Annotated in this window: 37 protein-coding genes and 2 pseudogenes; 16 read left to right on the top strand and 23 right to left on the bottom strand. The window is 74.2% G+C overall.

The features are described from left to right. Window positions 1-142: 142 nt before the first annotated feature. Together ACZ5DC_RS38215 and ACZ5DC_RS38210 are read left to right on the top strand one after the other, a co-directional pair. Window positions 143-328 (top strand): hypothetical protein, encoded by a 186-nt coding sequence (locus ACZ5DC_RS38215; protein ID WP_468660706.1) that lies wholly within the window; start codon window positions 143-145, stop codon window positions 326-328. Between the two features lie 259 nt (window positions 329-587). Next, entirely contained in the window at window positions 588-1,985 is a 1,398-nt protein-coding gene (locus tag ACZ5DC_RS38210) for a sensor histidine kinase (RefSeq protein ID WP_468660704.1), read from the top strand. Between the two features lie 77 nt (window positions 1,986-2,062). Here ACZ5DC_RS38210 and ACZ5DC_RS38205 read toward each other — a convergent pair whose 3' ends face one another. The 6 genes from ACZ5DC_RS38205 to ACZ5DC_RS38180 all read right to left on the bottom strand — a co-directional run bounded on the left by ACZ5DC_RS38205 (window position 2,063) and on the right by ACZ5DC_RS38180 (window position 7,608). Beyond that, window positions 2,063-3,088, bottom strand: a complete 1,026-nt coding sequence (locus tag ACZ5DC_RS38205) for a sensor histidine kinase (protein WP_468660702.1) — start codon at window positions 3,086-3,088, stop codon at window positions 2,063-2,065. A 259-nt stretch (window positions 3,089-3,347) separates the two neighbouring features. Beyond that, window positions 3,348-5,285, bottom strand: a complete 1,938-nt coding sequence (gene ftsH / locus ACZ5DC_RS38200) for an ATP-dependent zinc metalloprotease FtsH (protein WP_468660700.1) — start codon at window positions 5,283-5,285, stop codon at window positions 3,348-3,350. Window positions 5,286-5,437: 152 nt separating this feature from the next. Continuing rightward, complete coding sequence (locus tag ACZ5DC_RS38195; protein WP_468660698.1) at window positions 5,438-5,860, bottom strand: SPW repeat protein; 423 nt, start codon at window positions 5,858-5,860, stop codon at window positions 5,438-5,440. A 245-nt stretch (window positions 5,861-6,105) separates the two neighbouring features. After that, window positions 6,106-6,384: a WhiB family transcriptional regulator gene (locus tag ACZ5DC_RS38190; RefSeq protein WP_468660696.1), complete on the bottom strand. Its 279-nt coding sequence runs from the start codon at window positions 6,382-6,384 to the stop codon at window positions 6,106-6,108. 92 nt (window positions 6,385-6,476) lie between these two features. After that, window positions 6,477-6,881: an SsgA family sporulation/cell division regulator gene (locus ACZ5DC_RS38185; RefSeq protein WP_468660694.1), complete on the bottom strand. Its 405-nt coding sequence runs from the start codon at window positions 6,879-6,881 to the stop codon at window positions 6,477-6,479. Between the two features lie 112 nt (window positions 6,882-6,993). Further along, window positions 6,994-7,608 carry a hypothetical protein gene (locus ACZ5DC_RS38180; RefSeq protein ID WP_468660692.1) on the bottom strand — a complete coding sequence of 205 codons (615 nt, stop codon included), beginning with the start codon at window positions 7,606-7,608 and terminating at the stop codon, window positions 6,994-6,996. Between the two features lie 535 nt (window positions 7,609-8,143). Between ACZ5DC_RS38180 and ACZ5DC_RS38175 the strand changes: the two genes are divergently transcribed. Both ACZ5DC_RS38175 and ACZ5DC_RS38170 read left to right on the top strand, forming a co-directional pair. Further along, a complete protein-coding gene (locus tag ACZ5DC_RS38175; RefSeq protein WP_468660690.1) occupies window positions 8,144-11,071 on the top strand; it encodes a helix-turn-helix transcriptional regulator in 2,928 nt (975 codons plus the stop codon). Between the two features lie 134 nt (window positions 11,072-11,205). Then, window positions 11,206-11,865, top strand: coding sequence for a response regulator transcription factor (locus ACZ5DC_RS38170; RefSeq protein WP_366754981.1), 660 nt, complete (start codon window positions 11,206-11,208; stop codon window positions 11,863-11,865). Between the two features lie 13 nt (window positions 11,866-11,878). Here ACZ5DC_RS38170 and ACZ5DC_RS38165 read toward each other — a convergent pair whose 3' ends face one another. From ACZ5DC_RS38165 to ACZ5DC_RS38155, 3 genes are all read right to left on the bottom strand, one after another. Then, on the bottom strand, window positions 11,879-12,241 hold the full coding sequence (locus ACZ5DC_RS38165) for a response regulator (protein WP_468660687.1): 363 nt from the start codon (window positions 12,239-12,241) through the stop codon (window positions 11,879-11,881). Window positions 12,242-12,594: 353 nt separating this feature from the next. Next, a complete protein-coding gene (locus tag ACZ5DC_RS38160) occupies window positions 12,595-13,335 on the bottom strand; it encodes a response regulator transcription factor (RefSeq protein ID WP_468660685.1) in 741 nt (246 codons plus the stop codon). Beyond that, window positions 13,332-14,630 carry a sensor histidine kinase gene (locus ACZ5DC_RS38155; protein WP_468660683.1) on the bottom strand — a complete coding sequence of 433 codons (1,299 nt, stop codon included), beginning with the start codon at window positions 14,628-14,630 and terminating at the stop codon, window positions 13,332-13,334. Before ACZ5DC_RS38155 ends, ACZ5DC_RS38160 begins: the two co-directional genes overlap by 4 nt. Window positions 14,631-14,812: 182 nt before the next feature. On the opposite strand from ACZ5DC_RS38155, the gene ACZ5DC_RS38150 reads away from it, so the two are divergent. Continuing rightward, window positions 14,813-17,335: an FtsX-like permease family protein gene (locus tag ACZ5DC_RS38150; RefSeq protein ID WP_468660681.1), complete on the top strand. Its 2,523-nt coding sequence runs from the start codon at window positions 14,813-14,815 to the stop codon at window positions 17,333-17,335. A gap of 1,073 nt (window positions 17,336-18,408) precedes the next feature. On the opposite strand, the gene budA is transcribed toward ACZ5DC_RS38150, so the two are convergent. The 7 genes and pseudogenes from budA to ACZ5DC_RS38115 form a co-directional block, all read right to left on the bottom strand. Beyond that, window positions 18,409-19,197, bottom strand: coding sequence for an acetolactate decarboxylase (budA, locus tag ACZ5DC_RS38145; RefSeq protein WP_468660679.1), 789 nt, complete (start codon window positions 19,195-19,197; stop codon window positions 18,409-18,411). 23 nt (window positions 19,198-19,220) lie between these two features. Further along, entirely contained in the window at window positions 19,221-20,939 is a 1,719-nt protein-coding gene (alsS, locus tag ACZ5DC_RS38140; RefSeq protein WP_468660677.1) for an acetolactate synthase AlsS, read from the bottom strand. Window positions 20,940-21,345: 406 nt separating this feature from the next. Beyond that, window positions 21,346-23,217 (bottom strand): annotated as a pseudogene (locus ACZ5DC_RS38135) (MFS transporter); the annotation flags it as partial. 83 nt (window positions 23,218-23,300) lie between these two features. Beyond that, window positions 23,301-23,837 (bottom strand): MarR family winged helix-turn-helix transcriptional regulator, encoded by a 537-nt coding sequence (locus tag ACZ5DC_RS38130; protein WP_468660675.1) that lies wholly within the window; start codon window positions 23,835-23,837, stop codon window positions 23,301-23,303. Between the two features lie 125 nt (window positions 23,838-23,962). Continuing rightward, on the bottom strand, window positions 23,963-25,696 hold the full coding sequence (gene poxB, locus ACZ5DC_RS38125) for a ubiquinone-dependent pyruvate dehydrogenase (protein WP_468660673.1): 1,734 nt from the start codon (window positions 25,694-25,696) through the stop codon (window positions 23,963-23,965). A 231-nt stretch (window positions 25,697-25,927) separates the two neighbouring features. Beyond that, window positions 25,928-26,191 carry a Sec-independent protein translocase subunit TatA gene (gene tatA, locus ACZ5DC_RS38120; protein WP_468660671.1) on the bottom strand — a complete coding sequence of 88 codons (264 nt, stop codon included), beginning with the start codon at window positions 26,189-26,191 and terminating at the stop codon, window positions 25,928-25,930. Window positions 26,192-26,310: 119 nt separating this feature from the next. After that, entirely contained in the window at window positions 26,311-27,936 is a 1,626-nt protein-coding gene (locus ACZ5DC_RS38115) for a dolichyl-phosphate-mannose--protein mannosyltransferase (RefSeq protein WP_468660669.1), read from the bottom strand. A 214-nt stretch (window positions 27,937-28,150) separates the two neighbouring features. Here ACZ5DC_RS38115 and ACZ5DC_RS38110 point away from each other — a divergent pair, with 214 nt between their 5' ends. Next, on the top strand, window positions 28,151-28,666 hold the full coding sequence (locus tag ACZ5DC_RS38110; protein WP_468660667.1) for an SDR family NAD(P)-dependent oxidoreductase: 516 nt from the start codon (window positions 28,151-28,153) through the stop codon (window positions 28,664-28,666). Between the two features lie 103 nt (window positions 28,667-28,769). On the opposite strand, the gene ACZ5DC_RS38105 is transcribed toward ACZ5DC_RS38110, so the two are convergent. Next, window positions 28,770-29,390 carry a TetR/AcrR family transcriptional regulator gene (locus ACZ5DC_RS38105; RefSeq protein WP_468660665.1) on the bottom strand — a complete coding sequence of 207 codons (621 nt, stop codon included), beginning with the start codon at window positions 29,388-29,390 and terminating at the stop codon, window positions 28,770-28,772. A 331-nt stretch (window positions 29,391-29,721) separates the two neighbouring features. Here ACZ5DC_RS38105 and ACZ5DC_RS38100 point away from each other — a divergent pair, with 331 nt between their 5' ends. Then, window positions 29,722-30,144, top strand: a complete 423-nt coding sequence (locus ACZ5DC_RS38100; RefSeq protein ID WP_468660663.1) for a DUF6924 domain-containing protein — start codon at window positions 29,722-29,724, stop codon at window positions 30,142-30,144. A gap of 94 nt (window positions 30,145-30,238) precedes the next feature. Then, a complete protein-coding gene (locus ACZ5DC_RS38095) occupies window positions 30,239-34,024 on the top strand; it encodes a S8 family peptidase (protein ID WP_468660661.1) in 3,786 nt (1,261 codons plus the stop codon). 207 nt (window positions 34,025-34,231) lie between these two features. Here the strand turns inward: ACZ5DC_RS38095 and ACZ5DC_RS38090 are convergent, their stop codons facing one another. After that, window positions 34,232-34,723, bottom strand: coding sequence for a hypothetical protein (locus tag ACZ5DC_RS38090; RefSeq protein WP_468660659.1), 492 nt, complete (start codon window positions 34,721-34,723; stop codon window positions 34,232-34,234). A 229-nt stretch (window positions 34,724-34,952) separates the two neighbouring features. Between ACZ5DC_RS38090 and dacB the strand changes: the two genes are divergently transcribed. The 3 genes from dacB (at window position 34,953) to ACZ5DC_RS38075 (ending at window position 38,818) form a co-directional block, all read left to right on the top strand. Continuing rightward, window positions 34,953-36,341 carry a D-alanyl-D-alanine carboxypeptidase/D-alanyl-D-alanine endopeptidase gene (gene dacB, locus ACZ5DC_RS38085; RefSeq protein ID WP_468660657.1) on the top strand — a complete coding sequence of 463 codons (1,389 nt, stop codon included), beginning with the start codon at window positions 34,953-34,955 and terminating at the stop codon, window positions 36,339-36,341. 340 nt (window positions 36,342-36,681) lie between these two features. Beyond that, window positions 36,682-37,824 (top strand): ricin-type beta-trefoil lectin domain protein, encoded by a 1,143-nt coding sequence (locus ACZ5DC_RS38080; protein WP_468660655.1) that lies wholly within the window; start codon window positions 36,682-36,684, stop codon window positions 37,822-37,824. A gap of 31 nt (window positions 37,825-37,855) precedes the next feature. Beyond that, window positions 37,856-38,818, top strand: coding sequence for an AraC family transcriptional regulator (locus tag ACZ5DC_RS38075; protein ID WP_468660653.1), 963 nt, complete (start codon window positions 37,856-37,858; stop codon window positions 38,816-38,818). Window positions 38,819-38,897: 79 nt separating this feature from the next. Here the strand turns inward: ACZ5DC_RS38075 and ACZ5DC_RS38070 are convergent, their stop codons facing one another. The 3 genes from ACZ5DC_RS38070 to ACZ5DC_RS38060 form a co-directional block, all read right to left on the bottom strand. Next, on the bottom strand, window positions 38,898-39,488 hold the full coding sequence (locus tag ACZ5DC_RS38070) for a flavoprotein (protein WP_468660651.1): 591 nt from the start codon (window positions 39,486-39,488) through the stop codon (window positions 38,898-38,900). A 191-nt stretch (window positions 39,489-39,679) separates the two neighbouring features. Then, complete coding sequence (locus ACZ5DC_RS38065; RefSeq protein WP_468660649.1) at window positions 39,680-39,826, bottom strand: hypothetical protein; 147 nt, start codon at window positions 39,824-39,826, stop codon at window positions 39,680-39,682. A gap of 143 nt (window positions 39,827-39,969) precedes the next feature. Next, window positions 39,970-40,722, bottom strand: coding sequence for a TetR/AcrR family transcriptional regulator (locus tag ACZ5DC_RS38060; RefSeq protein ID WP_468660647.1), 753 nt, complete (start codon window positions 40,720-40,722; stop codon window positions 39,970-39,972). Window positions 40,723-40,877: 155 nt separating this feature from the next. Here ACZ5DC_RS38060 and ACZ5DC_RS38055 point away from each other — a divergent pair, with 155 nt between their 5' ends. Continuing rightward, complete coding sequence (locus tag ACZ5DC_RS38055; RefSeq protein WP_468660645.1) at window positions 40,878-41,339, top strand: acyl-CoA thioesterase; 462 nt, start codon at window positions 40,878-40,880, stop codon at window positions 41,337-41,339. 34 nt (window positions 41,340-41,373) lie between these two features. Next, window positions 41,374-42,126, top strand: a complete 753-nt coding sequence (locus ACZ5DC_RS38050; protein WP_468660643.1) for an SDR family oxidoreductase — start codon at window positions 41,374-41,376, stop codon at window positions 42,124-42,126. 125 nt (window positions 42,127-42,251) lie between these two features. Here the strand turns inward: ACZ5DC_RS38050 and ACZ5DC_RS38045 are convergent, their stop codons facing one another. Both ACZ5DC_RS38045 and ACZ5DC_RS38040 read right to left on the bottom strand, forming a co-directional pair. After that, entirely contained in the window at window positions 42,252-42,917 is a 666-nt protein-coding gene (locus ACZ5DC_RS38045) for a TetR/AcrR family transcriptional regulator (RefSeq protein WP_366755005.1), read from the bottom strand. Window positions 42,918-43,047: 130 nt separating this feature from the next. Next, window positions 43,048-43,866: an oxidoreductase gene (locus tag ACZ5DC_RS38040; RefSeq protein WP_468660640.1), complete on the bottom strand. Its 819-nt coding sequence runs from the start codon at window positions 43,864-43,866 to the stop codon at window positions 43,048-43,050. A 302-nt stretch (window positions 43,867-44,168) separates the two neighbouring features. On the opposite strand from ACZ5DC_RS38040, the gene ACZ5DC_RS38035 reads away from it, so the two are divergent. From ACZ5DC_RS38035 to ACZ5DC_RS38025, 3 genes and pseudogenes are all read left to right on the top strand, one after another. After that, window positions 44,169-45,722, top strand: coding sequence for a CehA/McbA family metallohydrolase (locus ACZ5DC_RS38035; RefSeq protein ID WP_468660724.1), 1,554 nt, complete (start codon window positions 44,169-44,171; stop codon window positions 45,720-45,722). Window positions 45,723-46,028: 306 nt separating this feature from the next. After that, window positions 46,029-46,124 (top strand): annotated as a pseudogene (locus ACZ5DC_RS38030) (hypothetical protein); the annotation flags it as partial. A gap of 228 nt (window positions 46,125-46,352) precedes the next feature. Beyond that, entirely contained in the window at window positions 46,353-47,243 is an 891-nt protein-coding gene (locus ACZ5DC_RS38025) for a class I SAM-dependent methyltransferase (protein ID WP_468660638.1), read from the top strand. The last annotated feature ends 259 nt before the right edge of the window (window positions 47,244-47,502 follow it).

Below are 47,502 nucleotides of genomic sequence, written 5' to 3'. Positions count from 1 at the left end.
CCACAGCCGCACCCCCGGACCGGCACACCAGCGACCGCTGACCCGAAGCTGACGGCACCACGCTCAAGCCACACGAGGACGGCGGCGCCGGGCTGCAGCGGCAGGGCGGCGGCACCGGGCCGAAGCGGCACCATGCCACACCGTGCCCGCCTGGACCCGGCCCCTCGTCGCCTACACGGCCGGGCACGCCCTGGCCGCCGGCTTCAGCGCCGCGACCACACTCACCCTGCTCACCCTCCTCCGCCACTGCGACCTGGGACGCCCACGCGGACCACGCCACAGCCGCACCCCCGGACCGGCACACCAGCGACCGCTGACCCGAAGCTGACGGCACCACGCTCAAGCCACACGAGGACGGCGGCGCCGGGCTGGAGCGGCACGATGCCACGCCGTCGTCCCCACGGGCCACGCGAGTGGCTGACGGCGCCGGGCTGGAGCGGCATGAGGGCGGCGGCGTGCGGCCGCGCCGGTTCGCATACCTCGTGGGCATGTGCCCGTGCCTGCCATGCGGACACGTCTTCTGCTCGCGTGCGGATACATTGCACACTTCAGGTGTCTCGATCCATCCACGGGCTGGCAGGCGGAACATGGACGCACGACCGGAGAAGACGGGCCGGCGGCTGGGGCTGACGAGCCTCACGGTCGCGGCGAGCGGCCTGCTCGCCTTGCTGATCGGTGTGGCGTTCGCCGTCCTGCTGTTCGCGATCTCCGACGCGAACAGCTCCGTCTCGGCCCGGCGCGCGTCCCGGACGGCCCTCGTCCAGGCCGGCGGCATGGAGCAGTTGCTCCTCGACCTGGAGACCGGCCAGCGCGGTTACGTGATCACCAAGCGGGAGGAGTTCCTCCAGCCGTGGCAGGCGGCGCGCGCGGCGCTGCCCGCGGAGGAGCGGCGGTTCACCGACAGCGCCACCTCCCCGGCACAGCGGCGCACCGCCGAGCAGATCACACGCGGCGTGAAGTCCTTCCTGGACGACTACTCGGTCCCGCTGGTCGAGATGGTCCGGCGGGGTGATCCCGCCGCGTCCAGCCTGAAGGAGACGGCCGAGGGCAAGCAGCGCGTCGACGTCCTGCGGGTCCAGTTCGACCGGTACATGACGGACGAGCGGGCCCAGCTCGCGGAACGCACGGACGCGGCGGGGACCAACAGCCGCCAGGCGGTGCTCGCCGCCGCCGTGGGGCTCGCGGCCTCGACCGCGCTCGTGGCCGTCTTCACGGTGCTCCAGCACCGTGCGGTGGTGCGGCCGGTGCGCGGGGCGGCGGCCGCGGCGGAAGAACTCGCGGGCGGTGACCTCAGCGTGCGCATGCCGCCGAGCAAGGTGGCGGAGATCGGGGCACTGGGCACCTCCTTCAACTTCATGGCGGCGTCCCTCCAGGACAGCCGCAGACGCATCATGGAGAGCACCGAGGCCGTGCACCGCCGTACGGCCCGGGACCTGCACGACGGGGCACAGCAGCGTCTGGTGAGCCTGATGATCGGATTGCGGCTGGCACGGGAGCTGATACCGCAGACGCAGACGGACGCGATCGATCTGCTGGACCAGTCCATCGACAACGCGCAGACCGCGATCAACGAGCTGAGGGAACTCGCCTCGGGCATCTACCCGCTCGTGCTGACGGTGAAGGGGCTGGTGGCAGCGGTGAAGGACCTGGCGTCCCGGTGCCCGGTGCCCACCGTCGTCGAGAGCACGGACGAACGGCGGATCTCCTCCACCGTCGAGTCGAACGCGTACTTCGTCGTGGCCGAGGCGGTGACGAACGCGGTCAAGCACGCCCAGGCGTCCCGGATCGACGTGACCCTCGCGTTCGGGGACCTGCTGCGGATCAAGGTCGCCGACGACGGCGTCGGTGGCGTCGGCAAGGCGACCGCCGGCAACGGGATGAGCGGACTCGCGGACCGGGTGGCGGCCTTCGACGGGAAGCTGGCCATCGACTCCCCTCCCGGTGGCGGCACGACCATCCTGATCCAGATACCGATACCGGACTGAACCGGCGGGTGTTCCGGCTCCGCGCACACGTGTGTCCGTGGGCGCGGTCACGCGCTCAGAGCGGGACGATCACGCGCTCAGAGCGGGACGAACGCCGTGACCGTGGTGCCGGCGCCGGGCGTGTGCCGCACCTCCAGCGTGCCGCCCAGGCTCGCCGCCCGCTCCGTCAGGGCGGCCAGCGCCGCGAGGTCCGCCTCCCCGGCGGGCGGCGCCCCGTCGTCCACGACGGTCACCACGAGGCTCGTCCCGAGGTCGGCGGTCACCCGGACGCGGCCGGCGCCGCCGTTCTCCACGGCTCGCTCGACGGCCTCCGCGACGAGGAGGTACAGGTGTGACTCGACCAGCGGAGGCAGCCGTCCGGCCAGGAAGCCCGAGACGGTCATCGGCACCGGGCAGCGCCCGGCGAGGGCGGCGAGCACCGCGGGAAGGCCGCCGGCGCGCAGGGCCCCGGGGCTCAGCGCATCGGTGACCTCCCGCACGCCGGCCAGGGCCTCCTCGGTGTCGCGGACCGCGTCGTGGAGCAGGTCGAGCGCCCGGGCCGGTGCCGCGCCCAGCTCCTGCCGGGCGAGGCTCAGACCGAGCAGGGTCCGCACCAGGCGCTCCTGGACCACATGCTGGAGGGTCCGGGCGTACCGGCGCTCTCGTTCCACCTGCCGGTGCGCGAGGAGCGCGTACGGCGGTCCTGCGTTCCGCAGGGCGTGCCCGGCGCGGACCGGCTCGCCGAGGGGCAGCAGTACGTACAGGGCGTCGTCGCCTCCCGGCCGGGACAGCGGCACCCGGGTCCACTCGACCGGCAGGAGGGAGCCGTCGGCCCGGGTGAGCGTGCCCCGGCCACTCAGGGTCCGGGCCCGCACGACGGTCTCCGGATCGGAGCCGGGGGCCGGACCACCGCGGGCGCCGGACAGGCCGGACGGACGGCGGTCAGCGCCCGGAAGACCGGACGGACGGCCGTCCGTGCCCACCAGGTCGGACGGGTGCTCGTACCCCATCGCCTCGGCGGCCGCGGGGTTCGCGTAGCGCACCGTGTGATCGGCGTCCACGGCCCAGACCGGCTGCCGTATGACGTCAAGGACGCTTCCCAGCTCATCGGCGATCGACGTCATCGCGCTCGTTCCTTCCCCCAGGGCTCGGCGCCCGCCCTCGCGGCGTCGGAGAGCGACGCCCGCGGACGGCGGCCGCCGCACGTCCGCACGCGAGGCGGACCCGCGCACCTGACTGCGCCGGCGCCGCTGGCGTCGACTCTCACAGACACACCCGGTCGCCGCATCCGTCATTTGACTTGGAAGCCACTGGGTAGGAGGTGCGCGGTGCCGCTACGTCGGTGCCGCCCGCCGGCAGGGCACACGGCGGGGCGGGGTCCGCTCAGGCCTCCCGTCCGACGGCGGCGGGTGCGATGCCCGCGACGCGGTAGGCGTCCGCCTCGTCCAGCGTCTCGTGCTCCAGCAGGGCGGTGGCCAGGTCGTCCAGGCGGTGGCGGTTCTCCTCCAGGGTGCGGCACGCCTCGGCGTAGCACTCCTCGACGATGCGGCGCATCTCGCCGTCGACCAGGTCGAGGGTGCGCGGGGCGGCGGACATCCCGTAGGGCTGCTGACCGTCGTCGGGCAGCACCGACAGGTGCCCCACCCGGTCGCTCATCCCCCACCGCGCCACCATGCCGCGGGCGATGCCGGTGACGTGTTCCAGGTCGTTCTCGGCGCCGGTGGTGATCACCCCGAACACGACCCGCTCGGCCGCCATACCGCCCAGGGCACCGATGATCCGGCCGCGCAGGTACTCCTCCGTGTACGCGTACTTGTCGGCGTCCGGCGTCGACAGGGTCACCCCCAGCGCCCGGCCGCGCGGCACGATGGTGATCTTCCGGACGGGGTCGGCGCCGGGCTGGAGCATGCCGAGCAGGGCGTGGCCGCTCTCGTGGTAGGCGGTGCGCCGCCGCTCCTCCTCGGGCATCACGAGCGGGCGCTGCGCGCCGAGCTGGACCTTCTCCAGGGCGTCGGACAGATCGTGCCCGGTCACCCGGTCCCGGTCGCGCTTGACCGCGAGCAGCGCGGCCTCGTTGGCGAGGTTGGCCAGTTCGGCGCCGGTCATGCCCGGGGTGGTACGGGCGACCTGGGCCAGGTCGACGTCCCCGGCCAGCGGCATGGACCGGGTGTGGATGCGCAGGATGGCCTCGCGTCCCTTGCGGTCCGGCGGGGAGACGGTCACCACCCGGTCGAACCGGCCGGGCCGGGTCAGCGCCGGGTCCAGGATCTCGGCCCGGTTGGTCGCGGCGACCACGACGACGCCGTCGGAGGCGGAGAAGCCGTCCATCTCCGTGAGGATCTGGTTGAGCGTCTGCTCGCGTTCGTCGTGTCCGCCCACCGCCGAGCCGGTGCGCGCCCGGCCGATGGTGTCGATCTCGTCGATGAAGACGATCGACGGTGCCACCTTGCGTGCCTCGGCGAACAGTTCGCGCACCCGGGAGGCGCCCACGCCGACGATCATCTCGATGAACTCGGAGGCCGAGGCGGAGAAGAACGGCACCCCGGCCTCGCCGGCCACCGCCCGTGCGAGCAGCGTCTTCCCGGTGCCGGGGGGACCGGCGAGCAGGACGCCGCGGGGCATCTTCGCGCCCAGGCGGCGGTAGGCCTCGGGCCGCTTGAGGAAGTCGACGACGTCGTTGAGTTCGCCCTCGACCTCGTCGATGCCGGCCACGTCGGCGAACGTCGTGCGCCCCTGTTCCGCCTCGACCGGCTTCGGCGGCCTGCGGCCCAGGATGCCGCCCATACCGCCGCCGAGACCGCCGCCCGTCCTGCGGGCGAAGAACACCCACACGGCGATGAGCAGCGCGGTCGGCACCAGCGACACCAGCAACGACTGGCCGAGGCCCGGTCCCTGGGCCACCGGCGACGCGGAGACCGAGACCTTCTGCCGCGTGATCTCCCGCCAGAGCCCGGCGTCGTCGGCGAAGGCGGGCTTGTACGTCTTGAAGCGGACGTAGGTGGCGCCGTCGTCACCGCCGGGCGCCGTGCGGGCCTCCTTCTTGAGCGTGCCCTGGATCTGCGAGCCCTGGGAGTAGACCGTCTTGACGTTGCCCGCGTCCAGTTGTGCGGTGAAGGCGGTGTAGTCGATGGACGTGGTGCCGTCGCCGTGCATGGTGTTGTAGAGCAGGCCGGTCCCCAGGTAGACGACGAGGAGGATCACGACCTGCACCAGGCAGCCGTTGCGGGAGCGCCGGCCGTCCGGCGTGGGCGGCCCGCCCGGCACTCCCTCGGAACGCCATGGGGACCGGGGGTCGTGTCGGGGCGGTACGGGTGCGGCCATCGGACTTCTCCTTGCGGGCGGCGCGGTGCCCGTCGGCGGACGGGGACGGCAGGGGCGGGGCGTGCGGGGGCGGTGCGGAGGTGGCATGAGGGTGGTGGCGGCCGGGCGCCGCGGGGGGCAGTGTGAGTGGTCGTACCGCCGGGGCGGCCGGGTCACGGAAGGCGGTTGGCCCGCCGGACCATGGCGGTGGACAGCAGGCCGAGGACCAGGGCGAGCGCGCCGAGGACCACGCCGTCCGCGGCGGCGGCGCGTCCCGGGTGCCGTACCACCGCCCAGGGCGAGAACGCCATCCACAGACCCGTCACCCCGAGTGCGGCGCTCAGCCCGGTCATGCGCTCGGGAGCCACCGTGAAGCCGACGGTCAGGACGCAGATGGCGCAGCCGACGACCAGGTCGTGCACGGCGAGGTCGCGGTGGGCGGCGGCGAAGCCCAGCACCCACGGCGACACGGCGTAGAACAGGCCGGCCAGGAACACCGGGCCGTTCACCAGCGCCACGTCCTGGCCGCCCAGGACCCGGACGCGGACCCGGGCGTGAGGCTCCCGCGCCCCGAAGGCGTCCGATCGGCGCGACACGTCGTCCCTTCCTCGGGTGAAGCCAGGCACCTGGGTCTCCTCACTCGCCGTTCCAGTCGACACCTCACGGCGCTCCGGCGCCGCGTACGACATGGTGTGGCCGGCTCCTGGGGCGACACATCACACATGTGCGTGATGGGCCGGTGGCAGGCGCCGCGCCGCTGCCGGGGCGGTGACGCGCCGCGGGGTTCGCGTCGCCCGCGGCCGATGGCCGGCTCCGCCGTGGCCAGGGCCGCTCGTTCGCCTTAGGCCGCGCCCGCGGTGCCCGTGTCGAACCGGCGGCGGTCCGCGTCCGACATCCCGCCCCAGATCCCGTAGTCCTCCCCGTGCTTGAGGGCCGTGGCCGCGCAGATGTCGGCGACCTCGCACCGGCCGCAGATGCGCCGGGCCCGCTCCTCGCGCTCGCGGCGCGCCCGTCCCCGCTCTCCCGGAGGGGAGAAGAAGGTGGAGCTGCTCATGCCGCGGCAGGCGGCGCTCTGCTGCCACTGCCAGTCGCTGAGGAGGGGCCGCGGGTTGCTTCGCATTGTCGTCCTTCCGAGTAGGGCTGTGTGTGGGTGTCCTCCGGGACACGTGTCCCGCATCCGCTCGCTCGTGCCGGGCCGGCGGTGGGCGCGCCTCACTCCGCCAGCTGGACCAGTTCGTCCCAGTCGACCCCGTCCAGTTCGGCCCCGCGCGCCACCATGGTGTAGGTCCCGGCGAGCCACGTCCTGACCGGTTCGGCGGGGATCTCGAAGAGCGCCGTACGGGCGCTTCCCACCCGCAGGCAGAAGGTGGACGCCGCACCGTCGAGGTCGCACACGGGCCAGAGCGCCACATCGCCCTCGCCCACCCGCGCGGACAGGCCGTCGGCCAGCAGGTCCCGGGCGAAGATCCAGCGCACCGGCCGCTCGCCGTCGGCGTCGAGGACCACGGTGACGGCCAGCGGGTCATGGGTGTCGTAGGAGATCTCGGAGTCCAGCGTGAGGGTGAGGTCCGAGGTCACCCAGTGTGTGACCTCCAGTGAGAGCCGGCACTTCTTCATGGTCGCCTCCTCGGGGCTCGGCCGGTCGACCGGCCTGGAAACGTGGGTTGTCGTGTGCGTACGGTCCCGGCGCGCGGCTGCCTGGGGGGCGCCGCCCCGGCCGGGGTCCGCCTCAGTCGATCGCGCGCAGGGTGCGGGGGTGCCGCCGTGCGGCGGCGAACGCCTCGAACACGCCGGTGGCCATCAGTACGGAACCGCCGACGTCGGCCAGCTGCCCCAGGGACGAGAAGGGGAAGGCGGTCATGAACAGACCCGCCGAGACGATCACCGCGTTCAGTACGTCGTCGTAGACGAAGACATGGCTCACCGAGGCCGAGGTGGCGGAGACGGCCATGGTCAGCCCCCGCAGCAGCCAGCCGCAGCCGGCCCACAGCCCGAGCAGGAAGACGGTGTCGGCCCGGCCCAGGAGGAGGGCCGCGCCGAGCAGCAGGGCGGCTAGCCCTCCGCCGGCCAGCATCCGGCGGACCGCCGCCGACGCCTTCGACTGGTGGACCGCGAGCAGTTGCAGGATCCCCTGGACGGCCAGGTGCACTCCGAAGAGCACCCCGGCCTGGGGCACCGTGCCGACGGGCGCGACGATCAGTGCGCCCCCGACGGCGGCCGAGACCAGTGAGCCGGCCAGCATCGCCTTCCGGGTGAGGACACCGCCCGGTCCGGCGACCATCCGGACGCCGGTGCTGCCCAGGGGGTGACGGACCTCGGCCCGAAGGGTGTCCAGCTGTGCCATGCCCAGTTCCCGTTCGTCAGCCGCAGGCGTCCGGTGCACTGCGGGCCTTCTTGTTCTGTCGGTCAAACGTGTCGGTTCCGGCGGGTCGGCCGGTGTGGAGCGAACCCCCGGACACAAGCGTTAGTCTCGGAACCGGGCCGCGTCCGGGTCTGTCGTGTGCTCCCTCCGCCTTCCTAGGGGCTGCCCCACGGCGGTGTAGGGCCCACCCCACAGCGCGGCGGGCCCCGGCCGTGTGACGTGCGGCGGAGCGGTCGCGCCGTACGGGCCGGGCCGGCTGGTTCCGGGACGGCACGCGTGCAGACGTCGGGTTGTCCCCACATCACCCGTGGAGTGCGCCCCCCGGCGCCTCTCAGGTGTGCTTGACAGCCACGGGACGCGACGACGGCACATCCTGTGACGGAACCGAGGACACAACACGTGTGCGGGCCGTCGACGAGGCGGAACGCGGCCGGCCGCCCACGGCCCGGCCGGGTTCGCGGCAGTGCCGCACAGCCGGGGGCACCGGCCGCGTGGCACACGGACACTGGAGGCTGCCTTGATCCAGGCGACTGACATCCCGCCGAGAATGTACGGCGCCGCCGTCCCCGTGCCGGCGGCGGTCCCGCGCGGGCACGGGCGGCAGCGGGAACAGCTCCTCCAGCGGGTGCTGCGGCTCCTCCACCGTGACGAGGGCGGGGTGCTGTGGGTCGAGGGGCCCGCCGGCGCCGGGAAGTCCCGCCTGCTCGCCTTCGCCGCCGAGGAGGCGGCGCCCGCCGGGGCCCTGGTCCTGACCGGCAGCGGCGTCGCCGCGCCCGGCATGCCACCGCTGGCCCCCCTGCTGGACGCCCTCGCGTCGATGCCGGCCGCGCGGAGCGGCGGAAGCGGCGAGCTTGGCACTCCCCCGTCCCACGGGCCCGGCACCGCGCACCGCGAACCGGGGTCGTCGTACCCCGGGCCAGGGTCGTCGTACCCCGAGGCCGGTTCTCCCTACCTGTCGGTGCGGCGGGTGGAGGAAGGGCTGCGGGACCTCGCCCGCGACCGGCCCGTCGTCGTCGTGCTGGACGACGTGCAGCTCTGCGACGAGCCGACCCTGCTCGCGGTGCGCGGGCTCACCGCGCGGCTCGCCGGGCTGCCGCTGCTGTGGGTGCTCGCCGCGCGGTCCCACCTCGACGTGCCGGCCGTGGAGTCGCTGCGGCGCGATCTGCTCGCCGAGGGGGCGGTCCCGCTCGACGTCGGGGCTCTGGAGCCGGACGCCGTACGGCTGTTGGTCCGGGACCTGCTGGGACCGCGGGCCGCGCAGGCGGAACCGTACCTTCCCCTCGCCGGCGGCCTGCCCGGCGCCGTCCGGCAGCTGTGCGGCCTGCTGGCCGCGCGGACCGAGACCGCCGGCGGTGCCCGTGCCGGCGAGGACCCGGTGGCCGGGGCCGTCGCCGCCCGCAGGCTCGACCAGTTGACGCGGCCCGCGAAGGAGCTGGTGCTGATCGCCTCCGCGCTGGGCGACAGCCTCACCGTCCGGCACCTGTCCCGGGTGCTCGGCCGCGGCGAGTCCGCCCTGCTGCGCCCCCTGCGCGAGGTGCTGGCGGCGGGACTGATGCGGGCCGATCGACAGCACCTCGCGTTCACGCACCCGTCGGTCCGCGACGCCGTCGTCGCCACCCTGCCGCCGCCCGTGCGGCTGTCCGTGCGCCGGCGCTCGGTCGACCTGCGGCTCGCGGACGGCACGCCCCCGGCGGCGCTCGCCGCCGAGATCGCCGAACTGGCCGAGCCCGGCGACGAACACGCGATCCGCGTCCTGGAGACCGCCGCGCGGGAACTGGCGCCCCACTCGCCCGCGACGGCGGCGGCACACCTGCGCCGCGCGGTGCGGCTGAGCGGGGACGCCGCGCCCCGGCGGATGCGGCTGGCGGCGCGGCTGGTTCCGCTGCTGTGGCAGACCGGTGAGGCCGAGGAGGCCCGCGCCCTGGCCCGCGAGGTGGTCCAGGTGCCGCCGGACGCGGCCACCCACGCGCGGGTGTGCCTGGAACTGACCCGGATGGGCGGCCCGTTCCCGGTGGCCCAGGCCGAGGCACATCTGCGCCGGGCCCTGGGCCACCGGGGCGTGCCGCAGCCGGTGAAGGACCAGCTGCTGTCGACGGCGCTGCTGCACCGTCTGCTGGCGGGCGAGGCCGAGGAGGCCGGCGGAGCCCTGGCCGGGTCCCTGACACGCGCCCGGGGCACACACCCGCTCAACGACCTGACGCAGCGCACCCTGAGGTCGATGAGCGCCTGCCACCGGCAGCGGTGGACCGAGGCGCTCGGACACAGCGAGCCGGTGCCGGCGAAGGCCGCCGAGCTGGACCCGGCGTACGGACCCGCCCTCCCCGAAGTGGTCCTGGCGACGGTCTGGCGGGCCGCGCTGCTGGGCCTGGCCGGCGACGGCACGGCCGCCGCCGACCTGGTCGAGGGCGGGCTGGCGGACGCGGAGCAGCGGGGCCGGCGGGCGTACCTGCCGCTGTGGCACACCGCGCGGGCCCGGCTGCTGCTGGACGGCGGCCGGCTGCCGGAGGCGGCACGGGAGCTGGCGGCGGCCGGGGCCGGACCGCACGTACCGGGGACGTCCGCGGCGAGCGGGGCCGCCGTGGTGTGCGCCCGCGCCCGGATCGCCTTCCACACCGGGGACGACGCCGCACTGGAGGCGTGCGCGGCCCTGGCGGAGACCTACCTGGAGGGTGAGGACCGGCAGTCGCGCAGGGCCGGGGCGTGGATCACGGTCCTGGCCGCCCTGTACCGGGACGAGACCCTGACCCGTGACCAGTTGGGCGCGGCCGCCGCCCACCTGCGCCGCGGCTTCCTCCACGCGACCTGCGTCGACGCCGGGGACGTGGTGCTGCTGGCGGCGGCCGCGCTGGCCTCCGGGCGGCGTGACGTGGCCGCCGCGGCGGTGGAGTTCGCCGAGGACCGGGCCCGGCTCAACCCCGGCCTGCCGCTGTTCGCGGGCGCCGCCGCGCACGCCCGGGGCCTGTTCGCCCGGGACGCGGGGCTGCTCGCCGAGGCGGCGGAACTCCATGGGACCGCGCGCCCCCTGCTGCGGGCCCGCGCCCTGGAGGACGCCGGGGAGTGCGTCGCCGCGGCCGACGCCGGCACGGCCCGGTCCCGCTTCGAGGAGGCGTTCGCGCTGTACACCGGGTGCGGGGCGGAACGCGACGCGCGGCGGGCGCACGGCAGGCTCCGCAAGCTCGGGATCCGGCCCGTCGGGGTGGCGGGCGCCCCCGTCCCGGCCGCCCCGGAACCGGAATGGCGCGGGCTGACCCGGTCGGAGCTGGGCGTGGTGCGGCTGATCGCCCACGGCGCCACCAACCGCGAGGCGGCGGAACGGCTGTTCCTGTCCCCGCACACCGTGAACACGCACCTGCGGCACGCCTTCGAGAAGCTCGGCGTCCGCTCCCGGGTCCAGCTGGCCCGCCTGTACGCGCGCGAGGTCGATGCGGCCCCGGTCTCCGCGTGAGCGGCCGGCGCCGTCGAGGCCGCTCGGCCGGGCGCTTCCGCCCCGGGCGCCGCCCGATCCGGCGGCGCGCGGGCCGCCTTGCCCTGGGCTCACTCGTCAACTGGACACGACGCGCCGCAGGCTAAGATTCCGCCATGAGCCAACCACTGCGGGCGGTGCTGGGAGAAGACCAGCCGATCGTACGCGAGGGCATCGCGACCATCCTGCGGCACGCGGGCATCGACGTCGTCGCGTCCGTCGACAACGCGGTGGACCTCGTCCGCGTCGCCGAGGAGCACCGGCCCGACGTGGTGATCACCGACATCCGGATGCCGCCGGCCCTGGAGGCCGACGGCCTGGACGCCGTACGGAAGATCCGCGCGGCGCGGCCGGAGACCGCCGTGATCGTCCTCTCGCAGTTCCTCGACGCCTCCTACGCGCTCGACCTGGTCGGGGACGACCCGAGCGGGGTGGGCTACCTGCTGAAGGAGAAGGTGGCCAGTCCCCAGATCCTCATAGACGCCGTCGAGCGGGTCGTGGCCCGCGACTCGGCCCTCGACCCGGACGTGATCTCGGCCCTGCTGGGGCGCAAGCGCCCGGAGGACCCGCTGGCGGCGCTGACACCGAAGGAGCGCGAGGTCCTGTCCCTCATGGCCGAGGGCCATTCCAACACCGGGATCTCCGAGAAGCTCTTCGTGAGCGTCGCCGCCGTGGAGCGGCACGTGACCGGCATCTTCATGAAACTGGGGCTCAGCCAGACGGCTACCGGGCAGCACCGGCGCGTGCTGGCGGTGCTGCGCTACCTCGGACAGTAACGGGCGCCGGGGCTCACGCCGAGGGGGCGAACATGCCCCGCAGGTCGGCGTCGAACAGCTTGTCCTTGGCGACGAAGGACTCGATCCCCGCTCTGCGCAGTTCCTCCCGCGACCAGAACGACTTGTCCGTGGAGGTCAGCACGATCCGCGGCGGATCGTCCTCCTCGGTCAGCCGGCGGGCCACGCTCAGTCCGTCCAGGTCGGGCAGGTGCAGGTCGAGCAGGAGCCCGTCGGGGCGGTGTGCCCGCACCGCGGCCAGGGCCGAGGCGCCGTCCCCGGACTCCGCCACGACCCGCAGGCCCCGTGCCGTCAGCAGCGTCGTGGCGATACGGCGGAACCCGGGGTCGTCGTCGACGACGACGATGTCGATGCACATGGCCTCAGCATGCCCAACGGTCGGACGGCGGGGCCATAGGGGGAGCCCTACGGTTTGTGTACCACTCACGCATGGGGAACTCCGCGCGCGTCGGGGGGCCTCCCGGCGTCACCCCGGCGCACCCGTGGGGAGTGCCCTGCACACACCGCCGCGCGAACCTGGGGTGCGCCCCGTCGTGCCGGCCGTCCACGGCGGGAAACATATGTCCTGGCCTCACCGGAGCCGCCGCGGTCCCTGGGGACGCACCGACCGCGGCAGGTGTCGCCGGGCATCTGTGAGGGATGGGTGCCCGGCGACACCGTTCCCCGGCGGCCCGTTCCCCGGCCACACCGTTTCCGCAGGTGTCCCCGGTGTCAGTCGGCGGCCGCGCCCCGTGTGTCCTGGCCGGTGCACACTCCGTTCTCCCAGGCCCAGGCGGCGATCTCCACCCGGTTGCGGGCGGCGAGCTTGCGCTGGACGCTGCCGAGGTGCGTCTTGACGGTGGACAGGGAGACGTGCAGCTCGGCCGCCAGCTCCTCGTTGGTGCGGCCGCGCGCGACGAGCCGTACGACGTCCAGCTCACGGGCGGTGAGCGGGAGTTCGAGCGCTGTCGGGCGGGTCCCGGACGAGCCGCGCCGCCGGTGCGCCGGCTTCCCCGAGCCGGACGCGGACACGGCGTCGGACGCGGCGTCGGTCATGTGCCGGAGCAGCCGGACCGTCACCGCCGGGGAGATCAGGGCGTTGTCGGCGGCCACCGCCCGCACGGCCTCGACGAGCAGCGCGGGGGAACCGTCCTTGAGGAGGAAGCCGTAGGCGCCGTTGCGCAGCGCCCGGTACACGTACTCGTCGAGGTCGAAGGTGGTGGCGATGAGCACCTTCAGCGGGTCGGGCGCCTCCGGGCCCGCCAGCAGCCGGGTCGCCTCCAGGCCGTCGATCCCCGGCATCCTGATGTCCAGCAGGCACACGTCCGGACGCAGCCGGCGGGCCTCCCGCACCGCGGTGCTGCCGTCGGCCACCGAGGCGACGATCTCCATGTCGGGCTGGGCGCCGAGGATCATGCCGTAGGCCGAGCGGATCATCTGCTGGTCGTCGGCGATGAGGATGCTGATCGTCATGGTTCCAGGGTGGCAGTCGTACGGCCGTCTCCGTGACGCCGGTCGTCGCCGGGGGCGGGCAGGGGGCCGGGCAGCGGGATGCGGGCCTCGACGAGCCAGCCGACGCCCGGCCGCGGCCCCGCGGTGACGGTGCCGCTCATCATGGCCGCGCGTTCGGCCAGCCCGACCAGTCCGTACCCGCAGCGGGCGGTCCCGGCGCCCCTGGCAGAGGGTCCCCGCACGGCCCCGTCGGCGGGCGCCCCGCCGCTCCCGGCCGCCTCCGGTCCGTCGTCGGTCACCGACACGAGCACGGACGGGCAGGCGGTGTCGCCGGCCAGCCGTACGTCGACGGTGACCGCCCCGGCCCCGCGCGCGTGCTTGCGCACATTGGTCAGCGACTCGCGCACGACCTGGTGCACGGTGGCGGCCACGCCCGGCGGCAGCGCGGCGGCGGTGAGACGGGGATCGAGGGTGAGTGCGGTGGCCGGGCCGGTCGCGGAGAAGCGTCCGGTCAGGGCGCGCAGATCGGCGAGTCCCCCGCCCGGACCCGCCGTGGCCGCCGGGCCGCCGGGGTCGCGCAGCACCGCCACCATGGCACGCATCGACTGCATCGCCTGCGACCCGGCCTCCTCCACGGCCGCCAGCATGCCGTCCAGTTCCTCCGGCGACGGGGGGCGGCCGGCCGCCGTCGCGTACCTCACGGCCTTGGTCTGGGCGATGATCGCCGTCACGTGGTGGCCGACGAAGTCGTGCAGTTCCCGCGCGTATTCGAGGCGCTGCGCCTGCAAGCCGGCCTGGTGCTCCTGCGCCCGGTAACGGTCGAGCAGCCGGAGGTACAGGCCCAGTACCGTCGCCAGCGCGGCGGCGAACCAGAGCGCCGGGACCACGAACGGCACCAGCGGTTCGTACTCGGACGGCGGCAGCCGCAGCAGGATCACGGTCAGCGCGACCAGCGCCCCGCCGGCCAGGGCCGCGGCGCGCAGCGGCGGACGCAGGCGCGCCGCCCGGACGACGACCAGCAGCAGGGCGGAGGCCTCGGCGAGCCCGAAGGTGGTGTCGGGCCGGGCGGCCACCCGGGTGGTCACGAGGGTCACCAGGCAGGAGGCGAGGACACCTGCGGCGGCCACCGCGTCGAAGCGGTCCCGGCGCACGGCGACGGCGGCGAGCAGCAGGCCGCCGGACACCGTCCAGGCGGCGGCCAGCGGCACGGAGCCGGTGTCCGCGCCCTCGGTGGCCACCGCGGCGATCAGGATCACCGCCGCGCAGGCCGCCGCGGTCCGCCTGCCTCCCGGCGGGACGTCGAAGAGCTGGTTCATGCCGGGGAGGGTACGGCGCTCCCCCGCCGCCGCGCCTCGTCCGTTCGGCCGAGGGAAGCCCGGTGCGCGCCCCCGCACCTTCGCACCTCCGGCTGATCCGCGCGGGCCCCTGCCACGGTCAGGATCGGGCCGTCCGCCGGTTCCCCGGCACCGTCACCCCGACCGCAGCGCTGGAAGGCCCCATGCTCCGTACCGTCATGCGTTCCGTGCTCCGCGACCGGCACCGCTTCGTCCTGCCCGCCCTGGCCGTGCTGATCGGGGTCGCCTGCGTCAGCGGCTCCCTGCTGTACACCGAGTCCCTGGCCAGGGGTGCCGAGCGGCTCCAGCGTGCCTCGCGCCCGGACGTGTCCGTGGAGGTGCGCCCCGCCGGCGGCGGCACGGCACCCGGCGAGGCGCTGCGGCGCAGGCTCGCAGCGCTGCCCGGGGCGGCGGCGGCCCGGGGCACCCTGCGCGGCCCGGCCTTCCTGGTGGCACGCGACGGCACCCTGGTGGGGCCGCCGTCCGCCGACGCCGGGGTGAACTTCGTGCCGGACGCGCACGGCGCCGACCCCCGCTACCCGATGACGCGGGGGCGCGGCCCGCAGGGTCCCGGGGAGATCGCCGTGGACCGGTGGTCGGCCCAGCGGGCCGGGTACCGGGTCGGTGACCGGGTGCGGGTCGTCGTCGCCGGCGAGGTCCGCACGGTACGGCTCACGGGTGTCTTCACCCTGTACGACCCCGCCACCGCCGCCGGCGGCACGGTCACCGCGTTCGACGGTGCCACCGCGCGGGCCCTGTTCGCGCCGGCGCCCGGCCGGTACGCGTCGGTGACCCTCACGGCCGCCCCCGGCACCCCGGCACGGGCCCTCGCGGAGCGGGCGTCACGGATGCTGCCGCGGGGCCTCGACGCGGTGACCCGCGCGGAACTGGACAGGGAGGCCGCGGCGGCACCCGACCGGAAGAAGCTCGGCACGATCCTGCTGCTCTTCGCCGGGATCGCCCTGTTCGTCTCCGCCTTCCTGGTGAGCAACACCTTCACCATGCTCAGCGCGGTGCGGGCACGTGAGCACGCCCTGCTGCGCGCGGTGGGCGCGAGCCGCCGCCGGGTGCTGGGCATGGTGCTCGCCGAGGCGGCCGTCGTCGGAGCCGTGGCGGCCGTGGCCGGGTACGCGCTCGGGGTGGGCGCGGCCACGCTGCTCGCCGGCCTGTTCGGACCGGCCGCGGGGCCCACGGGCACCGCTCCGCCGGCCCTGCTGTCCCCCGTTCCGCTGCTGACGGCCCTGTGCGTCGGTGTGGGTTTCACGGCCGCCGCCGCGTACGTTCCCGCTCTGCGGGCCTCCGCCGTCGCCCCCGTGGCGGCCCTGCGCACACACCTGCCGGCCCCGGCCGCCGCGCTGCGGCGCCGCACCCTGGCCGGCCTCGCGGCCACCGCCGCCGGTGCGCTGCTGATGGCCGCGGGCGAGGACGACCTGGGGGTCCTGTCCCTCGCCACTGCGGTGCTGCTGGCCGGGCTGATCCTGCTCACGCCGCGGCTGGCGGACGCCGTCACCCGGGCGCTGCGCGCGCCGGTGCGGCTGCTGACCGGAGTGCGCGGCACCCTGGCGCTGGCCAACGCGCGCCGCGATCCACGGCGTACGGCGGCGACCGCCGGGGCGCTCACCGTGTGCGTGGCGCTCGTCAGCGCGGTCACCGTGGCGCTGTCCTCGCTGAGCGCCACGGCGGGGCGGGAGGCGGAGGCCGCCATGCCGACGGACCTGCGGATCACCGCGGTCGACTACGCGCGGATCGGCGCGCACACGGCGGCGCGGGTGGCACGGCTGCCGCACGTGGCGGCGGTCAGCGCGGTCCGCGAGGCCGTCTTCCGCCTCCGCGACGGTTCCGACCTGTGGACCGCGGTGGTGGATCCGGGGGCCGTGGGCCGGGGCCGGCTCGCCGACCTCACGGTGCGCGCGGGCGATCTGGACGAGCTGGCCGGCCGGGCCGACGCCATCGCGGTCACGCGGGACCTGGCCGAGGAGCACGGGTGGCACCTGGGCGACCGGATCACCGGCAGGCGTCTGTCGGACGACGGCACGGCTGACGGCCCGGCGCTGGACCGCCGGATCGTCGCGGTCTACGACGGCCCCGACGCCCTCGGCCCGGCCCTGCTGCCGCAGAGCGCGGTGACCGGGAGCGGTACGCCGGAGCGCGAGGTGCTCTCGGTGCTGGTGCGTGCCGAGCCCGGCCGCGCGGGTGTGCTGAAGGAGGAGATCCGCCGGGCGCTGCACAATCCGGTGCTGCTCGTCCAGGACCGGGCGGACGCGGCACGGGAGGCGGAGCGCGGCTTCGGCCCGCTGTTGTCGGTGCTGTACGCGATGCTCAGTGTCACGGTCGCCGTGGCGGCGCTGGGCGTGGCGAACACCATGGGCATGGCGGTCTTCGAGCGGGCCCGGGAGATCGGCCTGCTGCGCGCGGTCGGTCTGGACCGCGCGGGCGTGCGGTCCATGCTGCGGGTGGAGGCGGTGGTGGTGTCTGCGCTGGGCGCCGGGCTGGGCATCCTCGCGGGCGGCGCGGCGGGGGTGGCGGCGGTGGCCGGACAGCACGGCGCCGTGATCTCGGTGCCCTGGCCGGCCCTGCTGGCATTGTTCGCGGGCGCCGCCGCCGTCGGCGTCCTCGCCGCGCTCGGACCGGGTGTGCGGGCGGCGGCGGTACCGGTGACCCGGGCGGTGGGCGGCGAGGTCGGCTGACCGGACACCGGCCGCCTCGACGCACGCACGAGCACCGGGAACCGGCCGACCGCCTGCGCTTCCCGGTCCCGGCGAACGCACGAAGCACCGGCTCCGGCCGACCGCCCGCGCTTGCCGGTCCCGGCCGACGCACGAAGCACCGGGAACCGGCCCCGGGGCCCCGCGCACGGAGCCGGTTGAGGCCGGGCACCCGCCGACCATCCGGCGGCGCTGGACAGCAGCCTGGGTGGGGCACGGGGTCGGCGGGGCAGGCGGTCGCCGGGGCCCGCGCCCGGCGAGACAGGCATCCGGCGGGACGGGCGTCGACGGCACAGACGCCCGGCGCCGGAGGCATCCGGCGCGACAGACGCGTCCGACGCATGCACCCGGCGAGACAGGCATCCGGCGGGCCGAACCCCGGCGGCGCACACACCCGGCGCCGCACTGGCATGCCCCCAGCAGCGCAGGCATCCGGCAGGCCGGGGCCCCGGCGGCGCACGCACCCGGCGGGACACGCCCGGAACCGCACCCATCCAGCAGGCCACAACCCCAGCGGCACAGGCATCCGCCGGGCCTGGCCCCCGCCCGACAGACACGGCCGACGCACACGCCCGGCGAGACAGGCATCCGGCAGGCCGAACCCCGGCAGCGCACACACCTGGCGCCGCACTGGCATGCCCCCAGCAGCGCAGGCATCCGGCAAGCCGGGGCCCCGGCGGCGCACACACCCGGCGGGACACGCCCGGAACCGCACCCATCCAGCAGGCCACAACCCCAGCGGCACAGGCATCCGCCAAGACTGATCCCGCGCGACAGACGCCGGTCGACTCACCCGCCCGGCGGGACACCCGCCCGGCACCACACCTATCCGGCAGGGCACACACCCGGCAGCACGGCACAAGCATCCCCCTAGCCGGGCCCCGGCCGCGGCAGGCACCCGGCGGGACGCACGCCCGGTACCGCACGCATCCGGTGGGGCACACAGTCGGCAGCACAGCACAGGCATCCCCATGGCGCCCGGCGGGACACGCGTCCGGCCGGCGGGCACGCCGACGGCACGCCGAGGACATCGGCATGTGCGGCCCGCCGGGAGGTCAGCCGTTCTCGATGCGGCGGATCTGCTCGTCCAGGGGGGTCGAGGGAGGGGAGGCCCGCAGGAAGTCCCGGGTGGTGGGCAGCCGCAGCCGCAGTTCCGGCAGCGCTTCCACGCTGACGTGTCCCCCGGTGAGCGTGAAGTCCAGGCCGTGGCCGCCACGCGTCCGGCTCCGGTCGAGGAAGTGCAGGTGGTAGCCGGCGACGGACACACCCTGCTCGTAGTACGGGGTGAAGAAGCCGGCGAGCGTGCCGGACACGTCGGAGAAGGTGTTCTCCGCCTGGCCGGCCGTCGCGTCGGCGAGGGGCGGGTACGGCCGCTGCTGCCGGGCCACGGTCCGTGTGCGCAGGGCGCTGAAGTGTCCGTCGATCCGGACCGCGTGCACCAGGTTGGGGCTGGTCAGCAGTCCGCCCACGGCCTCCTCCGTCTCGGCCCGGGTCAGCGGCCCCGACAGCCCGGCACGCCGTTCGGGCCGGAAGCGGGTCACCGCGGCGAAGGGGGTCGGCTCGGCGCCGCCCGCCTCCTCGACCGAGCCGTCGGCACGCAGGCGGTAGCAGGTGCCGCCGAGGACGAGCATCTCGCCGTCGAGCCGGTCGAACGTGCCGAGCCCGAAGTCGCCGTGCCGCAGCAGTTCGGCGACGGTGACATCGCCGTCGTAGACCCCCGCGAGCAGGGCGGCCATGGTCGACGTCTGGTAGAGCGCCGGTGGCGTGCCCCGCAACGGCGGCAGGTGCCGTAGCGCGGAGACGAATCGGTGCAGCCGGCCGGTGGCGGACTCGGTCGTCGTCATGTCCTGTTCCCTCCTCGTGGGGCTCACTCGAACGCGCCGGGGATCAGGTGCTCGCCCAGTTCGGTGTTGCGCGAGTAGTCGACCGGCACGTCGATGATCGTGGGCCGGCCGGCCTCGAGCGCCCGGCGCAGCGCGCTGCCGAACTCCTTCATGCTCCGCACGCGGACGCCCCGGGCGCCGAACGCCCGCGCGTAGGCGACGGCGTCGTAGTCGCCGAGGGCGACCCCGCTCCTGCGCCCGTACTTGAGGTCCTGCTGGAAACCGACCATGTCGTAGGTGTTGTCACGGAAGATGACGTGGACGAAGCTCAGGCCCAGGCGGGTCGCGGTCTCCAACTCCTGCGCGGAGAAGAGGAACCCGCCGTCCCCGGAGACGGAGACGATCTGTGTTCCGGGGCGGACCAGGGCGGCGGCGAGGGCCCACGGCAGTGCCACGCCGAGGGTCTGCTGGCCGTTGGAGAACAGCAGCCGCCGCGGTTCGTAGACGCGGAAGTGACGGGCCATGTGGATGTACACCGAGCCGATGTCGCAGGCGATCGTGGCCTGGTCGTCGAGGTGGTCGCGCAGCGCCAGGCAGACGGCCGCGGGGTCGAGACCCCGCTCGGAGGCGGGCCGGGCACGGGCCTCGTCGTCGATGGCGGTCAGCCGGGCGCGCTGGGCCGCCACGGAGGCGTCGGCCTCGGGGCCCAGCCGGACCGGCCCGGTGTGGCGGGCCAGTTCGGCGAGGGTGGCGGCGATGTCACCGCGCAGTTCGAGCGCGGGCCGGTAGTGGTTGTCGATCTCGGCCGGCAGGGCGTCGACGTGGACGACGGTGCGCCGCGGGTCGGTGTTCCACAGTCCGGGGTCGTACTCCACCGGGTCGAAGCCGACGGCGAGGATGACGTCCGCGGCGGCGGCGACGACGTCGGCGGGCTGGTTGCGGAAGAGCCCGACCCGGCCGAGGTAGTGGCTCTCCAGTTCCCGGGAGACCACGCCGGCGGCCTGGAAGGTCTCGATCACCGGCAGTCCGCCGCCGGCGACGAGGGAGCGGATCGCCGCGCAGGCCGCCTCGTCGGCGCCGCGCGCGCCGACCAGCACGACCGGGTGGCGGGCGCCGCGCAGGATCCGTGCGGCCTCGCGGATCCGATCGGCGGGGGCGGGGCCCGCGGGCGGAACGGGCAGTGGCTCGCGGATGGCCGCGGGCGTGCTCTCCGCCGCGACGTCGGCGGGGAGGATCACGGCGGCGGCGCCGCGTGGTTCGCTCAGCGCGCGGCGGAAGGCGTTGGCGACGGCCTCGGGGACGTTGTCGGGGTGGCTGACCTCGCCGGCGGACTTGGTGACGGCCGCCAGCAGCGCGGCGGCGTCCATCGACTGGTGCGTGCGCTTGAGCCGGTCCGGCCGGGAGACCGCGCCGCACAGGGCGACCACCGGGTCCTGCTCGGTGGTGGCGGTCAGCAGTCCGGTCGCCAGGTTGCTGGTGCCGGGGCCGGAGGTGACCACGACCACCCCCGGCACCCCGGTGAGCCGGCCGACGGCCGCGGCCATGAAGACCGCGTTCTGCTCGTGCCGGCAGACGACGAGTTCCGGCCCTGCGTCGGCCAGCGCGTCGTAGACGGCGTCGATCTTCGCGCCGGGCACGCCGAAGACGTACGGCACGTCGTGCGCCTGGAGGCACTCCACGACCCGCTGCGCGGACCTGGTCGGTTCGGAGGGGGCACGGGTGCCGTCTGCGGCGGCCGGAAGGGGGCGGACGGGTGCGCTCACGGGCTTCACCTCGTTGCTCGGGCGGCCTGTGTGACGATGCCACGGCCGCGTGGGAGGGTGAGGGGCCGGTCCGGGCTTCGGCCCGCATCCAGCATCACCCCAACTCCCGTCGCTGTCGCGGCGAGTGCCGGTCCTCCGGTGGCCGGCCGCCCCAACCGGCCGGTGTGCGCGCGGAGATACGTGGCCGGTGCCGTCCGTCTCGTCCCGTGCCCGCGACATGACGTGTCGTCAGGTGACCCCGGGCGCACCCGCCGTCCGCGTCCGGCCCCTCGGCCACGTGTGAGCGCCGGTGCCGTGCGAGGGGTGCCTCGCTGTGCGGCGACGCCGGTGCGGGTCCGGGCCGCCCGGTACGCGGTGGCCCGTGCCGGTCCCGGGCGGGACCGGCACGGCCGCGTCGTACCGGTCAGCCGGCCGGTGCCGTCAGCAGGACGTCGTGGACGACCGACTCGTCGTCGACCACGATCGTGGACTCCTGCGGCGGGTAGCCGTCGGCGGAGGTGACCAGGACGTACCGCCCGGAGCCGGGGGCGTCCAGCGTGTAGGAGCCGTCGGCCCGCACCTCCGCCCGGCCCAGCTGCCGGCCCTGCGGTGAGGTCAGCGTGACCACGGCCCGCGGGACGGGCTCGCTCCCGTCGACGCTGACCCGGCCGCGGACCGCGACACCCGCGGGGGCGAGGGCCTGCGCGTCCGTGTCGACGGCCTCCGCCGGTACGGGCAGCCCGGCGACGGCCTCGGCGGTCTCCGCCGCCTGGGCCGCCTGCGCCGCCTGGACCAGGCCGCTGGAGGCGCGCAGCGGGACCTCCTTGATGAACAGGGTCACCAGGAAGGCGATCAGCGCGATCGGGGCGACGTACATGAAGATGTCGCCGATCGCGTGCCCGTAGGCGCCTTCCAGCCAGGTGCGGACCGGGGCGGGCAGCAGGGCGAGGTCGGGCAGCCGGCCGTCGCCGGAGGTCTTCGCGGCCACGGCCTGGTCCGGCGGGCTGAGCCGGGTGATGGTCTCACGCGCGTAGTGGCCGATCCGGGTGGTGAGGACCGAGCCGAGCACGGAGACGCCCACCGCGCCGCCGAGGGAGCGGAAGAAGGTCACCGTGGAGGACGCGGCACCGAGGTCGGTCGGGGCGACCTGGTTCTGGGTGCACAGCACGAGGTTCTGGAGGGTCATGCCGACGCCGAGGCCCATCAGCGCCATGCACAGCGCGATGAACAGGTACGGGGTGTCGTAGCGGAGCATGCCCAGCAGGGCCAGGCCGGCCGTCAGCAGCACACCGCCGGTCAGCAGCCAGCCCTTCCACTTGCCGGTGCGGGTGATGACGCGTCCGGAGACCGTGGAGGAGACGAACAGGCCCGCGATGAACGGGATCGTCATGACGCCCGACCTGGTCGGGGAGTCGCCGCGCGCGAGCTGGAAGTACTGGCTGAAGAAGACGGTGCCCGCGAACAGCGCGATGCCGACGAAGAGGGAGGCGACGGAGGCGAGGGCGATGGTGGGGTTGCGGAACAGCCGCAGCGGGATGATCGGTTCCGCGGCCTTCGTCTCGACGAACAGGAAGATCAGCGCGAGCACGATCGACGCGGCCACCAGGGTGTACGTCTGCCAGGACAGCCAGGCGTACTTGTCGTCGGCGAAGGTGACCCAGATCAGCAGGGTGCAGACGGCCGCGGTGACGAAGAAGGCGCCGGCCCAGTCGACCTTGACGTCACGCCTGGCCACGGGCAGGTTCAGCGTCCGCTGGAGGACCACCAGCGCGACGAGCGCGAAGGGGATGCCGACGAACAGGCACCAACGCCAGCCGAGCCAGGAGGTGTCGGTGATGACACCTCCGAGCAGCGGCCCGCCGACGGTGGCGACGGCGAAGGTCGCGCCCAGGTAGCCGGAGTACCGGCCGCGCTCGCGCGGAGCGATCATCGCGGCCAGGACGACCTGGGCCAGCGCGGACAGACCGCCGCCGCCCAGGCCCTGGATGACACGGGCGGTGATCAGCGTCGCGGGGTTGGGCGCGAGACCGGCCACCAGGGAGCCGGCGCAGTAGACGATCAGCGCCGACTGGACCAGGACCTTCTTGCTGAACTGGTCCGCGAGCTTGCCCCACAGCGGGGTCGACGCGGTCACCGCCAGCAGGGAGGCGGTGACGACCCAGGTGTAGGCGCTCTGGCCGCCCCCGAGGTCACCGATGATCCTCGGCAGCGCGTTGGTGACCACGGTGGAGGACAGGATGGCGGCGAACAGGCCGAGCAGCAGTCCGGACAGGGCGCGCATGATCTGCGCGTGGGTCATCGGCGCGTCGGGCGAACCTCCTCCCGGACGGGCGTGGGCCCGCACACCTGCTTTCGGGGTGGTTGTCATGGGGTTTGTCGTCCTTACGTGGTGGCAGCGGGTGTACGGGGTGAACAGTCGCCCTCGGGCGGTCCGGCGCCGGGGTCCTGTGCGGCCCCGGAGGGCTGTTCCGCCCAGGTGCCGGGTCCGGTCCAGGGGTCTTCGAAGCTCGCCCGGAGCCGGGCCATGAGGCACGTCAGCTGACGGACGTCCTCGTCGCTCCAGCCGCTCAGCCGCCGGGCGAGCAGCTGCGCGGTGTGCTCGGACAGCTGGGTGAGCATGGCCCGGCCCTCGGGGGTCAGGCGGAGGATGCGCGAGCGCCGGTCGGCGGGATCGGGACTGCGGTCGATCCAGCCCCGGGCGGCCACGTGCGCGACGTGGCGGCTGGTGACCGACATGTCGACGGCGAGCAGTTCCGCGAGCCTGCCGATGCGCATGTCGCCGTCACGGCCGAGCAGGGCCAGCACCGTGGCGGCGACGCTGGAGCAGCCGCCCGGAAGGATCCGGCCCAGCTCTCGTCGTACGGATCCGATGGCGCTGAGCTGGCGCATCAGCTCCTCGTACTGAGCTCTGTCGGCCACACGTGCCTCCCGATATTCTTGCTCAAGGCAACTATGCAGGTGCCCGGTTGCCTGAGGCAAGCATGTTTACATGTGCCCTGGCACACACATGTCACCGAAGACACGTGTTCCGGGTTGGCCGCCGGTCAGCGCAGGACCCGCCGGGCGACATTGGTGGTGACCAGGTCGAGGAGTTCCTCGCCCCGGCCGGACAGGATGGTGCGGATCGCGTAGAGCGTGAAACCCTTGGCTTGCTCCACCGTGACCGCCGGCGGCACGGACAGCTCCTGACGAGCCGTCATCACCTCGACCAGGGCGGGCCCGTCGTGCGCGAAGGCGCCCTTGAGCGCGTCCTCCAGGTCCCCCGGCCGCTCCACCCTGCGGGCCCACAGCCCGACGGCGGCGGCGACCTCGGCGAGCTGCGGATTGTCCAGCTCGGTCGCGTAGTTGACGATGCCGGCCGCCTTCATCTCCAGCTCCACGAAGTTCAGCGAGCCGTTGTTGAAGACGACGATCTTGGCCGGCAGGCGGTTCTGCCGCAGGGTGAACAGCTCCCCGAGGAGCATGGTGAGCCCGCCGTCGCCCGACAGCGAGACCACCTGACGGCCCGGGTACGCCGCCTGCGCGCCCACGGCGTGCGGCAGGGCGCAGGCCATCGTCCCGTGGTTGAAGGAGCCGAGCAGCCGCCGCTGTCCGTTGAAGGTCAGGTAGCGGGCCGCCCACACCACCGGGGAGCCGACGTCGACGGTGAAGACCGCGTCCCGGTCCGCGAGGCGGTCCAGGGTGCGGGCCACGAACTGCGGGTGGATCGGGGTGCGTTCGCGGTCGTTGACGGCGAGCGCGTCCAGCGACCTGCGCGTGCGGGCGTAGTGGGCGAGGGCCTCGTCGAGATGCCCCCGCCCGCTCTTGACAGTCAGCAGCGGCAGCAACGCGGGCAGGGTGTCGCGCACGCTGCCGACCAGGGGGAGGTCGACGCGGGTGCGCCGGCCGATCTGCTCGCCGCGGATGTCGAGCTGGATGACCTTGGCGCCCTGCGGGTAGAACTGCCGGTAGGGGAAGTCGGTTCCGAGCATCAGCAGGGTGTCGGCCTCCTCGATCGCCTTGTAACCGGAGGCGAAACCGAGCAGACCGGTCATCCCGACGTCGTAGGGGTTGTCGTACTCGACGTACTCCTTGCCGCGCAGGGCGTGCACGACGGGCGCCTTGAGGGTCTCGGCGAGCCGGACCAGGTCGTCGTGGGCGCCGGCGGCCCCCGCGCCCGCCAGGATCGTCACCTTCTGCCCGTCGTTCAGCAGCGCGGCGGCCTCGCGCAGGGCGGCGTCGGCCGGGCGGACGACGGTCCTGGCCGGGCGCACCACCGTGGGGGCCAGGTCGCGGCCGGTCTTGCCGAGGAAGATCTCACCGGGTACGACGACGACCGCGACGCCCCTGCGCTCGACGGCCGCCCGCATCGCCGTCTCCAGGACGCGCGTCGCGTGCTCGGGGCTGGTGACGGCCTCCGCGTAGACGCTGCAGTCGGCGAACAGTTCCTGCGGGCGCGTCTCCTGGAAGTAACCGGAGCCGATCTCGCCGCCCGGGATCTGGGCGGCGATGGCGAGGACCGGCACACGGCTGCGCTGGGCGTCGAAGAGCCCGTTGATCAGGTGCAGGTTGCCCGGACCGCAGCTGCCGACGCAGACGGTCAGCTCACCGGTCAGCCCGGCCTCGGCCGCCGCCGCGAAGGCGGCGCTCTCCTCGTGCCGCACGTGCACCCAGTCGACGTCGTCGTCCCGGCGTATGGCGTCCGTCAGGCCGTTGAGGGAGTCGCCGGGCAGGCCGTACAGGCGCCGCACGCCGGAAGCCTTCAAGGAGGCGATGACGTGGTCAGCGAAGGTGGGCATACGGGTCGCCTTTCGTCGGTCGTGAGCGCGTCCGAGGCGGCGGGAAGGCCGCGCGGGCCGGTGCCCGCCTGCTCGCGGCTCGGCGCGTGCGAGCAGCACCTGATCAGTGTCGGGGAACCGACATTGCGCACACATCCGTCGAATGACTGCGTCACCGGCGCGACGGGGTCTTCCGTCTCTGCGTCGGACGACTGCCCGTTTCGCACGGCCCCGGTCGCCCGGGTGCGGCGGTCAGCGTTCGGTGGCGGGCCCGGCCGTGGCGGGCCCTGCCGTGGCGGTCCCGGCGGCCGGGGTGCGGGCGTCCTGCGGAACGGCGGAGGCGGTGGGCCCCTCGACGGCGTCGTCCTCCCGCATCGCCCGCGCCTCGCTCTTGAGGATGCGCATCGAGCGGCCCAGACCGCGGGCCGCGTCGGGGAGTTTCTTCGATCCGAACAGCGCGATGAGCACGACCGCCACGATGAGCAGGTGCCAGGGTTCCAATCCGTTGCGAAGCATTGCGTGTTCTCCTCGGTCGGTTTCGGTGTCGGGTGTCGAGTGTCAGATGTCGGGTGTCGGTACACAGAGCGGAACACATATGTGTCTTTCGCGCAATACCGGCAACCTGGTACGTGCCGTCAGACCCAGGTGTCGAGCCACATCCTGCTGTGCCAGTCGGCGTACGGGATCGTCTGCCCGGTGTAGAGCGGAAAGAAGTAGACGAAGTTCCAGGCGATGAGCAGGACGAGCACACCCGCGGCCACCGCGCCCACCGTGCGGCGTACGCGGTCCGCGCCCGGCGGTCCGGCCAGGGCTCCCACCAGCATCGTCACGGCCAGGCACAGGTACGGCACGAGGATCACCGCGTAGAAGGAGAAGATGGTGCGGTCCTGGTAGAGGAACCAGGGCAGATAGCCGGCGCCCACCGCGCACAGGACGGCGCCGGCCCGCCAGTCGCGGCGCAGCGCCCATCGGTAGAGCAGGTACACGAGGGCGCAGCACGCCGACCACCACAGCAGCGGTGTGCCGAGGGCGAGGACCGTCTGCGAGCAGTCGGTCGCCGTGTGGCAGCCGTCCTGCCCGGGTTTCGGCGCCTCGTAGCAGAACAGCACGGGGCGGCCCAGGACCAGCCAGCTCCAGGGGTTGGACTCGTACGAGTGGGGGGAGTGCAGCCCCACGTTGAACTGGTAGACGCCGTACTCGTAGTGCCACCAGCTGCGCAGCGGGGCGGGAATCCATGACCAGGTGCCGCCGCGGCCGTCGGCCCAGTGGCGTCCGTAGCCCTTGCCGGACAGGAACCAGCCGGTCCAGGTCGCCAGGTACGTCATCGCGGCGACCGGGACCAGCGACAGGAACGACCGGCCGAGGTCCTTGCGCAGCACCGCCCGGTACGGGCGACGGGCCCCGGCGACGCGGCGGGCACCGACGTCCCACAGCACGGTCAGGACCGCGAAGAACACCAGGACGTAGAGCCCGTTCCACTTGGTGGAGGCCGCGAGTCCCAGGAAGAGGCCGGCGGCGAGCCGCCAGGGGCGGGCCCCGGTCCCGGCGCGGTCACCGGTGCGCGCGTCCGGGCGCGCCCGGCCGTCCGCGCCGACGGGCAGGGCCGCCGCGAGCCGGGCCCGTGCGTGGTCCCGGTCGATCAGCAGGCAGCCGAACGCCGCCAGGACGAAGAACATCACCACGAGGTCCAGCAGCGCGGTACGGCTCATCACCAGGTGCAGGCCGTCCAGCGCCATCAGCGCGCCGGCCAGGCAGCCCAGCAGCGTCGAACGGAACAGGCGGCGGCCTATCCGGCACAGCATGAGCACCGACAGGGTGCCGAGGGCCGCCGTCATGAACCGCCAGCCGAACGGGTTCAGGCCGAACGTCCACTCGCCGAGGGCGATCACCCACTTGCCCGTCGGCGGGTGGGCGACGAAGGCCCCGGTGTCGGAGAGCGGGACCGCCTGGGGGTGCGCGAGGATCTGCGGGTCGGTGATCTTGCGGTCCGGCCAGCTGCCCTCGTAGCCGAGCCGCAGCAGGGACCAGGCGTCCTTGGCGTAGTAGGTCTCGTCGAAGACGAGGCCCCGCGGCCGGCCGAGGCGCCGGAAGCGGAGTGCTCCGGCCAGGACGGCGACGAGGACCGGCCCCAGCCAGTCCATCGCCTTCGCGACGCGGTACGCACGTGCCGGATCGAGACGTGTGAGCTCCCACAGGCGGACCGCCGGCTCGGGGAAGGGCGGAACAAGACGCTCGCGGGTATCGGTGGCCGCGCCTGCCATGCCTCCGGGGGCACGCGCCGCGTTGTGTGGGTGCACTGCTGTCGCCTTGTTCCTTTGCGTGTCGCTTGCCACTGATGATGCCGCGCGGGTCGTGCGGGTTCCACGGTTTGCACGGGAACAAGGAAGCCCAGGAAGTCTACAGTCGTATACTTGCATCCAGTGACACACATCTCCTGGCGTCACGGCAGGGAGTCCGAGGAACTGGAGAACAGGCATGAACAGCGGGGTCGGTGAGGCCACCGCGAAGCTGCTGGCGGCGGAAGGCGCGGCGGTCGTGGTGCACGGCCGGGACCAGGAGCGCACGGAGAAGGCCGCGCGGGAGATCCGTGCGGCCGGCGGGAACGCCACCACGGTCCTCGGCGACCTGTCCGACGACGAGGCCGCCGCCGGGGTCGCCCGTGCGGCCACCGCCGACAGTCCCGTCGACATCCTCGTCGACAACGCCGGCTTCCACCGGCACCCGTCCTGGGCGCAGGCGAGCCCCGACGAGTGGCGGGACACCTACGACGTCAACGTCGTCTCGGGTGTCCGGATGATCCAGCGCCTGGTCCCGGCGATGCGGGAGATACGGCCCGACGCCGTCGAGGCACTCGTCCCCAACGACCAGGAACGGTTCGGCGAGCCGGACGAGATCGCGGCGGCGGTGGCATACCTGTGCGGCGACTACGCGCAGTACGTCAGCGGAGCGACGATCCGCGTGGACGGCGGGCTCATCCGGTCCGCGTTCTGAGCGCGAGCGGGCGGCAGGCCCGCCGAGGCGTTCCGGCCGGGACGCGGACCGTACGACGCCGGCCCCGTCCTGAGCTGAACGCCGGCCTCCCGGCGCCGGTGCGCTACCCCTCCGTGCCGTCCGGTCCGGCGTTGGGCGGGGGCGTGGCGTCGGGCTCGCCGGTGACCGGGCGGAGCATGTCGGCGAGGATCTCCGTGAGGCGGTCGTTGTCGGCCGCCGCGAGCGCGGTGACGCCGACGACGCTGCGCAGCAGCCACGTACCGGCGACCAGCGCGAGTCCGAGCTGAGCGCGGACGTCCGCGTCGGAACCGCCGAGCAGCCCGGCGAGCCGCGCGCCCACGTGGGTCTCGACGCCGTCGCGGACGATGCTCGCCGCCTCCGGGTCCGCTGCCGAGCGCAGCAACAGCAGGAACGGGTCGAGCCGCTCGGCGCCGGGCGTCGTGCGCTCGGCGAGCGTGCGGGCGAGGGAGTGCGCCAGACCGGGCACTTCGTCGCCGACGATGGTCGGCGGGCCGAAGGCGCGGTCGACGGCCTGGGCGAACAGGCCCTCCTTGGAGCCGAAGTAGCGGTTGATCATCATCGCCGTGACACCCGCCCGCTCGGCGATCTGCCGCACCCCGGCCCGGGCGTAGCCGTGCTCGGTGAATTCGACGACCGCGGCCGCGAGGATCGCCTCGCGTGTCGCGGCGCCGTCGCGTTTACGGGCGGGATGTGCGGCGCTCATGAGGACGAGCATACGGGGGGGCCGCTCGACGGCCGACGTACGCCTGGCCCCCGGACGGCGCGACGGCGACCGCGGCGGCCCGGCGCTTTCCGCCGCCCCTGCCGTGCGTGACCGCGACGACCGGCTCGCCGCGCCGCCTCCCGCCCGCCGGGCGCGATCGGTGAGCGCGGGGCGGCGCCGTCCGAGCCGGCGCCCGCGGCGTCGCCTTTCACCATCCGTGACACCCGCGACCGCCGACACGTGTGACCGTCCGATTGGCTAACATGCGCAGGCCATGTGTGCCGGGTGCCGCACAGCCCGGTCGTCGCCCACCCCTTCAGGAGAGCCGCCCGTGAAGAGCCTGCCGCAGAACGAGGACACCCTGCTGATCCGCACCGACTTCTCCGACGAGGAGGCCTGGCGGAGGCTGCGCTCGGTGGTCACCACCCCCGACGCGGAGGACGGGTTCCTCGCGGCGCTGCACATCGTGGACGACCCCGCCTACCGCGACCTGACCACCGAGCAGATCGTGGCGCTCGCGCCCGCCGAGGACGACCTGCTGATCCTGGCGGACCGGCGGGCCCTGAGCGGATCGGAACTGCCGCTGCTGGCCGTCCTGAAGGGCGAGGACGACGCGCCGGAGCCGGGATACGACGAACTCCGGGTGGTCGCTTCCGAGTTGTGGGCGGTCGAGAACAACATCTCCCTCGCCAACATGGACTGGGAGGAGTTCGTCGACGCCGCGGACGACGACGGCGTCTTCCGGGGATTCTGACCCCGCCGGGCAACCCGGAAGCCCTGCCGACCGGTTCACCTGTCGGAACACCGTCCCCGTCCCTCGACCAAGGGACGGCAACAGGAGGGTTGCAGTGACAGGACACAGAACAGCGGCGCTGCTGCTGGGGGTCGGCACGCTGGCGGGGGTGGTCGTCGCCCCGGCCGACGCGGCGCCGACGACGCCCGCCGCCGACCGGCCGGGCGCAGCGGCCGCCGGGCCCGTCGAGAAGGTCACCCTCATCACGGGTGACACGGTCAGCTACCGGCGCACGGGCGGCGCCGTCGAGATCGTCGGTACCGCTCCCGCCCCGCGGCGGCGTGAGGCGGCCTTCGCGCGCTTCACCGAGAACGGACACACCTATGTCGTACCGCAGGACGCCTGGGCCGCGCTGACACGGGGCGAGGTGGACCGCGCCCTGTTCGACATCACGGGGCTCGCCGCCCAGCGGCTCGACGACGGGCACACCGGCCGTATCGGCGTGCTCGTCACCGGCAGGCCGGGCAGCGCGCCGAAGACCGCGACGCCGTCCACCGCCGAGGTCACCCGTACCCTGCCGCGGCTGGGCATACGGGCGCTGTCCACGCGCAAGTCGGACGCGACGGCCCTGTGGGCGGCCCTGACCGGGGAGAAGGGCGGTGCCGGCGCCCGCCGGGCCGCTCCCGCGCACGGCACGAAGATCTGGCTGGACGGGGTCGTACGCCCCACCCTGGACGTGAGCGTGCCGCTGGTCGGGGCGCCTTCGGCCTGGAAGCACGGGTACAAGGGCGACGGCGTGAAGGTCGCCGTCCTCGACACGGGCATCGCCACCGGACACCCCGATCTGAAGGGGAAGGTCGACGCGGCGAAGAACTTCACCGACGCGGCCGGGACCGGGGACCACGTGGGCCACGGCACCCATGTGGCGTCCACCATCACCGGCAACGGCGCGGCGTCCGGCGGCCGTTACCGTGGTGTGGCCCCGGGCGCGCGGTTGCTGAACGGCAAGGTCCTGGACGACTTGGGCCGGGGCAGCGACTCGCAGGTCCTCGCCGGCATGGAGTGGGCCGTCCAGCAGGGCGCCAAGGTGATCAACATGAGCCTGGGCGGCGAGTTCCCCAGTGACGGCACCGACGTGCTGTCCTCCGCGGTGAACGAGCTGTCGGCGTCGTCGGGGGCGCTGTTCGTGGTGGCCGCCGGCAACTCCGGCACGCAGGAGAGCGTGTCGTCACCCGGCGCCGCGGACGCGGCGCTGACCGTGGCGAGCACCACCAAGCGGGACACCCTCAGCTCCTTCTCCAGCCGGGGCCCCCGCATCGGCGACTTCGGGCTGAAGCCGGAGATCTCGGCGCCCGGCGAGGACATCACCGCGGCCCGTGCCCCCGGCGCGTTCCCGAACGCACCCGGTGACACCCACTACGTGACGCTGTCGGGCACGTCGATGGCCACCCCGCACGTCGCGGGCGCCGCGGCGATCCTCGCGGGCGAACACCCCGACTGGACCGGCCGGCAGATCAAGGCCGCGCTCACGGGGTCGGCGAAGGTGCTGAAGGGCATCGACGTGTTCGGCAACGGCGCGGGCCGCCTCGACGTCGCGCGCGCCGCCGCGCAGCCCGTGCGCGCGCTGACCCCGTCGCTGGGCCTGGGACGTCTGTCCTGGCCCCACGACCCGGCGAAGCCGGCCACCGGGAAGGTCACGTACGCCAACGACGGCGACACCCCGGTCACGCTGGCCCTGAGCCTGTCGGTGACCAGCACGGGTGGCGCGCCCGCCCCGGAGGGTCTGTTCTCGGCCCCGTCGTCGCTCACCGTTCCGGCGCACGGCACCGCGTCCGCCACCGTCCGGGTCCTGGCCGGCTCCGGCTCCGTCGGCTCCTGGGAGGGCCGGCTGACGGCGTCCGCGGGAGACACCCGTGTGGTGACCCCGGTGGCCGCCGACGTCCTGGACCGCACCGGCACGATGACGCTCCGGGTGCTCGACCGGTCCGGGCAGCCGATGGACGCGTCCGGCATCGTGATGGTGCTGCAGAACGAGGCCACCGGCTCCGTGTACTTCCCCGTGGGCGACGAGGGGTCCGGCACGGGTGACGCCGGCAAGGTCACCGCCGAGGTCCCCGTCGGGTCGTACCGCCTGCTGGGCATCGGACTGGCGGACGAGTCTCCGGGTGTGTCGACGACCTACTTCGCGCGGGACGGACTGCGCGTCGACGGCGAGCGGACCGTCACCCTCGACACACGTGAGGCCCGGCCGGTGACGGCCGAGCTGAACGACCCCGCCGCCCGTCCCGAGATCTACACCGCCAACGTCACTCTCCGCTCCGTGGTGGCCGGCACCGCACAGACCAGCGACTTCTCCGTGGTCAGCAACTACCCGCACCGCTATGTGCAGTCCACCGAGGCCATCCCCGGGACGACCCTCTCCTACAGCGCGGCCTGGGCCCCGCCGCACAACCTCGTGACGACGGTGGGCGAGGACCCGTACGAGGCCGGCGACGTGGAGGACCCCCGGCCCGAGGGCTACGAGGGCGACGTCACCGCGCGGCTGGCGGACATCGGCGAGGAGACGGACCCCGACCGGATAGGCGACGTCGGCGGCAAGGTCGTCCTCATCGCCCCGGACGTCCGCGGCGAGCCCGTCGATCCGCCCACGGCCGAGCAGTTCGCCCCGCTGGTCAAGGCCCTGCGGGACAGGGGCGCCGCCCTGGTGCTCACGTACGACGACCTCGGGAACACCGGGGCGCTGCCGGTGCTCTACCTCATCCGCCCCGAGGACATCCAGGGCCTGCGGGACCGGGCGGCGGCCGGGCAGGACCGGGTCCATGTGCGGGGCCGGCCCGTCTCCCCGACGTCGTACGCCCTGTACGGCTCGGTGGGCACGGCGCTTCCGCACGGGCAGGCCTGGCACTTCGACCGCGCCGCGCTGGCCCGGGTGGACGCCGTCTACCGCAACCCGGCCGGGGGGCGGCACGTCTCCGGCCAGGCGCTTACCTTCACGGACCCGGCGACCGGTCTGACGGACACGGCGCTGTCCGCGCCGACGTTCCCGCAGAAGCGCGTGGAGTACTTCACCCCGGGGGTCCTCTGGGGCGCCGAGACGTCCGTCGGGCTGACCGCCGACTGGACGTCCGGCACGAGCGAGGTGACCGCACCGACCCGCTACCGGGCCGGGCGGCGCACCTCGGTCGCGTGGGGCACGGCTCCCTTCGCACCCCGGCTGCCCCAGGTGGTGCGCGCCGGGTCGGACGGCGAACCGCTGCCCACGGCGTACCGGCAGGGGAACCGGCTGGTGACCCGCATCCCCGTGTTCGGCGCCGCCGACCCCCGCCATCTCGTGCTTCCCGAGACGGACTCCGAGGGCACGGTGCGGGAACACGGCTCGACCCAGCTGTTCCGGGGCGCCACGAAGGTCGGCGCCAACGGCACACCGGGGGTGGGGGCCTTCGACCTGCCCGCGGCTCCCGGCACCTACCGGCTGGTCGTCACGGGCACCCGCCCGTCCGTCCTGTCCCCGAAGGTGCGCTCGGAGTGGACCTTCACCACCGGCCGCACCGACAGCGCCGTCCGCACCCCGCTGGACCTGCTGGACCTGGGCTTCGTCCTGCCGCTCGACCGGAACGACACCGCGCGGGCCGGCAGGAGGCTCACCGGGTCGGTGACGGTACGCCACCAGCCGGGCGCGTCCGGCACCTCCCCGGTCCGCGAGGTCACCGTCGACGTGTCCTACGACGACGGCAAGAGCTGGCGGCGGGCCGTGGCCAGGGCCGCCGGTGACGACCGCTGGTCGCTGGTGATACCGGCGGGCGGACACCCGGGCGGCCACGTCACCCTGCGGGCGAACGCCGTGGACCGGGCGGGCGACCGGGTACGGCAGACCGTGACGGGGGCCTACGGCCTGCGCTGAGCGGACACGCGTCGCGCTGGGCGCGCGGAGCGACGTGTGCGCCCAGCGCGAAGGGTGCCCGTCCCCCGTCGGGGGCGGGCACCCTTCTGTTCTCCGGAACGGGCGGGACGCCTACGGAGTGCGGGAGCTCCCCTTCTGGTTGGGTGCGCCCGTCGTCCTTGACGTCGACACACTTGTCACCGGACGACCCCGTCAGGGTTCACCGGCTCACCGGACCCGGACCACCTCCAGGCGGCTCGGTCCTCCGTCCCCGCCGCGCAGGGTGATGTCGAACAACAGCCGTCCCGCACCAGGGCGCAGCGTCGTCTCGTCTCCCGGCCCCACCACCTGCCGCGGACCCTCCTCGCGCTCGCCCGGCCGCGGGCCCGCCAGGTACGACACGTACACCCTGGCGCGCCCCGGGTTGCGGACCGTCACCTGCGAGGTCGGCCGGCACCGGGCACCGTCGTGGCGCCGGTCGGCGCAGACGTACCGCAGGTCGCCGAAGCCGTACGTCCCACAGGACAGCTCCATGCCGCGCGGGAGCGCCGACCGGCACACCCGGCCCGCAGTCACACGGTCGGCGGCCACGTCACCGGCGTGGTGCGGGGACTCGCCGGTCCGGCCGGCGAACCAGCACCCGGCCGCGGCCAGCACCAGCACGACGGCCCACGTACCCACCGCGGGCCACCAGGCGTTCTCCCGGCGTGCGGACTTCATCGGACGGCACCCTCCCCGTGTCACACCGGCCCGGCGGCACGTCGAACGGACCGGCACGGTGTGCCGCCTTCCCGCCCCGAGACATCTGTCTCAGTCTAGGCACACGCACGGGTTACTCCGGTGTGAAGAAGTGGTGGCGAGGCACGGAAGCGGTGCGGGGGCCGTGGAGCGACGGAGTAGCGTGCGGCCCGGTCCACTTCACACGTATCCCGATCGAACCCTGGAATCCATGAACCACTCCTCAGCGGAAACAGCAGCGGAAACACAGACCGATTCCTTCGCGCCGGGCGGCCGGCGCCGGCACCGCAGGACGAAGCAGGGCGGCGCGGGTCTCCGGCGTACCGTCGTGCTGGCGTTGGCGGTGCCGGTCGCCTCGGCCGCGCTGGCCGGTCCCTCGGCCTTCGCCGCCGGCAACGGCACCACGGCGCCGGGCAGCGGCACGTCCGGCCGCGCGGACCTGGCCGGCCCCGCCGACCAGCAGATGGCCGCCAACCTGGACACCCGCGTGCTCGACCGGCGACTGGGCTCCGACGTGAGCGGCGTGGTCCTGGACGCGGACTCCGACGAAACCCTGTGGGACCACGACGGCGCCACCGCGCTGATGCCGGCCTCCAACGTCAAGCTGGCCACGTCGACCGCCGCCCTGACCGTGCTGGGCCCCGAGCACCGGTTCACCACCAAGGTCGTCTACGGCCACGGCACCCTCACCCTCGTCGGCGGCGGTGACCGCACCCTCAGCAGCGCCGACCTCGCGGAACTCGCGAAGACCGCGGTCGCCGGGCTGAAGAAGGCGGGCCTGACCACGGTGAAGGTCGCCGTGGACGACAGCCTGTTCCCCGCACCGACCCTCGCGGACGGCTGGAACGACGGCTACTACCCGGACTCCGTCGCCCCGGTCCGCGCCCTCGTGGTCGACGGCCGCGGTGTCCAGGACACCTCCATCGACGCGGGGCAGACCTTCGCCGGGCTGCTCGCCCAGGACGGCGTCACCGTCGACGGCGAGGTCACGCGCGGCACGGCGCACCGCGGCGACGTACCGGTCGCACGCCACCGGTCGGCCCCGCTGTCGGACATCGTCAAGAAGATGCTCAAGACCAGCGACAACGACATCGCCGAGACCCTGCTGCGGATGACCGCCCTGGGCGCGGGACGCCCCGCCACCTTCGAGGGGGGCACCGAGGTCGTCCGCCAGGTGCTCAGCCACCGCTACGGCGTCTCCCTCGACCACTTCGTCATCCACGACGGCAGCGGCCTGTCCCGCACCGACCGCATCCCGGCGGCCACCCTCGCGCAGATCCTCGAACTGCTCACGGAGCCCCGCTACGCGCACACCCTGGGCTCCATCCTGGACGGCCTGCCGGTCGCCGGGGAGGCGGGCTCCACCCTCGGCCCGGAGTGGGGCCGGTTCGACGACCCGAACTCCCGCTGCGCGGTCGGCAAGGTGCAGGCGAAGACCGGCACCCTCACCGGGGCCATCGCCCTGAGCGGTCTGACCCGGACCGACGACGGCGAGTGGCGGGTCTTCTCCTTCATCGAGAACGGCTCCACGGCCGCTCCGAACGACATCAAGGACGCGATGGACGGCCTGGCCGCGACCGTGAACGGCTGCTGGGCCTGAGGTTTCGGCGAGGCGAGCGGGTGCCAGGCACCAGGCGCCGCCCGGCCGTTGAGGCCGGGTGGCGTTCGTGTGTGCGCGGCGGCGTTCGTGTGTGCGGCGGCGTCCGCGCCACCGGTGCGGCGGTGTCCGCGCCACCGGTGCGGCCGGCCGCGCCGTCCGGCGCGCCGGTTCGAGTCTCCGCGCGCACACCGGTATGAGTCACATGTCACACCTCCCGGGCGTGAACCGGAGCGGCGGCGGATCCGCTCCATGTGTGGCAGGGGCCGGACCGCGCCGCAGACCGGTCGGACATCTCCCGTGACACTGCCACCCACGCTCCGGCTCCGCTGGAAAGGAACCCATGCAGCCTCAGCACACGTCCCGGTCGGCGGGGGATCTCCCCAGGAGAGTCCCCGGCAGCGCCAGACCCGTCAGTCCCGGCTCCGGGCCCGGCCAGGACGGCACCGCGGCCGGCGGTGCGGAGCGGTCCGCACCGGACGGCGGTGACCGGGCGCCCGACGCCGCCGGGAGCGGCACCCCCCTGCCCCGGCTCGCCCGGATCTCCTCGCTGGGATCGCGCGGGAACGCCGGCCGCGCCGGCGGGACGTCGTCCCGGGCGGCCGACGACACGGCGGGCGGCTCCGCCGGGGACGAACCCGGCGACGCCTTCGCACGCCGCGCCGACACGGACGGCGGTGCCGCCCCGGACCCGGTCGTCTCCCTCGGACAGGCCCGGCGGGGCCCGGGCGCCAGGACCCGGCGCGAGGGGCTGCGCGGTGCCCTCGGTGTCGTGGGCGTCGTCGGGCTGCTGGCGGCGGGCGGTGTCCTGCTGACCCTGGGCCTGGTCAACGGTCACGGCGACGGCAAGCGCGACGGGGCCTCGGTGACCGTCGACTCCCGTGGTCGCGGCACGGACGTCGGCGACGCGTTCGGCGGTGTGCCGTCGCCCCCGGTGAAGGCGTCCGCGACCGGCCCCGGCGAGACGGCCGGCGCTTCCCGGGAGCCCGGGTCCGCCTCGCCCGCCAGCAGTGCGCCGGGCAAGGACCCGGTGTCCCCCGTACGGCGCCCCACCACGACGGCGAAGGCCACGAACGGGACCGGGACGCCCGCTCCGGCCGCGGCACCCGGGGTGAACGTGTTCAGCCACGCCTCGCAGCGCTGCATAGCCGTCGTGGGCGGCAAGGCCGTGCCGGGCGCGGGCCTGATGATCTGGGACTGCTCGGAATCCACCGCACAGCACTGGACGTTCACCGGCGGGAGCATGCGGGCGCTCGGCATGTGCGTGCGGCTCGCGAACGGCTCGACCGCCGACGGGACGGACCTCGAACTCGCCCCCTGCGACGGGAGCCCGGCGCAGCGGTTCACGCTGAACATCCGACACGACCTGGTCAGCATCCTCGCCGACAAGTGCACCGACGTCCGGGACAACGGCACGGACAACGGCACCCGGCTCCAGCTGTGGTCCTGCTCCGGCAGCCCCAACCAGAAGTGGTCCACGTCCTGAGCACCACGGGCGGGCAGCCATCATGGAAGGCATGAACACCTGCCCACGGCCTGGTGCGCGCACCGTGTGGTCCAGCGCGGACCTCGGCACCTCCGACGCGTTCGCGTACTGGGCCGACGTCATCTGTGACACGTTCGTCGGGGTGGCGGTGCGCCCCGGGCCGGACGCGGCCTTCGAGGGACGGATCGAACACTGCGTCCTGGACGGGATCGGCTTCGCCGAGCTGACCGCGGGCCCCCAGCAGGTGGTCCGGACACCCCGGCTGATCGGACGCGACCACGAGGACGTCCTCCTCGCCAACATCCAGCTGCGCGGCCGGGGCAGGCTGGAGCAGAACGGGCGGGTGGCCCTGCTCGCGCCGGGGACGATGGCCTTCGTCGACAGCACCCGTCCCTACGCGCTGGACTTCGACGACGACTTCTCCCAGCTGGTGGTCAAGGTGCCCGGATCCCGGCTGGCGCACCGCGCGCCGGCCGGGGCGACCGGCGTCGGGCTGGGCGCCTCGGGCCCCGGCCGGGTCATCGCGGACTTCCTCGTCGGCCTCCACCGTCTTCAGGGCCAGGATGCCGGGGCGGCGGCCGCACTGCTGCCGCACGCCGTCGACCTGCTGGACACCGGGCTGGCCTGGGCCGCGGGCAGCGTGCCGCCGGAGGCGCCCGCCACGGCGCTGACGCGCGAACGGATCCACCAGTTCGTGCGCCGGCACGCCACGGACCCCCGTCTCGACGCCGCCGGGGTGGCCGCGGGCTGCGGAATCTCCCGGCGCACGATGTACCGCGCCCTGGCCGCGTACGGCGAATCGCTCACGGAGCTGCTCCGCAGGCTCCGGGTGTCACACGCCCAGCGGCTGGTGCGGTCGTACCCCGAACGCCCTCTCGCCGCCGTGGCCCACGCGTGCGGATTCGGCGGCGAGGCACAGCTGCACCGGGCGTTCCGGGCGGTCACGGGCATGACGCCCGGCGCCTACCGTGCCGGGCGGCCGGGCGCGCGGTGACGGTCCGGCGCTGCGGCGCCGAGACGGACGCGACGGACTCTCAGCCCGTGGTGCCGTCTTCAGCCGTCCTCAGCCGTCTTCAGCCGCCCTCGGGTCGGCGCGGGGGCATGAGCTCCCGGACGGTCTCGACGAACTGGGGCGGCGCCGGCGGCATGGGAGCCTTGACGAGCTGCTTCAGGCCGACGTCGTAGCGTTGCCCCCACTGCGGGTCGACGACGTGGTAGCCGTCCTGGCGGAGCTGGTCGACGTTGCGCTGGACGGCGGGCTTGAGCCACATCTCGCCGGTCATCACCGGGAAGAACACCACGGGGAAGTCGGCGGCGGCGATCGTCGCGGTCAGCATGTTCGGCACGGCGCCCGTGGCGACGGCGGAGAGCATGTGGGCGGTGGCCGGCAGGACGGCCATCATGTCGTGCTCCGCCGCCAGGGTCGCCTGGTTCTCCTGGGCCCAGCCGTCCGGCGCGGCGCCCGTGACCACCCGGTCCGCGAACAGGCCGACGGTGTGCGGCGGGAGGAACGTGGCGGCGGTGTGCGTCATCAGGACGGTGACGGTCCCGGTGAACGTGGTGCGCAACGCGTTGATGTACATCGGGAGCATGGCGATCGCGGCGGAGCCGGTCGCGCCGATGAGCAGGCGTCCACCGAAGACGGACGGGTCGTTACTGGTCATGCCCCCACGATGCGCCGCCACACGGGACGGAACATGACCGCATGTGCCACCACGGCTGACCATCCGTGCCGACGCCATTCCACGCATGGCCCCGTCACGACGACTGACCGTCCGTGCCGGGCGGGATGCGACCCTTGCCGGACGGAGTGTGACCGCTGCCGGGCGACGTGTGACCGCGACCCCCTCGCGTCTCAGCCAACGGCGTCCGTCGCGTCGGCCAGCCGGTTCAGCCACTCGCGCAGCAGATTCAGCTCGGCGGGACCGAGCGCCCCGGTGTCCTCCCGGTCGAGCGCGGCGAGCAGCGCCATGGCACAGAGGGGGACGCCGTCATCGGTCACGGGCCCACGATGCTCCGCCGCGTCGGACGAAGGATGACCGCGTGCGCCACGACGACTGACCGTCCGTGCCGGGCCGGATGCGACCCTTGCCGGACGACGCATGACCGCTGCCGGGCGACCTGTGACCGCGACCCCCTCGCGTCTCAGCCGGCCACGTCCGTCGCGTCGGCCAGCCGATTCAGCCACTCGCGCAGCAGATTCAGCTCGGCGGGACCGAGCGCCCCGGTGTCCTCACGGTCGAGCGCGGCGAGCAGCGCCATGGCACTGCTGGCGACGGCGGCGCGGGGAACGCCGTCGTCGCCGGCGCCGTGCCGCCCGGGCGGAAGCGTGAGGGTGTTGATCACCATCTCGCGTGCCGTGTCGGCGGTCCGCGGGTCGCGGGCGTCCTCGGGCAGGCTCATCAGGGTGAGGATCGTGCCCACGCCGGCGGAGTGCATGACCTCGGTGGCGCGTTCGACGCTCATCCGCAGCCGCCCCGCCGCGGCCACTCGGGTGATCATGTGCCGCAGGGCGGCGGCGGCCCGCCGTCCGGCCTGCGGGATGTGGCCGGGGCGGACCTGGCCGTAGACGAGCGAGTAGTAGGCAGGGTGCTCGAGCCCGAAGCGGATGTGCAGGTCCCACGCGTCGCGCAGCGCCTGTACCGGGTCGTCGTCGGTGAGCAGTTCGGCCTTCACTTCGAGGTAGCGCCGGAAACCGTGCTCCGCGACCTCCTCGAGCAGCCCCTCCTTGTCCCCGAAGATCCGGAAGATCGACGGGGTCGGCACGCCGGCGCGGGCGGCGACGGCACGGGTCGACACCGCGTCCAGGCCGCCCTCCTCCAGGAGCCGGGCGGCGGCCAGGACGATCTTCTGCCGCAGTGTCGGTCCTGCCTGCTCCGGTGCCGTCTCCGTGGTCATGGATCGACGATATCAGTGTGACGAATCACCGATACCCTCTCCTCGCTCGACGAACACGCACAACCCGTCCCACTGAAACACGTGTGTTCATGTGCGACCCAGACCGACGTGACAGGTATCGTCCGAGGAGACACACATGCGCGAGGAGGAGAACGATGCCCCCCACCCCCACCGCCGACACGCCCGCCATCGACGTCGGTGTCCTGATGCCCGTGGTCGTGCACTTCGACGACCTGGACCCGATGGGCCTGCTGCACAACGGCCACTACCAGGTGCTGGTCGAGCGGGCATGGGGGTGGTTCTGGCGGGACAAGGGGATCGGCGGCAGGAGCGGCCTGGACGGCGACGGCTTCAACGTCGCCAAGCACTTCGACATCACCTACGACCAGCCCGTTGCCGGGATCGGTGAGTACGCCGTACACCTGTGGATGGAGCGGCTGGGCACCACCTCCGCCACCGCGGGCTACCGGGTGTGCTCGGCCGACGGGACGACGACGTACGCACACGGCAGTCGCACCGTCGTCCGCCTCGACAGCACCACCTTCCAGCCCACTGCCTGGTCGGAGCGGGTCCGGGAGATCGCCCGGACCATCGGCCTGCCCGACGAACAGGTCTGAGGCGCGGCTTCGCGCGGACGAACAGGAGGACGGCGTGCCCGTACTGAACGGAAAGGCGGCCATCGTCACCGGCGGGTCCAACGGGATCGGCCGGGCGGTGGTCGAACGCCTCGTCGCGGACGGGGCGCGCGTGGCGTTCTCCTGCCTCTCCGGCACCGAGCGCGCCGCCGAGGTGGAGCGCGCGGCGGAGGCGCACGGCGGCGCGGCGAAGGGGTTCCGCGTCGACCTGGCGGAGCCCGAGGGCGTACGGCGGTTCCTGAGCGGGGCGCGGGAGTGGCTGGGCGGCCTCGACATCCTGGTCAACAACGCGGGGTCCGCGCTGCCCGCGTCGATCGCGGAGGTCACCGAGGAGGACTACGACCGGATCATGGCCGTCAACGCGAAGGCCGTGTTCCTCGCCCTCCAGGAGGCGGCCCGGCACATGCGCGACGGCGGCCGGATCATCAGCGTGTCCACGATCAACACCCGGATGACGGTCCCGGGCGCCTCCGTGTACGTGGGCAGCAAGGGTGCCGTCGAACAGTTCACGGCGGTCGCGGCGCGGGAGCTCGGGCCGCGAGGCATCACCGCCAACACGGTCTCCCCCGGTTTCACGGACACGGATCTGCTGCGGTCCGTGAACGCCGAGGAGACCCTGCGGCAGGCCGCCCAGCTGTCGCCGTTCGGCAGACTGGGCGACCCGGCCGACATCGCGGACGTCGTCGCCTTCCTCGCCGGCCCGGAGTCGCGGTGGGTCAGCGGCCAGAACCTCCACGTCAACGGCGGAGTCACCCGGCTCGTCGTGTGACCCGGCCCGCGTGTGACCCAGCCCGCGTGTGACCGGCCTCCGATGTGACCCGGCGTCATACGGCTCGGCGCGTGCCGCCGGGACGCGCCGCTCCGGTACAAGTCCGGCCGGGCCGGCCGCTCGCGTCAGCCCAGGCTCAGCAGCCCGGCGACGGTGACGTGCAGGGTACGGCCCAGCCGCTCGGCGAAGTCCACCTTCGTACCGGCGAGTTCCGGATCCTCCTGGGCCTCGGCGACAGCCGGTGAGGGGTGGGCGAAGGGCCAGAGCCCGGCCGTGCACACGACGGTCAGGGAGACCAGTTCGCGAGCGGCGGCCGGGGTCAGCGCGGTGATGTGCCGCCGCAGCAGATCCGCCAGCGTGCCCAGCAGCCGGACGTGGGCGAGCTTGAAGGCCCGCGCGGACTCGGCGGAGATGTTCCGTTCGAGTTCGGAGCCCAGCGCGCTCAGCAGGTCGCACAGCAGGGACCGGCGGGCCAGGGACCGGGCCAGGGCGCCCGTCACGGTCTGCGGCGAGGCGGCACCGGCGGGCGGCAGGTCGGCGGGCAGTTCCTCGATCCACTCGGTGAGGGACCGGTTGAGCAGTTCGAAGAACACCGCCTCCCGCGTCTCGAAGTACCGCACGACGTTGGTCTTGGACAGTCCCACCCGCCGGCTCAGCTCCCGCAGGCTGATCTCGCTGACCGGCATCTCCGTCAGGAGCTGTGTCGCGGCTTCGAGGATGGCCTGCTTGCGGACCTCACGCTGCTCGGCGCTGCGCGCGCGCTGGAAGTCCGTCGGCCGGTCGTCTGTCATCGTCGCTTCCCCAGGGAACTCCTCCGCGGCCCGCACCCGGCGCCGCCCGCCGCAACCCTACGCTCCGCCGGGACGGTCCCGAAGGACGGCCCCGACGAGGTGTGAGGGCCTGCTCACCGCACGGCAACCGTCATACGGACTCGCTCACCCGGCGCCACTCGGCGTCCTGGGCGGCGAGCCGGCCGGCCATGTCCTGCGCGACGGCAACGGCGTCCTTGCCGAGCAGCAGGCGCAGCGGCGGCTCCTCGGCCTCCGTGATGTCCAGCAGGACCTGGGCGATGCGGACCGGGTCGCCCGGCTGCTTGCCGTCCTGTCCGCGGATGGCCGCGACGGCGCCGCCGACGACGTGCTCGTAGGGTGCGCTGACGGGCGGGGTGTCCATGGAGGAGCCGGCCCAGTCGGTGCGCATGCCGCCCGGCTCGGCGACGGTCACCTTGATGCCGAGGGGGGCCACTTCCTTGGCCAGGACCTCGGAGAAGCCGCCGACCGCCCACTTGGCCGCCTGGTAGGCGCCCAGGCCCGGGACGCCCACGCGTCCGCCGACGGAGGAGATCTGGATGATGTGCCCGGAGCCCTGTTCGCGCAGGACCGGCAGGGCGGCCCGGGTGACGTTGACGACGCCGAAGAGGTTGGCGTCGATCTGGGCGCGGAAGGCCTCGTCGGACATGTCCTCGATGGCGGCCATGTCGGCGTAGCCGGCGTTGTTCACCACCACGTCCAGACCGCCGAACGCCTCGACGGCCGCCTGCACGGCCCGTCGCGCGGCGGCGGCGTCGGTCACGTCCAGGGTGACCAGGCGGACCCGGTCGCCGTACTTCTCGGCGAGGGCGCCGAGCGCCTCGGTACGCCGGGCGGTGGCCACCACGTTGTGCCCGGCTTCCAGGACGGACTCGGCGAGGGTACGGCCCAGTCCGCGGGAGCTTCCGGTGATCAGCCAGGTCTTGCTCATGGTCGTTGCCTCGGTTTCTGTGCGGGCGGCGCTGTGCGGCCCGGTGGCGGGGAAGGAGCGAGCCCATAAAAGGCCAGTGGAACTTTACTCACTCACCATAAAGGTCCACTGGCCTCTTGTCGAGTATCGTCCGGGCTTCAACCAACCGTGGTGAGGGTTTCGCCGAGATGTGTGCGGTGTTTCACTTCAGCCGACGAACGTGCCGAGGTCACCGGACATCACACACATTCAGGAGGAGCCGCATGTGCCAGAGCGGAACATGTGAACACGGTTCGAGCCCGGCCGCGGAGAGCACGGCCGGGATGGGCCGCAGGGGCCTGCTCATGGCGGGCGGGGTGCTCGGCGCGGCCGGCGCGCTGACCCTCGCGCCCGTCCGCTTCGCGGAGGCCGGCGAGGCCGCACCGGCGGGCGTGCCCGCCGACGGCACGGAGGTGACGCGCACCATCACCGGCCATCTCGCCACGGGCGCCGCCGACTTCGTCCACCTGCCGGTGGAGGTGCCCCGGGGCGTCAACCAGATCGCCGTGTCTTACACGTACGACAAGCCGTCCGTGCCGAGCGGCACGCCGGGCAACGCGTGCGACATCGGCCTCTTCGACGAGCGCGGCACCGCACTCGGCGGCAAGGGCTTCCGCGGCTGGTCCGGCGGCGCCCGCACCTCCTTCGTCGTCAACAGCGAAGCGGCGACCCCGGGTTACCTGCCCGGCCCGGTCAACCCCGGCACCTGGCACGTCGTCCTCGGCCCCTACCAGGTGGCCCCGCAGGGCATGGACTACTCGGTGACCGTCACCCTGCGCTACGGCCCCGCGGGCGCCCCCTTCAAGCCGAACTACCCGAGCGAGCGCGCCAAGGGCCGCGGCCGGGCCTGGTACCGCGGCGACTGCCACCTGCACACCGTGCACTCCGACGGCAAGCGCCTGCCGTCCGAGGTCGCCGCCGGCGCGCGCGAGGCCGGCCTGGACTTCATCGTCTCCACGGACCACAACACCTCCTCCGCGCACGCGGTCTGGGGCGAGTACGCCGGCCCCGACCTGCTGATCGTCAACGGCGAGGAGATCACCACCCGCAACGGCCACTGGCTGGCGCTCGGCCTGGACAACGGCTCGTGGATCGACTGGCGCTACCGCTCGCGCGACGACGCGTTCCCGCGCTTCGCCCGCCAGGTGCGCCGCCAGGGCGGCCTGGTCGTCCCGGCGCACCCCTACTGCCCGTACGTGGCGTGCCAGTGGAAGTTCGGCTACGAGGACGCCGACGCCGTGGAGGTGTGGAACGGCCCCTGGACCTACGACGACGAGTCCGCCGTCGACACCTGGGACGCGATGCTCGGCACGGCGATGCGCACCGGCGAGGACTGGCTGCCCGCCATGGCCAACAGCGACGCGCACAGCGTGCCGCAGGTCATCGGCCTGCCGCAGACGGTCGTGTACGCCGACGACCTGAGCCGGCCGGCGATCCTGGAGGGCATCCGCGAGGGCCGCAGCTACGTCGCCGAGTCCTCGGCCGTCACCGTCGCCTTCACCGCGACCGGCGGCGGCCGTCAGGCCGGCATCGGCGAGACGCTCCGGGTGGCCGCCGACACTCCCGTCGACGTGCGCCTGGAGGTGTCGGGGGTGCCGAACGGCACCGTGCGGTTCATCACCGACGAGGGCCAGCTGCACCAGGAGTCGCTGGGCGCCTCCGGCACCGGCACGGCCGTCTGGCGCACCACCGCCTCGCTCGCCGCGTACGTGCGCGCCGAGGTCCGCCACCCGAAGGCGGACGGCACCCCCGGCAAGGGCAACACCATGGGCCCGGACCTCCAATGGGGCGCGATGGCGGCGCTGACCAACCCGATCGTCCTGCGCATCCGGGACTGAGGCCGCGCCGGCCGGCCGTCGGGGTGTCCTGCGGCGACGGGCACTCCCGGCCGCGGCACGGGCGCTGCGGGCGCTGCGTCCTCGACGCTCCGTGCGGAGCCGGCTTCGGGTCCCCGCGGGCGAGCGCCCCGGACCCGGCGGGCGACGCGGTGACCCGGACCGCGGCCTGCGCCGGCGGCCCGCGCCGAGGGCCCGCCACCGGACGCGCGCCGCCACCCGCCGAGCGCGCCCTTCGCCGCCGCCGGGCGCCGCCCGTCACCGGGTGGCCGGCCCGGTCGCCGCCACCCACCGCCGCACGCTGCCGGTTCGGAGGAGGCGTTCGTCGGGAAGATGAACCGCGCCGCCCGCGGTCTGGGCATGACGAACACCACGTACACCGACCCCAGCGGCATCGCCCCGACGACGGTCAGCACCTCCGACGCGGGTGCGGGAAACGCCATCATGCCGTCCGGGGCACGGCGACGAGTGGCGGGGGCGGGCATGGACGGCCTCCGTCGCGGACGCCGCCGCGCACCGGGTCCGGCACCCGCGCACACGTGTCGAGTGAACCCCCGGCCCGCCCGGGGACGTGTCAGGCACAGGATGTCAGGCGCGGGAACCGCGCAGCGACACGGCACCGCGGAGAGGGACATGACCGATACCGCCCGAGGAAGCAGCACCGGAGTCGCGGGGGTGGGCGTGACCGCCTTACTGGTCGCCGCGGCCCGCGCGATCGAGACCTCCCGGCCCGACGCACCGGCGCGGGACGAGTACGCGGAGCACTTCGTCCGCGCGGCGCCCGGCTGCGCCGACTGGCCGCGCCGGTTCGACGAGGTGCCGGACGGCGACGCCGATCCGCTGTGGGGACGGCTGGCCCGGTTCTTCGGACTGCGCACCCGCGTCTTCGACGGCTTCCTGCTCAGCGCCGCGGCCGGCGGCTGCCGGCAGGTGGTCGTGCTGGGCGCCGGTCTGGACACCCGCGCCCACCGGCTTCCGTGGCCCGACGGCAGCACGGTCTTCGAGATCGACCAGGAGGAGGTGCTCGCCTTCAAGCAGTCCGTCCTGGACACGCTCGGGGCCGTGCCGCGGGCCACCCGCGTCACCCTCGCCGCCGACCTGCGCCAGGACTGGACCCACGCCCTGATCACGGCCGGTTTCGATCCGACGCGCCCGACGGCCTGGCTCGCCGAGGGGCTGGTGCCGTATCTGCCGCCGGCCGCGGAACAGGAACTCCTCGCGACCGTCAACGCCCACAGCGCACCGGGCAGTGCGCTCGGCTACGAGGTCAAACGCGGGGTGGACCCGGCCGGGCAACGCGACTACCCCGTCTACGCGGCGGTCCGGGAGCGGCTCGGCATCGACCTGCTCGCCCTGTTCAGCACCGAACCCCGCCCGGACTCCGTCGCCGATCTCGAGGCGCGGGGCTGGGACACGGCCGTGCACACGCCGTTCGACTTCGCGGGCCGTCACGGCGTCGCCCTGCGGCCGGCGCCGGACGACGCACTGGCCGCCAACCGCTGGATCCTGGCCGTCCGCTCCTGACCGCCTCGCACGGGTGACGATGTCACGCGGGGCAACACGTATGACGGGCACTCCCGAGCGGACGGGAAGGGGGGCAGGTTCTTTCCCGGGCAGGGACTTGTCTCTTCCGGGCGGGGGCGGGGTGGCGGAGTGTGGGTGTGTGCCCGGGAAGGGTGCGGCTCCCTCCGGGGGGCCGCTGCCGGGTGTGTCACCCCCTTCAACGAGTTTCCCCAGGAGTGCCCTCATGGCCAGGACCACCGTCAGCTTCGACAGCGCCGGT

The organism is Streptomyces sp. NPDC031445 (assembly GCF_055581365.1).
This window is presented reverse-complemented; position numbering and strand designations above follow the sequence as displayed.

Coding starts and splice junctions, on each gene's coding strand:
- ACZ5DC_RS38080 (WP_468660655.1), top strand. CDS start 36,682: ATGCAGCCTCAGCACACGTCCCGGTCGGCGGGGGATCTCCCCAGGAGA.
- ACZ5DC_RS38045 (WP_366755005.1), bottom strand. CDS start 42,917: ATGACAGACGACCGGCCGACGGACTTCCAGCGCGCGCGCAGCGCCGAG.
- ACZ5DC_RS38075 (WP_468660653.1), top strand. CDS start 37,856: ATGAACACCTGCCCACGGCCTGGTGCGCGCACCGTGTGGTCCAGCGCG.
- ACZ5DC_RS38180 (WP_468660692.1), bottom strand. CDS start 7,608: ATGGCACAGCTGGACACCCTTCGGGCCGAGGTCCGTCACCCCCTGGGC.
- ACZ5DC_RS38035 (WP_468660724.1), top strand. CDS start 44,169: ATGGGCCGCAGGGGCCTGCTCATGGCGGGCGGGGTGCTCGGCGCGGCC.
- poxB (WP_468660673.1), bottom strand. CDS start 25,696: ATGCCCACCTTCGCTGACCACGTCATCGCCTCCTTGAAGGCTTCCGGC.
- budA (WP_468660679.1), bottom strand. CDS start 19,197: ATGACGACGACCGAGTCCGCCACCGGCCGGCTGCACCGATTCGTCTCC.
- ACZ5DC_RS38160 (WP_468660685.1), bottom strand. CDS start 13,335: ATGACGATCAGCATCCTCATCGCCGACGACCAGCAGATGATCCGCTCG.
- ACZ5DC_RS38115 (WP_468660669.1), bottom strand. CDS start 27,936: ATGGCAGGCGCGGCCACCGATACCCGCGAGCGTCTTGTTCCGCCCTTC.
- ACZ5DC_RS38165 (WP_468660687.1), bottom strand. CDS start 12,241: ATGTGCATCGACATCGTCGTCGTCGACGACGACCCCGGGTTCCGCCGT.
- ACZ5DC_RS38070 (WP_468660651.1), bottom strand. CDS start 39,488: ATGACCAGTAACGACCCGTCCGTCTTCGGTGGACGCCTGCTCATCGGC.
- ACZ5DC_RS38205 (WP_468660702.1), bottom strand. CDS start 3,088: ATGACGTCGATCGCCGATGAGCTGGGAAGCGTCCTTGACGTCATACGG.
- ACZ5DC_RS38155 (WP_468660683.1), bottom strand. CDS start 14,630: ATGAACCAGCTCTTCGACGTCCCGCCGGGAGGCAGGCGGACCGCGGCG.
- ACZ5DC_RS38150 (WP_468660681.1), top strand. CDS start 14,813: ATGCTCCGTACCGTCATGCGTTCCGTGCTCCGCGACCGGCACCGCTTC.
- tatA (WP_468660671.1), bottom strand. CDS start 26,191: ATGCTTCGCAACGGATTGGAACCCTGGCACCTGCTCATCGTGGCGGTC.
- ACZ5DC_RS38210 (WP_468660704.1), top strand. CDS start 588: ATGGACGCACGACCGGAGAAGACGGGCCGGCGGCTGGGGCTGACGAGC.
- ACZ5DC_RS38170 (WP_366754981.1), top strand. CDS start 11,206: ATGAGCCAACCACTGCGGGCGGTGCTGGGAGAAGACCAGCCGATCGTA.
- ACZ5DC_RS38040 (WP_468660640.1), bottom strand. CDS start 43,866: ATGAGCAAGACCTGGCTGATCACCGGAAGCTCCCGCGGACTGGGCCGT.
- ACZ5DC_RS38025 (WP_468660638.1), top strand. CDS start 46,353: ATGACCGATACCGCCCGAGGAAGCAGCACCGGAGTCGCGGGGGTGGGC.
- ftsH (WP_468660700.1), bottom strand. CDS start 5,285: ATGGCCGCACCCGTACCGCCCCGACACGACCCCCGGTCCCCATGGCGT.
- ACZ5DC_RS38090 (WP_468660659.1), bottom strand. CDS start 34,723: ATGAAGTCCGCACGCCGGGAGAACGCCTGGTGGCCCGCGGTGGGTACG.
- ACZ5DC_RS38190 (WP_468660696.1), bottom strand. CDS start 6,384: ATGCGAAGCAACCCGCGGCCCCTCCTCAGCGACTGGCAGTGGCAGCAG.
- ACZ5DC_RS38110 (WP_468660667.1), top strand. CDS start 28,151: ATGAACAGCGGGGTCGGTGAGGCCACCGCGAAGCTGCTGGCGGCGGAA.
- dacB (WP_468660657.1), top strand. CDS start 34,953: ATGAACCACTCCTCAGCGGAAACAGCAGCGGAAACACAGACCGATTCC.
- ACZ5DC_RS38185 (WP_468660694.1), bottom strand. CDS start 6,881: ATGAAGAAGTGCCGGCTCTCACTGGAGGTCACACACTGGGTGACCTCG.
- ACZ5DC_RS38060 (WP_468660647.1), bottom strand. CDS start 40,722: ATGACCACGGAGACGGCACCGGAGCAGGCAGGACCGACACTGCGGCAG.
- ACZ5DC_RS38055 (WP_468660645.1), top strand. CDS start 40,878: ATGCCCCCCACCCCCACCGCCGACACGCCCGCCATCGACGTCGGTGTC.
- ACZ5DC_RS38105 (WP_468660665.1), bottom strand. CDS start 29,390: ATGAGCGCCGCACATCCCGCCCGTAAACGCGACGGCGCCGCGACACGC.